Source organism: Shewanella sp. MSW, assembly GCF_007636515.1.
Classification (GTDB): Bacteria; Pseudomonadota; Gammaproteobacteria; order Enterobacterales; family Shewanellaceae; genus Shewanella; species Shewanella indica.
The window spans coordinates 1-57,020 of the sequence record NZ_LVDR01000017.1 but is presented as its reverse complement, the minus strand read 5'-3'; the positions used below and the strand labels follow the sequence as shown (position 1 = coordinate 57,020).

Genomic DNA, 57,020 nt, shown 5'->3' with positions numbered 1-57,020 from the left:
CAGCTCTGGGGCGTAATGCTCTTGATAATCTGTCTGCTGACCCAGTGTCAGGCCAGATAAGGCTTCAGCGTTCCGGTAAGGGTCGTGATTCTGTGTCATCAAGCGGGTTTCCGTGTCAAAATAGGTTACCATTATACCTGAATTTGGAAGTGCGATAAGTGTCTTGTGCCCAGGCGTTGGAGCAATTTCTCAGCCGTTATCATCAAAGTTACCAGTCGAGTCTGGGGGAAGGCCCCAGATATTATGCCAGGGGAGAAGCCTCGCCCTGCTTGCTGCAGGAGGATGGCGAAGATCCACTACTGTGGCAGACTATTCGCCGTGAACAGCCAGGCAGTTTTGCCAATGTCAGTCATGCGCTGGAGTTGCCGCTGCATGCCGATATCGACGAGTTTTATGGGCAGTTTTTTGCCGCGCATCTGTTGTTTGAAGCCGATTTCGGCGAAGGGGAACTATTGCAGCCCTGGAGTCAGGATGATTTTGAGTTTCTGCAGCAGAATCTGATTGGGCATTTGATGATGAAACGCAAGCTCAAACAGCCACCGACCTGGTTTATCGGTCTATTGGGGCAAGGTGATGAGATGATCTGCGTGGATAATGAAACCGGTGCTGTCTGGCGTGAGGTCCCGGGTGAGCTTCCCTCAAAGAAGCTGGCAGACAGCCTGGAAGAGTTTCTTGTTATGCTGCGCCCCAGAGTGGCGCCGGCGGTCGAGCCAGTGGAGCCGGCCATGGCGGATGTCGACCATCCCGGTCTCTGGGCGCGAATGAAGCTTATGTGGCAACACCTGTTTTCCCGACGCTGACAGTCGGGGTTGCCACAGTCACTATTGATTGATGAACACTGCTATTGATGATCCTAGGCTATTGATTGTCCCAGTTTATTGATGATCCCAGGAGAGGTTGGAGACTATCCGGCAGTTGTCACAGCGGAAATGAAACAGCTCCAGCAACGGGCTGGGTTGGCGCCAATCCGGGTTGCCGCAGCGGGGGCAGGGACGAGTTAATTCGGCTTGCTTACTCTCTCCCCCGACCCGGTAAAGGTAGTAATAGGTAGGAATTTTGGTCAAATATTCGATACGGCCACGCAAATCCCAGCCGCGGCGAAACAGATCGCTGTCCGGGCAGGAAAGCTCCTCAAGGGCGGCAAATTCGGCCTTGGTTGCTGCGGCCATCTGCAGTTCATCACAGGCTTGCCACTCGGTTTGCCAACGGATCACCCGCTTGTGATCGCCGTTGAAGGTCGCGGGAATACGGTAGAGGGGAATGGGTAGCAAGTTATCGCCGCTGCGCAGTGGCGAGCACATATGCACATAGCTGGTATAAAGCAGCTGCCAACTTGGGGGCTCCAGGGTGCTGACCTCGGAATTGATATCCTGACCTATGAGCTTTTCCTTGGGGGCCAGCAATTTGGCCTCGGTTAACAGTTGCAACGCCTGTTTGGCCCAGGGACTGTTATGCCTGTTGGCCAGACTGGTTTCTTCCGGCAGCAGCAGCCTGACTCTGAACTCCCCGTCTCTAAAGGCCACCGCAAATTCCCGCCCCAATACCTGACCATTGGCTCGCCAGGCTTCAAGCAGGGTGTTGATGGCTTTTTCTGCGGCACTGATCGTGGTGTTGGCAAAGCATTCAAACCTGAGTTCGCAGACAAACATTATTGCTGCTCCTCAAGCTTGGCGAGCCTTTGTTGCAAGTCCGCGAATTCTTGTTTCAGTTGTTGTTGTTCCTGGCGTAGCCAGCTGATTTCCTGCTGAAGAACTTCTACTGTGGGCACTGCTTGCTGTGGTGCAGTTTCATCCTGTTGAGGTTGGCTTTGAGACAGTTTTTCCCGTTCACTCTCAGGCAGGGACTTGAAGCGCAGCAGTCCTTCAACCAGCACGGGCATTGGTAACTTATTGCCGAGTCTTGCCTTAATCAATGCCAGAGAGGGAGTATGGCCGCTTTGGGCTACTGCCGCAGCTGCGGCCATGACCTGTTCCAGTGGAGTGGACATCTTGGTAAAAAACCTCACATTTTCGCCAATAGCTACATAGTGCAGCTGGCGTTTGTTTTTATCTTTTTGATATTTATTGAATTATTTATTGGCCCACATGTTGCATTGCGTTTGCTGCATTTGCTTAACAAAAGTCAACATTTGATAAATATAACAAGGAGTGACAATGAATAAGTTATTACTGCCACTAGTGGGGATTGCAAGCTTAGGGCTTAGTGCTTGTGTGGTCAATGTCGGCGATCACGAAGCCAACTGGGATGAAAAGGAATCCTGGCAATTACAACAACAGCAAAATCAGCAACAACTGGCCAAGTTGAACCTGGGGATGGATCAGCAACAGGTGCAGCAGCTCATGGGGCAGGCCGACTTTAATGAAGCCTTTCTCTCCAATGATCAGCAAGTACAGGTGCTCTTTTATCGTACCCGCCACAGACACAGTGATGGTAAGACCACCAAGGATGAGTGCACCCCCTTGGTGTTTCGCGATCAACAGCTGATAGGCTGGGGCGATAAGGCTTACGCGCAGCTGTAATTCAAACTCATTTCAATCAACGCCTGAGCTGGGCGTCCAAATGATCTATGGTATCTGACCATTGGGCGTCCTCGGCCAGAGCCTCTGTTAAAAAAGTGCGTTGTGCATCATTCCAGAATGGTGCATCCACCAGTTTGACTCCCTCGGGGATAGAATGTGCGTCGATAAAGCCTTCTATCGCCTTGCTGCCGCTGGGGAGTCCCAATTGCTCAAACAAATGGGCCAAGTCTGTGTGGGTGGTATCCATATTCTGACCTCCTGAAATCCCGGCATATTGCCAAGGTGATGAGTGATGGGCGAACAAGCCTTCATAAAAAAAGTAAGTATTATCGCTTCCTTAGCTTATATCAATTGAACAGCAGATCCATTTCTTTAAATTGCTTGTGCACCAGGAGCGCCTAAAGGCTTGGATGCAAGGTTGTAGGTCAAGAGCTTAGTTAATCCCATCTATAATTTGAATAGATACGCTGCCGGCAGAAACAGTGGTGATAGTTGGTAAGCAAGATGTTGTACTCTGATCCAATATTGTTAAATTGGAAAGTGCCCTTTTGGCTGACAAGGACAACAACAAATGGAAGCTCAGACTCCTGATTCCCTGCGTGCCGTTTACCTGACGGCAGAAGATTTACGCTTGGCCGCATCAATTCTTTATAACGCCTATCACGATGATGCGTTTTTTCTGCAGACCTTGCCGGCTGCCAATGCCGCCGAATATGAACAAAAGCTCAGGGCCGCAATTCGTGAAGAGCTCAATGAACTTTGGCAACAGGAGCAACCCCTTATTGGTTTGTTCGACGCTGAGCGCTTGATTGGGGTTGCCTGCGTGGTTACCTCATCACTTCCCCAAGGCGAAGGGCGCTATTGGCATTGGCGTTTGAAAATGCTGCTGGGGACGGGCTGGCAGGCGACGCAGAAGTTGATGCAGAAGGAAAATTCAATTCTGGAGCACCTGCCGGCGACAGAGTACGGCGTTATTCAATTTATCGCAGTAGCGTTAACCGAGCAACACAAGGGGTATGGCAAGTTGCTCGTCCAGGCGGTATTGGGTTGGTGTGATGAGCAGCCGGAGCTGGAAGGAGTTGGGGTCTTTGTGACCGAGGATGGTCATTCTCATCTGTTTCGAGAGCAAGGCTTTGTACCTGTGGTTGAGCTCAATATAGGGTTGTTAACAGGAGAATTGCTCTTTTACCACAGTCACACTGATGATGACGTCTACCAATAACAGGAGTTAAGCATGGAGCAAAAGTACAAGAGTTTTGCTGAGTTTTATCCTTTCTACCTGTCGCAGCATTCCGATCCCGTATGCCGAGGTTTGCATTATTTAGGTTCGACCCTGGTATTACTTATTCTGTTATTCAGCTTGCTTAGTGGACAATTTGTATGGCTTTTGGCTCTGCCTGTGGTGGGTTATGGCTTTGCCTGGATTGGTCACTTTGGTTTTGAACACAATAAGCCGGCGACCTTTCAATACCCAGTCTATAGCTTGATGGCTGACTGGGTCATGTTGGCCCAGTTTGTCAGTGGCAAACGTCGTTTCTGAGTGTTTTTGGTTATTTACCAGTACTAATGTGAGACATGTCTCACAAAGCTGTGCGATAAACATAAGCCTTATTGACTGTTCTTACTGGTGAATAATTAAATATTGTTAATAAACAAGAGATTAGACTTGTATTAGTGACTGCTGAATATTTGTTGTTCCCAGCCTGTTCTAAAATCGACCATCTCAAAGAGGGGTCTTTGGGTACACTTAAGTTGTGGTCAGGGCAGGATGCTTTGACAGAGCTTCCAAGGAAGAGGGAGCAGCAAGGAAAGCAACGCCAAGGAGTTTAAGTTGGCAGCCAAGGAAGGGCAAGTGTCAGGATGATACGTTTTGGAAAGGCCTATTCAAGGATGAGCTGCAAGGAAGCCTGATAAATGGATTTTAATCATGGATGACAATCAAGACAGGACGTCTTGAAACCATTGCAGGGAAGTTAAAGCCAAGGAAACGGCTCGCAGGGAAAGCAGACACCAGGATGGATCCACAGGAGATTTTTTCCGGTAATAAGGAAATTGCCGCGCCAGGAAAGGCCATTTGAGACAGGAAGGTCTGCGAAGGAAAGTGTTCAGGATGAAGTAGAGGACAGGCTCAGGGATGCCAGCCTTTGGGTTAAGGGAAAACCCAACTCATGGACGACACCGCTCGTGGATGGGCAAACATGGAAGATGAGTGCCAGGAGGCCACAAGGAGGCTCAAGGGAATTGAGCAGACACCAGGATGGTTGTAAGCAGGGATGAAAAGATGGCTTGGAAGCTGTCATCACTGAGACAAGGTGTCCACAGGAAGAAATTCATACGCATGGAAGGTGCAGGGAGCACAACTCAGCGGGATGGCTGACAGCAGTAAATAGGGCGCGTCTTAGGACGCGCCTTTTCTTTGTGCGTCAGGCTGTAGTGACCAACTCGTTTCAGTTCAGTTCAGTTCAGTTCAGTTCAGTTGGTGTTGGTAGGATGCCATTGTAAGCCCTCTTTAAGCCCGGTCATGGACGCCATTGGCTGTACGGCGAGGGAGCGCATCTTGAGGTGGGAAAGGAGTAATATGGAAAATAGCTCACGGATCTGACGAACTGGAATCGAATAGATGTACCTGCAATGGCTGAAGTAAGTGGATTAAAGTTCAGCATTGAATCGTCACCAATAATCCAGACACTTACCTGCTGTTCTTTCCGCTGAGTGACATGCCATTTACACTGTCTTTTGTACTGTTTGAAACCTGGATAGAGCGATGACTTCTCTGCTTTGTGAGAATAGCATTTGTTTATCTGGCCTCTCTTTGGCGAGAAGGTACAACAAACACAGGATAAAGAAACCTCCAAGCAAGGTGGATTTTTACTTTTTGTCATTCTCATGGCTTGATGATTTGGCGATTTTGTTGGTTACCACAAGGAGCCAAGCTTGGCATTTAAACCTAGACAGAACACAAACTGAAACCGTTTGCTGTTTCCTTTGCAATAAAGATGAAAATTTTTCCGATTTCGCCCTTGATCTCCCGCTTCAGTCTCGGCATAGTGTAATGCCGTAATGGTGTACCGCTACAGTGATGCGTTCAGGTATGCCGCACAAAATAATTTCAGGTGATCAGAATGCAGTCCAGTAACATAGAGAATGTGCACATCAGTGCCGAACAAGTCCTCATCACTCCCGAAGAACTCAAGCAGCAGTTGCCACTTTCTGATCACGGCTATCGCTATATTCTCAGCGCTCGCAAGACGGTTTCTGACATAGTTCACAAGCGTGACAACCGGGTGTTGGTCGTTACCGGCCCTTGCTCTATTCACGATATTGAGTCGGCCAAGGAATATGCCCTGAAACTGAAAAAGCTCCATGACGAGCTCAAGGATCAGTTTTTTATCCTGATGCGGGTCTATTTTGAAAAGCCCCGAACGACTGTGGGCTGGAAAGGGATGATCAATGATCCCGATATGGATGAGTCCTTCAATATTGAAAAAGGGTTGCGGATGGCGCGGGAGTTGATGCTGTTTCTGGCCGAACTCGAGTTGCCGGTTGCCACTGAAGCGCTGGATCCCATCAGTCCGCAATATATTTCCGAGCTGGTGACCTGGTCAGCCATAGGCGCCAGAACCACAGAGTCACAAACCCACAGGGAGATGGCCTCCGGGCTTTCCATGCCGGTAGGATTTAAAAACGGTACGGATGGCAATCTGGGGGTGGCCATTAACGCCCTCAAGTCGGCGGCCAGCAGTCACAGATTCATGGGGATCAATCAACAAGGGCAGGTGGCTTTGCTGCAAACCGCCGGTAACCCGGATGGGCATGTGATCCTGCGGGGTGGTGCTGGCCCCAACTATGATGCCGATTCGGTGGCTGAGTGTGAACGGCAGCTGCATGGTGCCGGGCTCAATGCCAGACTGATTATCGACTGTAGTCATGGCAACTCCAACAAAGATCATCGGCGGCAACTGCCTGTGTGCCGGGATGTATTTGACCAGATAGCGGCGGGCAATCGCTCCATCATAGGTTTGATGTTGGAAAGCCATCTGTTTGCCGGTAGTCAGGCCTGTGACAAGCCGCTTGCCGAGCTTGATTATGGGGTTTCGGTCACAGATGCCTGCATAGATTGGCAGGATACGGAGCAACTGCTCAGGCAAGGGGCAGCGCAACTGAGTTCTATTTTACCCACTCGCTTTGATATGCTCAGGGTGGCAAATGGCTGACGGAAGATTTGAGATGAGTGAGAAAACCACGGCAGAGCTGGAAAAGTTACGCGGACTGATTGACGGCGTCGACCAAGAGTTACTCAAGTTGCTGCGTCAGCGGCTGGATCTGGTGGCCCAGGTCGGCGCGGTCAAACACAATGCCGGCCTGCCCATCTATGCACCGCAGCGGGAGGCCGCCATGTTGGCCAAGCGCCGCGTAGAAGCCGAAAGTCTGGGGGTATCGCCGCAGTTGATAGAGGATGTGCTCAGGCGTCTGATGCGGGAATCCTATCTCAACGAAAAGGATGTGGGTTTCAAGCAGGTGAACCCGGATATCAACAAGGTGGTGATCATTGGCGGCCGTGGCCAGTTGGGTACCCTGTTTGCCCAGATGCTGACACTCTCCGGCTATCCAGTGCATCTGCTCGATAAAGATGATTGGGATAATGCCGATGCTATCCTCGACGGTGCCGGTCTGGTATTGGTCACTGTGCCGATTGCCATTACCTGTGAGCTTATTCGCTCCCGTTTGCGGCACTTGCCCAAGGATTGCATCCTTGCGGATCTGACCTCGATAAAGTCGGAGCCGCTGCAAGCCATGCTCGAGGCCCACAGCGGGCCTGTGGTGGGGCTTCATCCCATGTTTGGCCCGGATGTGGGCAGCCTTGCCAAGCAGGTTGTCGTGGTATGCCATGGTCGGCAGAGTGAGGCCTATGCCTGGCTGCTGGAGCAGATAGCTATTTGGGGAGCGCGGTTGGTGGAAGCGGATGCCGGCAAACATGATAAAGCGATGCAACTGGTGCAGGCGATGCGTCACTTCTCCAGCTTTGTCTATGGCCTCAACTTGTGCCGGGAGCAGGCCGATCTCGATAGCCTGCTGCAGTTCAGCTCGCCGATTTACCGGCTGGAGCTGGCCATGGTCGGTCGCTTGTTTGCCCAAAGCCCAGATCTTTATGCCGATATCATCTTCGCCCAGCAGGAGAGCCTGGGTGCTATCTCCGACTATCTGGACAACTATGCCGGCGCTTTGGCCATGCTCAAGGCCGGTGACAGAGACGGCTTTGTGCGCCAGTTCCGTGAGGTGGCCGAATGGTTCGGTGACTTTGCACCACAGTTTCGCAGCGAGAGCCGCAGTATGCTGCAGTCGGTCAATGATATGAAGAGTCACTGATCTCAAGGCGGTCAACTCCGCTGGCAGTGCAACGCGATTTATCCAAGGGAGCCTTTTAGGCTCCTTTTTCATTTGTATCAGCAAGATAGAAGTCAAAAAGCCATTTATTCAGCAATTGCTTAAGGTGATCTCCTTCAAGCTTTATGACTCACGTTCTTTCGTCTGAGCGATGAAAGAGTACACTGATTTAAAACATGCAAAAATAAAGCATGATTAAAGGAGATATGCCGTGTTTTGTATTCAGTGTGAGCAAACCATTCGAACCCCGGCCGGTAATGGCTGCAGCTATGCCCAGGGGATGTGCGGTAAATTGGCCGCGACCTCGGATCTGCAAGATCTGTTGATTTACATGTTGCAGGGGCTGTCTGCCTATGCTGTCAAACTCCGGGAGTTTGAGGTTATCGATCCGCAAGTCGATACCTTTGTGCCCAAGGCGTTTTTCGCCACTCTGACCAATGTCAACTTCGACGACGAGCGGATTAGCGAATATGCAAAGGAGGCCGCTCGCTTGCGAGACCAGCTAAAGCAGCGCTATCTGGAGCTTTGCGAACAAAGGGGCGTGACACCCGAGCCTATGTCCGCCGCGGCGACTCTGCTGCTGGGGGCATCCAAGGCCGAGCTGTTACAGCAGGCCAAAGTCGCTGCGCCCAACCGCGGTGATGACCTCAATGAAGATATTCTCGGTTTGCGACTTCTGTGCCTCTACGGCCTGAAAGGGGCGGCGGCCTATATGGAACACGCCCGGGTTCTGGATCAAACCAGCAGCGAAGTGGCCGGTCGTTTCCACGAGATCATGGCCTTTTTGGCGACCGACAGCACAGATGCTGACAAACTGTTTGCCACCGCAATGGAGATAGGTCAGCTCAACTATTCTGTGATGGCTATGCTCGATGCCGGTGAAACCGCGGCCTTTGGTCATCCAGAGCCGACTCAGGTCAACACCAAGCCGGTGAAGGGCAAGGCTATCCTGGTATCGGGCCACGATATGAAGGATCTCGAGCTCATCCTGCAACAGACTGAAGGCAAGGGCATCAATGTCTATACCCATGGTGAGATGTTGCCGGCGCTGGCTTATCCCGAACTGAAGAAATACCCGCATCTGGTGGGGAACTACGGCAGCGCCTGGCAAAATCAACAGAAGGAATTTGCCAACTTCCCCGGCGCCGTGGTGATGACTTCCAACTGCATTATCGATCCCAATGTCGGTCAGTATGCCGACCGCATCTTTACCCGTAGTATCGTTGGTTGGCCGGGCGTGACTCACCTGACCGGCGACGATTTCAGTGCTGTTATCGACAAGGCACTGGCGCTTGAAGGCTTTGCCTATGATGAGATCCCCCATATGATCACCATAGGTTTCGCCCGCAACGCTTTGATGAACGCGGCGCCTGCCGTGGTTGAAAACGTCAAGAACGGCAATATCCGTCACTTCTTCCTGATTGGCGGCTGTGATGGTGACAAGGCTGAGCGCAGTTACTTCACCGACCTTGCCAAGGCGGCCCCCAAAGACAGCCTGATCCTGACCCTGGGCTGTGGCAAGTACAAGTTCAACAAGCTCGAATTCGGTGATATCAACGGTATCCCCAGATTGCTGGATATCGGCCAGTGTAACGACGCCTACTCGGCGATCCAGCTGGCGTTGGCACTGTCCGAGGTATTTGAGTGTGATATCAACGAACTGCCGCTGAGTTTGGTGCTGTCCTGGTTTGAGCAGAAAGCGATAGTGGTCCTGTTGACCTTGCTGTCACTGGGAGTGAAGAACATACGTACCGGCCCAACCCCACCGGCCTTCCTGACCGCCAATTTGCTGAAGGTACTGGAAGATAAGTTCGGCCTGCGCAATGTTGGCACGGTTGAGGAAGACCTGGAGGCGATTCTCGGCGCCGCTTGATGCGTATCTCTTGAGGCCGGGATGCCTGCGGCATGCCGGCCATTTCTTTCTCTGTAGAGGGAGTTTCGATGACACTCAATCCATTACAAGTTTCGCCGGCAATCAGTCAATATCAGGCTGGTCAATGGGTTCCCGGAGAGCTGCGGCTCATTTGTGTCGCCCGCTGGCAGGAAACCCCGGATGTGGTGAGTTTTCGTTTTAAAGCGGCCCAGCCGCTGTCTTTTCATTTCAAGCCCGGGCAGTTTGTGGCATTGCAATTGGAGATTGCCGGTGAGGAGTATCGCCGCTGTTATACCATCTCCTCTTCGCCATCTCGGCCAAACTCATTGGTGTTGACCATCAAGAGGGTCGAAGGCGGCAAAATTTCCAACTACCTTATTGATAATCTTAAGCCGGGTCACAGCCTGATGGCTTCAGGGCCCTACGGTCAGTTTAACCTTATCGATATACCGGCCGAGCGCTATCTATTTTTAAGCGCTGGTTGTGGCATTACGCCGATGTTTTCCATGAGTCGTTTTCTGACTGACAGCTATCTTGACAGCGATATCGCCTTTATTCACAGCGCCAGAAGCGAGCAGGACCTCATCTTCCGAGGCAGTTTGCGGGCCATGGCCAGCCGTCACGATAACTTTAAACTGGGCTATCTGCTGGAGCAGGGAAGTGAGACTGCCTCAGTCTCCGGGGACCTTGCCGAGTGTCCTATGTTACCGGGACGCCTGAGCTTGGCGGCACTGGAGCAACTGGTGCCGGATTATCGCCAGCGCACTGTGTATGTCTGTGGCCCTGAGGCTTATATGACGGCCACAGAGCAGATGCTGGCGCAAACGGATTTCGATATGACGCGTTTTCACAAGGAAAGCTTTGCTGAAAATACCTCGGCGCCCGCGGGTGACGGTTCGGCCAATTACCGTTTGAGTGTTGCCGGCCTTGAGCTCAGCATCAATGGCGAGCAGACCCTGCTTGAAGCGCTGGAGTCTGAAGGCTTGCCCATTATTGCCGCCTGTCGCAGCGGTGTTTGTGGCTCCTGTAAGTGCCGGGTTGTCTCCGGTGAGGTGGAAAGCAGCAGCCAGCAGACACTCAGCCAGGATGAGATTGACTCAGGTATGGTGCTGGCGTGCTCCAGCCGGGTGAAGAGTGATATTCAACTGGAAACCGGCCCCTTCTAATTCTGTTTCCGGCATTGCAGAAGTGGCGATCTCACAGTATGGTTAAAGCAGGGCAAGAGCTTTGGGCCCTGCATTCCAGATGTTGGCCGGAGACAGACTATGACCAGCTTACCCTCAGAAGCATTTGCCAGTGAAGATCGCAGTATGGGCCATTTTTTATATGCGCTTATGTGTGCCTTTCCATTGTTTTTCCTGCCTGTGATCCTGAGCCTGTTGATTAACTTAAGCCAAAGGCAGGTTGCACCTCTGTCGCTGCTGGGCTCTCACTTGCGCTGGCAAAGGCGCAGTATTATGGGGTTGGTGCTGCTGCTGGCTTTGGGCTACTGGGTCAACCCGCTGTGGCTCAGCCTTAGCTTGTGCGCCCTGGGAGTTATCTGGTTCAGCTACCGGATCTTCAAGGGCTGGCTCAGCCTTACAGATGGACAAGCCATGTAGCTCTTGTCTGCTACCAGGGAAGCGGTCAGCCTGATCGCAAGGAAATATGACGGACTATCAACTCTTCTGTGTGCTGGCGGCGCTGGCACTGATTATCTCGCTGTTATCCAGCCGTTTTCACTCACTGCAGGAAACCATTGCCATCACAGGCCTGGCCATGCTCCTTAGCCTGATTATCCTGGTGGTGGGCAAGTGGTTTGATCTGGATATCCATATCAAAACCATTTCGGTATTGCAGCGGCTCGACTTTCAGGCGCTGCTGCTGAACGGTATGTTGGGTTTTCTGCTCTTCGCCGGTGCACTGCAGATAAGGCTCAAGGTGCTGGCCAGCCAGAAATGGGAAATTCTCTGTCTGGCTCTGTTTGGTACTGTGATTTCCACTCTGACAGTAGCGGCGCTTTGCTTCTATTTGATGCCGCTGCTGGGATTGACACTGCCCTGGAGTTACTGCCTGTTGTTTGGGGCCTTGATATCACCAACCGATCCGATAGCGGTTTTGGCCATCTTGAAAAAACTCGGCGCGCCTGAGGATATTGCCATTCAGGTTGAGGGTGAGTCGCTGTTCAATGATGGCATTGGCCTGGTGCTGTTTGTTGCTGTCTCGCAGCTGGCTTTTTCCGCCGAGGCCCTGAGCCTGGCCGATGTCGGCGCGCTGTTTTTCCATGAGGCCGTTGGCGGCATCGCCTATGGCCTGGCGCTGGCCTTTGCGCTACATCAACTGATGAAACTCACGGATGAAGAAACCCAGAGACTCTTGATTACCTTGGTGGTGCCTACCGCAGGTTATGTGATGGCAGAAAAACTTTCGGTGTCCGGCCCTCTGGCCATGGTGGCCGCTGGAATCGTGCTGGGTAATTTCACAGTGCCCAAATGCTTTGGGGTCACGGGGAGAATATTGTTGCAAAGGTTCTGGGGCCTGCTTGAGCACTTCTTCAATTCGCTCTTGTTCCTGCTATTGGGACTCCTGCTGCTGTTGACCCATCTGGATATGCAACTCTGGTGGTTTGTGCTGCTGAGTATCCCTGTGGTGTTGTTGGCAAGATGTGTCAGCGTGTACTTACCTTATCTGGGGTTCAGGCGTATGCGGCAATACAGCCAAGGCGCGGAGGGGATCCTTATCTGGGGCGGGCTCAAGGGTGGCCTGGCGCTGGCTATGGCCATGAGTATTCCGGCGGGGATAGTGCTGACCCCCGAGCTGGAGCTCAGGGATCTCTTGCTGGTAATGACTTATGCCGTGGTGGTCTTTTCTATCATGGTGCAGGGCTCAACGGTTTCCCGTTTGATCCGCCGCAGCCGAAGCGACTCAGGTTGTCTGATACAGCTTGGTGATTAAGCCTGCATGTTGCTGTGGATGACGGACATCGGCTGCGATGATTAAACCATCTACGCCCAACGCCTTGATAGCCAAGGCCTGAGCAGTCAGTGTTTGCTCACTGCTGCTTGGGTTGAGGCACAGGCTTGGATTTACCAATAGCGGCAGGTGACTCAGGGTTTTTAGTTCCACCAGGGCGGCGAGATCCAACATAAGTTGTTCTGGTTGATTCAATCCACTGACCCCCGCATCACAGAGGATTAACTGCTGATTCCCGCCGGCGAGCAGGGTATCGGCGCTGGCCAGCCAATCCTGTTGACTGGCCATGGGATTACGCTCCAATATCACCGGCAGGTTCTGTCCGCCAAGCGCATTGAGCAGCTCTGTGTTGTACATCTGTTTGCCGCTGAGCAATAGCATGTCGGCCGCAGTCTGGGCCAGAGCCAGATCTTCTGCATGCTCCAGGGCAATAATGCTCTGCAGCCCGGCTTGGTTTAACAGGCTTTGCAACTTGGGCAGTTGCTGCTTGGCATCGGGCTGACGCGTCAGCGCACTGAGAACCACCCCTTGAAATCCGGCTTCCCTGATGGCCTTGGCGCTTGGGGCAAAGCTGTCTGCATCTATGGGGAGGTTCAGTTGCGCCAAGGCGGCGAACTGGCCTTGTCCCAGTTTGAGCTGACCACAACTAATTTCTGTGCTTGCCGGTTTATAGTGGCGGGAATGTCTCTGGGGTGACGGTTTGGCGCTGTCCTGCCTGGAACTCTCAGGTTCAATCAACAGTTGGCTGTGACTCAGCTGAGTTGGCTCGACCGTCTCACAAGGGTAACAGCCAAGTACCTTGATAAAGCGGGTGAGTCGCTCAAGCTCGGCAAGTGCTTGCTGCATAGCTATGGATGCCAGATTGGCATCGACATCCAGATAAAACATCTCTTCCCAAGGCGTGCCCGGGATAGGGCGTGACTCCAGCTTACTCATATTGAGGTTGTGATCTTTGAGGATCAGCAAAGCTTCCACCAAGGCGCCTGGCTTTTGACCGGTTGCCATAATCAGTGTGGTTTTGGCCGGCAGTTGCTCCGGCACTTCTATCGCCTTGCGGGCCACTACGATAAAACGGCTCTGGTTGATTTTTTGATTGGCCAGTTCCTGCTCCAGAGGTTCCAATTGGTAGAGGGCGCCGCCTTCACTGGAGCCGATAGCGGCCACAGTGCTATCGCCCTGGAGAACCTTTTCCATCGCTTCGGCGCTGCTGGCACAATATTCCAGACGAAAGTCGGGATGGCGGCTCAGGTAGCGACTGCATTGGCTGATGGGTTGGGGGTGAGCGTAGACGGTTTTGATATCGGCAAGTTTGCTTCCCGCTTTGGCCAGCAGACAGTGGCCCACTTCTATAGTGGTTTCACCCACAATAGCCAGGCTGGTGTGCTGCAACACATCATACACTTCGTTGATGGAGCCGGATGAGGTGTTTTCTATCGGCAGAAACCCATAGTCGGCATGGCCGGACTCGACAGCCTGCACTATATCATCGAAGTTCTGACAACCCAGATCCTGCATCTCTACCTGACGGCGTTGACAGTAGCGACTGGCGGCCAGATAGGAATATGAACCTCTGGCGCCCAAATAGGCGATGCAGTATTGCTGTTTTTGGGTTTCGGGATTGGCTCTGCCCTGGAGGTAGGCCTGCTGGTTCAGCACTGAATCTTCAATTATGGCCTGGTACAGACTGATGACATAATGGGCATCCAACCCCTGTTCCCGCCCTTGGCGAACCAACCTTGCCAAGAGTTCTTTTTCTCTCTGGGTATCACGGATAGGGCGAATGTCCACCTCTTTGCTGCGGGCGACTTCCAGGCTGAGTTGTCGACGTTTGGCCAACAGCGCCAACAGATCCCTGTCCAGGGTAGTGATGTCATCCCTTATTCGCTCCAGCGGCGGTACTTTATTCATTCAGACCTCTAAACCAGTAATACTCAGTGCATGATACAGACAAAAAAGCCTCCCTGGTGGGAGGCTTGGCAATTTTCATTTTCGTTTTTACACGTCAGGGCCGCCTCCGGGAATAAGGTGTAAAAAAGAAAATAAAAAACGAGCGATTAAGGTATGGCATGACGATTAAGCTAAAACTATCCCCTTGGGCTGTCAATCAAAAAATCCTAGGCTTCAATAATGAAAAGCGCACCCGGAGGTGCGCTGGTTAGTGGGAGATTGAAATATCAAGCTGCGTAGTCCTCCTTGTAATCGTATTCGAACTCAGGTTCGGTGGCTTCGGGTTCAAAGGCACCACGCTGAGCTGCGGGTTTGTGGGTCAGGCGATTGAGCTGTTTTTCCAGCTTTTGTCCCATTGCATTTATGGCTGCGTAGAGATTTTCATGTTTCGCCTGGGCAAAAAGTTGTCCGTTGGCCAGTTTAATTGATGCTTCTATTTTAAAGAGTGGCCCTTCTTTGAGGATGATGACATGGGGATTAATCAGCTGAGTATCGTAACGGTCCAGTTTGGTAAGGCGACTCTCAACGCGTTCACGGATGGCAGCTGTGACTTCAAATTGCTTGCTGGTGATCTTTAGCATATTGTCAAACCCTCTGTTGCTTCCTTGGCTTCAGATTAACAATCCCCAGACTTAAAAATGTGATCCAGATCAATATTTGTGGCGAGTCAGAGAGCGTTTGTCACTTATTTGATCACTTAGACAAGTTTGGATTATTTTGCCCTGAAAAGTCTTGAACCCTGGTTGATAAAGGGCCATATTTGATGAGATCACTGAGTATCAGTCCTTTCCGATTGCCTCCTCCCGTCGCTTTAAATATCATCATGTGTATTATCTACAACTCTTTACCCTTATGCCGTTCGGGCCAAAACGGGTGATAACAGGAAGTACTTTATGAATAACAACGAAGTTAAAGTGAAGGTCTGGGATATACCTGTGCGGGTGTTTCATTGGGGCATGTTGCTGCTCTTGGGCGGGCTGTGGTGGAGTGCCGATCAGGGCGAGATGAGCTATCACCAGTTGTTCGCCTATAGTCTGATGATCTTGTTGGTGGTACGGCTTATTTGGGGCTTTATCGGCAGTGACACCGCCCGCTTCAGTCATTTTGTTCGCCATCCCCGTCAGGCATTGGATTATCTTGCCAAAATGCGGGCCAAGCAGGCTCCTCATTCTCTGGGGCATAATCCTCTAGGGGGTTATATGGTAATACTCTTGCTGACCATCATCAGTCTGCAACTGGTGTCGGGGTTATTTGCCACAGATGAGATATTTACCGAAGGACCCTTGGTTTCTTTTGTTAGCGGTGAAACTGCCAGTTGGTTTACCTGGCTACACAAGAAAAATTTTGATCTTTTATTGATCCTTGCCGGGATTCATGTGGCCGCCGTCTTGCTGCACCGCTTCAAAGGTGAAAAGCTGGTGGGGGCAATGTTCAGTGGCTATAAGCGCTTACCGGCTGCGGAAGCGCAGCAACCCAGGTTTGCCTCTTTGATACTGGCATTGGTGCTTTTATTGGTAGTCGCCGTGCCTGTGGTGCACTTTTTGATGATGCCCGTGATAGGTATGTTGTAAGCTTCCAAACAATAAAAAGCCTGCTTGATGCAGGCTTTTTTAATGTAATCAACGAAAGAGATTAGTCTTTCTTGTATACGTCGTGGCAGCCTTTGCAGCTCTTGCCAACGGCACCGAAGGCTTTTTTCAGCTCATTCTTGTCGCCGCCTTTGGCTGCAATAGCCAGGGCGTCGGCATTGGTTTGCAGTTCTTTGAACTTGGCTTCAAAGTCAGCCTTGTCGGCCCAAATCTTGGCCAGGGCTTCAGTATCACCTTTGTCTGAACCATCGATAAAGCCTTCCAGTGGCAGTTTCGCCAGGGCTGCCACATTGGCTGCACGCATAGCTGCAACATCGGCGTTAAAGTCTTTCTTGCCTTTGAGCATGGCACCGATATCACCGAAGTTATAGGCCATCAGGCTGAAACCAGACTGACGGTACTGGATGGCATCATCGCTGCTTTCAAAGTTGTGGGCCTGAACAGCTGTAGCGCTAAGCGCCGCGGTGGCGGCTAACATCAGTAAGTATTTTTTCATTATCATTCTCACAAGTTTGTGCGTTAATGTGACATTGCTTGGCTATTGTACACATTTTGTTTGACCTAGGGAGTAGACTTTTTCAGTTTACATGTAAAGTTTTGTCAGTAACTGGCTGCTAAAACACGACTTTTTTTCGCAAGAAAACAACGCTATACTGTGTTCACGTACCATTACGTGAACACGAAAGAGTTGCTATGCGCCCTGATTGGATATCAGTACTGGAGAAAGTACTGACTCACAATAATCCCGAAGATCTTAATTGCCTGTTTGAATTACTGCTGACCGATGATGAAAGACATGCCATCGCCGGCCGTTTGAAGGTGTTTCAGGTATTGCTTGAAGGTGAGATGAGTCAGCGGCAGATTGCGGCCGAGTTCGAGGTGAGCATAGCAACCATAACCCGTTGCTCCAATTATTTGAAGCATATGCCCGAAGCGCTTAGAGAAAAAATCCGCGCCTTGATCCTTTGAGTCACATCAGGGGTTGTCGCGGCAATTTGTGGCGGCGGTATAGATGGCGCTGATTCAAAATATAGCCGCCCCAGGCACAGATGAGCAGTCCTAATAGTTGATATACTTCCTGGTCGGCAAACCTTAACAGCAACATGCCCGACAACAGCCAGAGGAAAGGCAATCCTGCATACAGGGGGGCGGGCCAAACTCCTCCCCGTCGCAGGCGTTTGGGATCGCTGCGTCTGTGACTCGAACGCAGGTTGTAAATCCGGGCCGCAACCAATATGAGCAAAACTGATCCCAGGATCCCAAGTAAGGATTCGAGTAAATAGAGCGTCAGACTACCGGTTAAAAAATACAGATAGGGCAGGCTCTCATAGACCAATCTGGATAAGATCACGGGGCATTTCTTCGCATCCGGGAGTATCTATTAATTTTAGTCTAAAGCAGGGCACCAGGCCTTGTTTTTCCAAGTGCCATAAACAAAGAGTCCGGCATTGGCCGGACTCTCGATTGCAATCAGTAATATGTTTAGGCGTCAGTATGACTGGCTATCAACCTCGGCAGCCGCAACCACCGTTACCGTCACAACCTTCTTTCTTGGCGTCTTCTTCGGCATCTGAATTACAGCAGCCGCCGTGTTCGTGATCGTGACCGCCACAGCAACCGCCGTGATCGTGGCCGTGACCACCACAACCGCCATGGGCGTGGATATGGCCGTGAGAAATCTCTTCGGCTGTCGCTTCACGCACGTCCATCACTTCGACATTAAAGGTCAGTGATTGGCCTGCCAGAGGGTGGTTGCCATCAACGATAACACTGTTGTCCAGTACTTCGGTCACTTGTACCGGGCGCTGGCCCATTTCAGTTTCGGCGATGAAGCGCATACCAGGTACTATGTCCTGGATATCGCCAAAGGCTTCCAGAGGAACTTCCTGACGCAGACCATCATGGTATGGGCCATAGGCTTCCTCGGCATCTATGGTCACTTCCAGCGTATCGCCTTTGCTCTTGCCTTCCAGTGCTTTTTCAAGTCCCGGGATCAGGTTTTCCATACCGTGGAGGTAGACCATAGGATCTGCCTCAAAAGAACTTTCTATCAACTGACCCTTGGCGTCAGTCAGGCGGTAGTGAATGGTAACCGCGCTGTGTTGGGTGATTTGCATATCGCCTCCCGTTCAGAATGTGGCCGCATGATAACGTGCTTTTTCCGCGCTGGCGATATCCGAGCGTTGCTTATGCCAACTGTTGCACAGAGTTTTGCCACCAAGATGACATTTTGGGGCAGCTTGGCATTAGAAAAGCCATTATTGTTCAGGCGTCTTTTCTAAAATTTCTATTTGAGGATACTGACTTGAATCTTGGTGTGCTTGACTGCGCTTGCTTGGCTGATACTCAACTTTTAATCCAATACACTTTACGTCAAGGTTAAAGGTAATAAGGGAGTTTTGTTGATACTTATCCAGTTAAAAACAGACTTTGGTGAGACTTATTTAATGAGATTGGCATTTTATTAAAACTTTCATGAAAACGCCCCTTGACAAGCGCCACATAAAAAAGCAATCCTGTTTGCATTGCTGCCATTCCTGGGAGATTGACTCCTGAATGAACCGGCCTGAATAAAAGAGAACGAACGAGTATAGAAACCTAATGTATCAGCTAAGCTCAGTTGTAATTACCACCATTACAACCACCACCATTACCAGTGTGGGGGCGGGCTGACTATACCCTGAAGAATTGCAAACAAGAAGCCCGCTCCCATCCAGGAGCGGGCTTTTTTGTTTCCTGGGCGGGCGCGGTAATTAAAGGAGAGATAGATGAAAGTGATGAAGTTCGGCGGTACCTCGCTGGCAAACTGGCAAAGGTTTGAAATGGCAGCAGAAATTGTTCTGACCAGTGCCAGAGAAGAGCAAGTGGCCACAGTACTGTCGGCGCCGGCAACCGTAACCAACAATCTGTTGGCCATGGTCAATATGGTGTTGGCCAAGGGGGATGTTGACGAGGCCCTTGCCAAGGTGGCTGAGGTATTTGAAGCCTTGTATGCCGATGCATCTGTATCTCTCGCAGAGGAAGCCAGACAGCAGCTGAAGAAGGTATTGGCACAGCAACTGGCGAGTTGGCGCGCAAAATTGGCAGGAGTTCAGCTTCTCGGGGAGTGTCCTGACAGTGTGCGGGCCGAGATCCTGGTAGCCGGGGAGCGACTCTCGGCCGCCTTGATGGTTGAAGTGCTCAAAAATAAGGGAGTCAGCGCCGGTTTACTCGATCCGAGGGAATTATTCCTAGGTGTCGGTACACCCCTGGAGTCTGTGGTGGATATCGCCGTCAGTAAGCCCAGATTTGCGTTGCTCAAACTCGATGAGCAGAGAGTGTGGGTTATGCCCGGGTTTACCGCCGCCGGTGCCGATGGCAAGGTGGTGACTCTGGGACGCAATGGTTCGGATTATTCGGCCGCAGTTCTGGCAGCCTGTCTGGATGCCGACAGCTGCGAAATCTGGACAGATGTCGATGGGGTATACAATACCGACCCCCGGGTGGTTGCCGATGCCAAGCTGCTCTCTCAGCTCAGTTATCAGGAGGCAATGGAACTTTCCTATTTTGGCGCCAAGGTGCTGCACCCCAAGACCATTTCACCCATAGCCCAGTTCCAAATTCCTTGCTACATCAAAAACAGTTTCAACCCCCAGGCGCCGGGTACTCTGGTATCCAATCAGCCGGATCAGACCGGGCTGCAGGTCAAGGCGATCTCTAATCTGGACAACCAAACCATGTTCAACGTTTCAGGCCCGGGAATGAAAGGCATGGTGGGTATGGCGTCGCGTATTCTGGAGTCTATCGCCAGAGCCAAGGTTTCGGTATCACTAATCACTCAAAGCTCCAGTGAGTACAGCATTAGTTTCTGTGTGGCCACTTTGGATGCCCCCAGAGTCAAGTGGGCGCTGGAGCAGGAATTTGAACTAGAGCTCAAGAGTGAACTGTTGGAGCCGCTGGAGATGCGGGATCAACTGGCGATAGTATCCCTGATAGGTGACGGTATGCGTACCCACAAGGGCGTGGCCGCGCGCTTCTTTCAGGCTCTGGCTCAGGCCAGTGTCAATATCATTGCCATTGCCCAGGGCTCGTCCGAGCGCTCTATTTCTGCCGTGGTCGAGCAGCGCAAGACGCGTCATGCGGTGGCGGCCTGTCACCAGGGCTTTTTCGATGTGCAGCAGTATCTCGATGTCTTCCTGGTTGGTGCCGGTAACATAGGTGCTGGCTTGTTGGAGCAGATAAAACAGCAGGAAGCCATGCTCAAAGGGCAACATATCAGCATTCGGGTTTGTGCCATCGCCAACTCAGGCAAGATGTTGCTCGACGCCGCCGGTATCTCTCTGGCCGATTGGCAGTCAAGGCTCAACGACTCGTCCGTCGCTTTTGATCTGACACAGATGTTGGCCTGGGCCAAGGAGCAGCAGTTACTCAATCCCGTATTGCTGGATTGTACCTCTTCGGATGTCATTGCCGGCCGTTATCTGGATGTGATGAATGCCGGTTTACACGTGGTGACACCCAACAAGAAGGCCAATACCCGTGAGCTGGCTTTTTACCGCGCGCTGCGGCAAACCGCGCTGGCCCAGCGGCGTCAGTTCCTTTATGAAACCAATGTCGGCGCCGGTTTGCCGGTTATCGATAACCTGAAAAAGCTGCTGTTTGCCGGTGATAAGCTGCTGCGTTTCCAGGGGATACTTTCGGGTTCGCTGTCGTTTATCTTCGGTATGCTGGATGAGGGGATGAGTCTGTCACAGGCCACGGCCATTGCCCGGGAAAAATGCTTCACTGAGCCGGACCCCAGAGACGACCTCAATGGTATGGATGTGGCGCGCAAGGTGTTGATTTTGGCCCGGGAAGTGGGCTTGCCGCTGGAGCTGGATGATATTCAGGTGGAGTCTGTCTTGCCGGATGACTTCGATGCATCAGGCGATGTAGCCCAGTTTATGGCGGCTTTGCCACAGCTGGATGCCGCCGTTGCCGAACGAGTGGCTGCTGCCCATGCCAAGGGTAAACGCCTGCGTTATGTCGGCCAGATAGATGAATCAGGTTGCAGGGTGCGTATCGCCGAAGTGGCGGCTGATGATCCCCTGTTCAGCGTCAAAGGTGGTGAGAATGCGCTGGCTTTCTACAGCCGCTACTACCAGCCGATCCCCTTTGTGCTCAGAGGCTATGGCGCCGGTACTGAAGTGACGGCCGCCGGGGTGTTTGCCGACTTACTCAGAACCCTCAACTGGACTCGGGAGGTCAGCGCATGAGTCAGTTTATTCCCGCCAATGCCCCCGTGACTGTCTATGCGCCTGCCTCTATGGGAAATGTCGGTGTCGGCTTTGATTTGCTGGGCGCCGCACTGGCCCCCATTGATGGCAGTTTACTGGGGGATACAGTCACAGTGGGCCCTGCGCCATGCGGCGTTTCTCTGACTCAACTTGGCCCTTGGGCTCATAAGCTGCCGCAGGAGCCGCAGCAGAATATTGTCTATCGCTGCGCCGAGTTTTTCCTAGGTGAGGCCGGGATCAATCAAGGCGTTTCCTTGACCCTGTCCAAGAACCTGCCGGTAGGCAGCGGCCTTGGTTCCAGTGCCAGTTCAGTGGTGGCAGCGCTCTATGGTCTCAATGAATATTTCAGCCGTCCCTATGATGAGCAGGCCTTGCTGGCGTTGATGGGGCGTTTTGAAGGGGAGATCAGTGGCTCGGTGCACTATGACAACGTGGCGCCTTGCTATTTGGGTGGATTGCAACTGATGCTGGATTTGCCCGGGCGTATCTGTGAACCCTTGCCGGCCTTTGATTCTTGGTACTGGCTGGTGGCCTATCCCGGGATTTCATTGTCGACGGCGGCCATGCGCGCCTTGATGCCGAACCAATACGATAAGGGAACCTGCATAGAATTTGGTCGCAATCTCAGCGCCTTTGTTCATGCCTGTTACCGCCAGGATGAGGCACTGGCGCTGACTGTGTTGAAAGATGTGTTGGCTGAACCCTATCGAGCCGAGGCTATCCCCGGGTATCTGGCGGCGCGGCGCGGATTGTCTGAGCTGGGTATGTTGGCCACCGGGATTTCCGGCAGCGGCCCAACTCTGTTTTCCATCAGCGCTGATCTGGCCCGCGCCGAGCAGGCCAAACGCTACCTGGAACAACACTATTTAACCGAAGCGAGCGGCTTTGCCCACATCTGCCGCCTGGATATGCAAGGCACCCGGGTATTGTCCTGAAACGCATTTTCATCCAAAAAAGAATTTAAGGCATCAATATGGAACTCTATAACCTCAAGCACCCGGCACAGCGGGTAAGTTTTACTGAAGCGCTCAAGCTGGGTCTTGGCATGGACCGAGGGCTCTTTTTCCCAACCCGGATCCCGAAACTGGCAGATGTCGATGCCCTGTTGGCCCTGCCTTTTGTCGAGCGCAGCAAGCAGATACTCGGTGCCTGGCTCGCCGATGAATTGGGGCAGGACTGTGTCGACAAGCTGGTGGAGAAGGCGTTTAATTTCCCTCTGCCGCTGGTGCAGGTAGACGAACAGCGCAGTTGTCTGGAGCTGTTTCATGGGCCAACCTTGGCTTTCAAGGACTTCGGTGCCCGCTTTATGGCTCAGTGTCTCAATCAGCTTGGCGGCTCAGAGCCTCTGACTATCTTGACCGCTACCTCAGGGGATACAGGTGCGGCGGTGGCCGATGCCTTCTTTGGCCTGGATAAGGTGCGGGTGATGGTGCTCTATCCCAAAGGCAAGATAAGTGAGTTGCAAGAGAAGATGTTTGCCACTCTGGGCGGCAATATTCACACAGTTGCGGTCGAAGCTGACTTCGATGCCTGTCAGCATTTGGTCAAGCAGGCCTTTGAAGACAGTGATATTCGTGACGGTTTACACCTGAACTCGGCCAACTCCATCAACATCAGCCGCTTGCTGGCGCAGATCTGTTATTACTTTGAAGCGGTTGCCCAATATAGAAAGCAGCATCAATCGGCGCCGGTTGTCAGTGTTCCCAGTGGTAACTTCGGTAACCTGACCGCGGGTCTGCTGGCCAAAGCCATGGGATTGCCCATCAAGCGCTTTGTGGCGGCCACCAACAGCAATGATACTGTACCGCGCTATTTGAGTTTTGGTGATTGGGCACCGCGGCAGACCGTTGCGACCATGTCCAACGCCATGGATGTGTCCGAGCCGAGTAACTGGCCCAGAGTGGAAGCGATTTTTGCAGAGATGAAATGGCCACTGTCTGACTTGTCCGGCCTGGCGCTGTCCGAGGGGCAAACCCGTCAGGCCATGTTAGCGCTTGAGCAGACAGGTTATCTGGCCGAGCCCCATGCGGCGGTGGCTGCCGAGGCACTGCGCTTGTCATTGAAGGAGGAAGAGCAGGGGATCTTTCTGGCAACCGCGCATCCGGCCAAATTCAAGGATGTGGTCGACCGCGAGCTGAACACCAGTCTGCCACTGCCTCAGGCATTGCAAAGAGTGGCCGATAAGGCGTTGCTGTCGGCTGTTCTGCCGGCCGATTTTGATAGCCTTAAACAGCACATGTTTGCGGTTCTGGATGAGGAATTATAGTCTGGTTTTGGAAGCCAAGCAGGCCTCCAAAATTAACAGCTAGATGAAACATCTACAGCTGTAGGTTAATAAACACAGATCCAACTGATAAACAATACGTTGGATCTGTGTTTGGCTTGGCAGTGCCTACCAAGTGTATTATCAATCCGGATGTGGATCTGAGCCGGTTTGGTAGTCGAAGGTTGGCATGGCCCAGTGATACTTTATAGCCAGCATCCGCAAACTGAACCCTAGAGTGAGGCACAGGCTGAGATTTAGCCATTCTGTCAGTTGCCATTGCGATAAAAATACATAGAGCCCAGCCGTGATAATGGAGATCACAGCGTACAACTCTTTGCGGAATATAAGCGGCATCTGATTACAGAGAATATCGCGAATAATACCGCCAAAAACCCCGGTAATCACTCCCATCACCACAGCGACAACTGGGCTGAAGCCCAGCAGCAGGGTCTTTTGAGCTCCGACAATGGAAAACACTGCCAGGCCAAGAGCATCGATTGCCAGAAACAGCTTTGACAGGTAACGCATCACAGGGGCGATTATCACCGTCAGCAGTGAAGCAAAGCCGATAGCCACCAGATAATGCCAGTTTTCTACCCAGATTAACGGGTAGTTACCCAACAAGATGTCTCTGAGCGTGCCGCCGCCTATGGCGGTAGCACAACCTATAATTACCACGCCAAAGAGATCCATCTGTTTTTTACCCGCCGCCAAGGCACCGGTCATAGCTTCGGCCAGTACACCAATCAGCCAAAGTATGGCGATAAACTGAGCTTCTTGCATAATATTCGCATCAAAATAACAGAGGATCAGAATTCTGCCGGAAAACACCGCAGTTTAATAGTGATTTTATTTAAATATTTGGATTAGTTTTATTTATGTTTTATTTGAGTTGTTTGGATTCTTGTTTTGTAGTTTTATGATTTTAAATGGTTTTGTATTTTTTGTGCATGAGGATTGCTGATTGATTTTTATGTTTGTCTTGCTGTCGGTTTGTTTGGGTTTATTGTTGCTCCCAATTAGGTGAAAACTCCAGTTATTCCGCTTTGCGCTCCTGGTGCTGTACAGTCAAGCCGAGCAGCGCTAGAGTGTTTTGGCCTCATGTATCTTAATGTGGGGCAACTGGATGTGATATGGGGGATAGATGATAGATTTCAGAAGCGATACCGTGACTCAACCTACTGCTGCGATGCGTCAGGCCATGGCGGCCGCGCAGGTGGGCGATGATGTTTACGGCGATGATCCTACGGTAAATCGCCTCGAAGCTATGGCCGCCGAGATGTTCGGCTTTGACAGTGCCTTGTTTACCAGCTCGGGCACTCAGGCCAACCTGTTGGCACTCATGTCCCACTGCGAGCGGGGCGATGAATATCTGTGTGGTCAACAAGCCCACAATTACAAGTTTGAAGGCGGTGGTGCGGCCGTGTTAGGCAGTATTCAGCCTCAACCACTGAATAATCAGGCCGATGGCAGCATAGCGCTTGAAGATATTCGCGCTGCCATCAAACCCGATGATTTTCACTTTGCCCGCACCCGTCTATTAAGCCTGGAAAACACCATAGGCGGAAAGATATTGCCGCAGGAGTACCTGGCCAAGGCGCAGCAGCTGGCCTTCAATCACGGTTTGAAAATCCATCTCGATGGCGCCAGGGTGGCCAATGCGGCTGTGGCGCAGGGGTTGGAGATAGCCGATATAACCCAGTATTTCGACTCGGTATCCATCTGTCTATCCAAGGGGTTGGCGGCACCGGTTGGCTCTTTATTACTCGGGGATGAGCGGCTTATTCACAAGGCGCGTCGCTGGCGCAAGATGCTGGGTGGCGGAATGCGCCAGGCCGGGATCCTGGCTGCTGCCGCTGAGTTGGCCTTGACTGAGCAGGTGGTGCGCTTGGCGGAAGATCACGCCAATGCCAAGGCTTTGGCCGAAGGTTTGAGTCAGTTGGATGAGCTGGCACTGGATATGAGCCAGGTACAAACTAATATGGTGTTTGCCACTTTGGCCGATGAAGTGGATATTGAAGCTCTGGTCAAAGGCTTGTTGCAGGAAGGAGTGCGTATCAGCGGCGCTCGGCAACTACGCTTGGTGACGCACAAAGATATCAGCGCCGCCGATATCGACAAGACTCTGCAGGCCTTCAAGCGGGTGCTCAGTCAGGTTTGAGCATGGTCCATTACGGTGCAGCAGGAGTTATCCTGGTGCACCGTAATGGCATTTATGAGCATAAGTGTGTTGTAACTTATTGAATTATATTGATTGAATGTTTGGCGTCCAATTTGCTTTAGTTCAAGTGAGAATTCCAATCACAGGTGAATGCGAGGACGCAAACATGAAATACTACAGTCGGCGTTTGGTTAAACACGAACATCTCAACCCGGCGGGAGCCTTGTTCGGTGGACAGTTGATGAGCTGGATTGATGAGGAAGCCGCCATCTTCGCCGCATGCCAGATGAAGAGTGTCAGCCATGTGACCAAGCTTATCTCGGAAATCAACTTTATGACCCCGGCCAAGCTTGGGGATGTGATTGAGTTTGGCCTCGAGCTTATCAGCCTGGGACATACTTCCATCACTATTCGCTGCGAAGTGCGCAATAAATTGAATCTGGCGCCTATTGTCAGTATTGACAAGATGGTCTTCGTTAATGTGAATGAAGCCGGTTTGCCCGTGCCTCACGGTATGAGGGCCAATGCCGCCTGATAACTCTGATGTTTGAATGTGCTTGCCAACCGGGCAGAGCTTTGCCCTGTTGGCTGGCGAGAAAGGGCTTGAACTTCTTGGACGTGATGGCTCAGTCTTTTAATTCTTCCTTGACCGATTTGGCGGCATCACGGGAGGCGTGGCCGATTTCACGGGTCACATCCCGGGTGGTGTGGCCTATCTCCTTGGTCACGTCTCTGGTGGTGTGGCCTATGGTACGGCCGGTTTCCTTGAGCTCGGCACAGGCGCCAAGACTGAGTAATGCAGCAATAAGCAGTAATGTTTTCATCATTTTATCCTTATAGCTTGCCGGTCAGTTGAGCGTATTTTACCAGCAATTCGTCTTGGGTTTCCTGATGTTCGGGATCCTTGTCGATACAGTCTATAGGGCAAACAGAAACACAGGTTGGGTTGTCGTAGTGGCCAACACATTCGGTGCAGCGCGCCGGATCTATCTCATAGATCTCTTCCCCCATAGTAATGGCTTGGTTGGGGCACTCGGGCTCACACATGTCGCAGTTAATGCAGCTGTCATCAATGATTAAGGCCATTGCCTTGTATTACCTCGGAATTACTTATCCTGCCGAGCAGGTTTTCGGTCAACGCTTGGCGCACAAAACAGTAGCAGGTGCAGCCCAAACTAAGTCATAGCACAGATTTTATCACAGGGGGAGCACCTCTGTCGGCAGCACTATTATTGATAACCAATACGCATGACTACAACGGGATTGTTATAGAGCACTATGACTTGCGTAAAACGAAAGACTGCCTGAAGGCAGCCTTTCGTGTAAGGTTGGGAATATACTCAGGAAGACAGGACTCACTTGGTTGCGGCGTGGGGATTGCGGGTGTCCATCCCCTCCGGCAAGTTACGCAGCAAGATGGCTGAGTCCAGTTCCAAATCGGCCGGTACCGGCATGTAGACGGTATGGCCCGAACCTAAACCTGCCTCAATGGCTTCACCCTTACGGTTTTGCAAGCTTTCCAATATCAGGTTGATGTTGCCCTGCGGCGTCATCATCTCCAGGCTGTCACCCAGCAAAAACTTGTTCTTCACTTCGATTTCGGCCAGGCCTTCGGCGTTACGCTTACCGGTAAACTCACCGACAAACTGCTGGTTGTCACTGATAGAGTGGCCGTATTCATAGTTCTGGTACTCATCGTGAACGTGACGCCGCAGGAAGCCCTCGGTGTAGCCTCTGTGGGCCAAGCCTTCCAAGCGATTCATTAAGCTGCGGTCGAAGTCTTTTCCGGCTGCGGCATCGTCTATGGCCTGACGGTAAAGCTGCGCCGTGCGGGCCACGTAGTAGAAGGACTTGGTGCGGCCTTCAATCTTCAATGAATCCACGCCGATACGGCTCAGGCGCTCCACATGCTGAATGGCGCGCAGATCTTTGGAGTTCATTATGTAGGTGCCGTGCTCGTCTTCGAAGGCCGGCATATATTCGCCGGGACGGTTGGCTTCCTGCAGCAGGAAAATCTGATCGCTGCTAGGGCCCTGGCCCAAAGTCGGCTGCTCTATCTGCACCGGGTTGACTGCGACTATGTCGCCGGTTTCATTTTCCTTGGCCTCGTGGGCATCATACTTCCAGCGGCAAGCATTGGTGCAGGTGCCTTGGTTGGGATCGCGCTTATTGATATAGCCGGACAACAGGCAACGGCCGGAATAGGCCATACACAGTGCGCCGTGAACAAACACTTCCAGCTCTATGTCCGGGCAACGCTGACGGATCTCTTCAATTTCATCCAGTGATAGCTCGCGGGAGAGGATCACGCGCTTGATCCCCTGAGACTGCCAGAATTTAACCGAGGCCCAGTTGATGGCGTTGGCCTGTACTGAAAGGTGTACAACCTGTTCGGGAAAGGCTTCACGAACCATCATGATGAGACCGGGATCTGACATGATGAGGGCATCCGGCTGCATAGCAACCACTGGCTCCATATCCTTGATATAGGTCTTGAGCTTGGCATTGTGGGGAGCGATATTGCTGACCACATAGAGTTTTTTACCCAGAGCATGGGCTTCCTGAATGCCTGTAGCCAGATTTTCCATCTTAAAGTCGTTGTTACGTACCCTTAAGCTGTATCTGGGTTGGCCCGCATATACGGCGTCTGCACCATAGGCAAAGGCATAACGCATATTTTTCAGGGTCCCGGCGGGAGACAGAAGCTCTGGTTTAAACATAATTTACTCTCAATTAACGGCAGTCCGGCGGTTGCGCGACTTGGCAGCAGGGGCGGCATTTTACTTAATAAAAGTGGGGCTATGCAAACATCGCAAGATAAGTGTTTTAGTAAAGGATGTTGATTATAGCATTTCGGAGCAGCAGTTCATCTCGCCGGGGAATATCTGCTAAGGGTATTTTATTCTATAAATCAATATTCCCCCCACAGCGTCGTCGGCCTGGTGATACTCTCCGCCACTGTTTGGCACAAATCCTAGAGATAACTTATTACCTAAATAAATTAGTATTAATCTGTGACCTACTGTCGATTTCAGGTGTTGGCTTTAAACGAATTGATATCATTTGACGCTTTTTTACGCTCGCGGCCACCTGGGTTACTGATATACTGAGTCACAGTATTTGAACAGTTTTTTTACATTGGAGAGTGCATGTCTACCGAACATCAACTCTTGGTTGGTTTGTTGCGGAAACTCAAGAACGATACCCTGGTGCTGCCAACCTTGCCGGAAGTAGCCATGCGGGTGCAGGAAGTCGTCAGTCGTCCCGATTCAAGCTTGAGGGAAGTTGCCGATATCATAGGTCAGGATGCCGCCATATCGGCGCGTATGATCAAGGTAGCCAACAGTGCTTTCTACAGCCGGGGGATCCCGGCGGAAAACATCAACAGCGCGGTGACCCGTATAGGTTTGGCGCAGATAAAATCTATCGCTACCTCTATCGCCATGGAGCAGTTGTTTATCTCCACCAACGAGATGGTGTGGGAGGTCATGGACGAAGTGTGGCGCACTTCAATAGATGTTACTGCTGCGGCCGGAGCCATGTTACTTATCTATAACAAGACCCATCCGGGTAGCGGCCTGAATTATGATACTTTGACCCTGGCCGGGTTGGTGCACAATATCGGTGCCTTGCCGGTACTGACCGAGGCCGAGGCTCACCCAGAGCTTTTTGGCAGTATAGATCAGCTAAGAGCTTTGGTGCGCAAGATGCAAGGGCCGATAGGGAGAGCGGTACTCAAGAGCTGGGACTTTGCCCCGGATGTGATGGAAGTGGTCGAACGTTGGGCTGATCTGCCCTATCTGCCGGATCATGTGACTTACCTGGATTTTATTCGCTCGGCGGCTTTTTATACCGGTGAGTTACGAGCCGGCGCCGAGCTTGAACAGCGTTTGGAAGTCTTTGTCGACAGAGGCTTACCCGTCAGTGCCGAACTACTTGGCTGTGATGAGTTTTTGGACAAATATCACTCAATCAAGCAAAGCTATGAGTAAAAGTTAAAATAATTCATTTCGATCATTAACGGGAGAATACCGCTTTGATGATAGGCCCATGGTTGCTTTCTATCGCGTTAATTACTGTGTTTATTCTCCTTTTGTGGCGCCGCCAGCGTCAAAAAGAGCGGCGTTTTATCAAACAGCTCGGCAAACAACTCGACAATCAGATAAAAGCCCGCGCGCCACTCGATCTCCCTTGGGTGCCGGTCGCTTTTTATGATTTGGTTAATAGCCTGGAAAAGTTGCTGCAGGCGCTTCCGCCACCTGTGGGGAAAGATAAACTCACAGGCCTTGCCAATCGGGTAGGGCTCAAGCGCAGCGTGACCGCTTTGATGCCGCTGCAGCAGGGGACTATGGTGCTGCTGGACATCTACCGTTTCCGTTACGTCAACGACCTGTTTGGCTTTGCCTTTGGCGATCAACTGCTCAAGCAGATGGCAGATCGCCTGCTGGGGTTGCAACATGCGCCCAGGTTATTGGCGCGAATGAATGAAGATGAGTTTTTGCTGTACTTTGAGCAACAACAGACAGAGGAGGATCTTCATCGGTTGCGGGGACGGTTACAGGTTCCTTTTGATATTAAAGGTACGCCTTTGAGCCTCCGCATCCAGATGGGCTATCTGGATTTGCATGCGCATCATACCGATCTCAGCTTGATGTTGCGCCGCCTGGATCTGGCGCTGAAAAAAGCCCGTAATAGCCGTGATCTGCTGGCCGGTTATCAGACGGGTGAAGACAGCATTCAAATGCGCGAGCTGGAGATCATCAATAGTCTACCCAAAGCGTTGAAAACCGGTCAGTTGTATCTTGTTTATCAGGCCAAAGAAGAAGTGAGCAGCGGCCTTTGCCGCCAGGTCGAAGCGCTTATTCGCTGGGAACATCCTAAATTCGGCGCCATTTCTCCAGCCGAGTTTATTCCGTTGGCCGAGTATTCCGGCATGATAGGCCTGGTGAGTCATTGGGCGCTTGAGCAAGTGATGTTACAGCAGCGTAAGTGGCGCAGTGGCGGCTTTAAAGTACGAATTGCACTTAACCTATCGGCGCAGGATCTCAACAATGGCTGTATGTTGCAGGAGATTGAACGCCAATTGCAAGAATACCAGTTGCCGGGTGATGTGCTGGCGCTTGAGATCACCGAGAGCAGCTTGATGGCCGACCTTGAGCAGGCGATTAAAATTTTACAACGTTTGCGGCAACTGGATATTCGTCTGGCGATAGATGATTTTGGTACCGGGCACTCGTCATTGGCCTATTTGAAGAATCTGCCGGTAGATGAAGTTAAGATCGATAAGGCGTTCAATGAAGAGCTGCTCAGTAACAGTAATGCCAAGCATATAATGCGCGCCAGTATCCAGATGGCCAAGTCATTGGGTTTTGAGGTTACAGTTGAGGGGGTTGAGTCGATGGCGCTGAAACAGGTGCTAATTTCTATGGGGGCCGACCAACTACAGGGAGATATTATCGCCAAACCCAAAACGGCGCCGGAATTGGAATACTGGTACGCTAAACACAGCATTCATGCCAAGACCGCAGGCTGAGTTCAAAGGAATTAAATCTGTTGTAGTTGAGCGCCCAATTGTTCAAGCAGCGTTGCCGACATGGGGCAAAGTTGGCGCTGACTATTCATGCATACCATTTCCACTCTGCCGTTGACTGCAGCTCTGACAGCGTTTTCACGCCAGATCTCTTGCTCCCACACGGTGCGATATTTGCTTTCGAAGGCAAAACGGGTGCGGATATCCAGGATATCGGCAAACTCGACTCCCTCCTGACAAATAAGCTCGGAGCGATAAACGGCAAAGCCCACTCCCTCAGATTGCCACAGGCGTTTTAATTCGTTGGCACCTATGACTTGCTCGCGGGCGCGTTCGAAATATTTCAGAAAATTGGGGTGATACACCACGCCGGAAAAGTCCGTATCTTCGTAGTAGATCTGCAATTGAAAATGAAACCAAGGGCTGAAGCTGAGTTGCATGCGGATACCTGTGGTAGATTCGTGCCCGGCAGTTTAACACTGTGATAGGCAAAGATGAGCACTCAGAAGCGACCATTGTTGATTATTTGCTGATATTGACCGCTTTGTTTCATCTGTCGCAACCCTTTATCCAATGCCTTGGCCAACGCAGGTGAATCGGCGTCCTGCAGTGAGAATGCCAGGAATATTCGGCTCTGATGGTTGGGAAATGCCGGCAGGATCTCCTCTTTCACCCCCATACGTTTGATAACGCCTTCGGCTACCTTGTCGAACATAATGGCGGCATCGATACGATTGAGCAGCAAGAGATTGAGCAGTTGCTCCTGACTGGCAACCTGTACCAGTTGCAACTGTTTGCTCAGCTCGGAAAACTCATCGCCATATTCATAACCCTTGATAACCCCAACGACACTCCCCCTCGGAAGTTGCCATTTGTTTTTGGCACTCAGTGGCCGGTTTTTGTTGTAGTAGAAGGAGGCGTTGGCAATAAACAATGGCTCTTCACCGAACAAAAAAGCCGCCTCAGTACTGCGCTCACGAGTCACATTGAACACTCCTTGAACCTGTCCCTTTCGGGCCATCATCAAGGCTCTGGAGTAGGGCACCACCAAGCTTTCCACTTGGATATGTTCAATAGAAAAAGCCGCGGCTATCAGTTGGTGAGATAAGCCTTGCCCGGTTCTGTCGGCGAAAGGGGGCCAACTGTCTTCGGCGGCGAGTAAGACTTTATTCTGAGGGGTTGCCCTGGTTGACTCGGTAGGTAATATGCAAAGAAAACAAATTAATACAGTTATTATTCCAGATCTCATTCTCGTCCTTGGGTTGAGCGGCCCGGTTATAAAGACTAAAAATAGTACCTGAGTCTTAGTCTTTTCGATAGTCTCAGCGAGACAAGTTTTTGAGTTGTGAGCTTGGCGACATTTACGTTATACGGGTTTGCATTACAATAATCATTAGATTAATCTCATTAAAAATTTTCTAATGGATGAGGTAGTACCATGCCAGAAAAGATCATTGAACTCGAAACCAAAATGGGCAAAGGCTGGAAAGTGACGGCGCAGGTGCGTGAGCATACCTTGGTCATTGACCAAGCTTCCGCCGGTAACGAAGGAGCCAATCCGCTGGAGACCTTCCTGTTTTCTCTGGGCGGCTGTATTTCTGCTATTGCCAGAATGGTAGCCAGAGAGCAGAAAATCGATCTCCGGGGAATGAATATCAAGGTGCGTGGCGAGATGAATTCCGACGGGTTGCTTGGGAAACCCAGTGAGGATCCTGTTGGGTTTCGCCGTATTACCCTGGATGCCGATATCGATGCCGACTTGACGGCAGAACAAAAGCAGCAGTTTCTCGATACTGTCTGCCATCGTTGTCCCGTGCATGACAACCTGTTGAGCGCTTCCAGAGTAGAGCATCAAAGCGTCTGAGGCCTGAAGCTTCAATTGCTCTTGGCTTGAGCACAGCCAATCCTGACCAAGCCCGGGCTAAATAAAATAAAGCGCTGAACCAGGCCTGCTGCGTGAATACTGACAGGCTGACAGATAACCACTGACTCAGACGGCAAAATGCCGTTGCGCCTCCTACACTTGCAAGGGAAGATGCAAGTTCAGGGAGAACAGAGCAAAGGAGGCGAAAATGAGTTATATCGATGTGATGGTCGCTCCGGTTCCAACGGCCAAGAAGCAGCAGTATCTTGAGCATGCACGCAAGGCGGCGGGGCTGTTTAAGTCTCAGGGCGCTTTGGAGCTGGTAGAATGCTGGGGGGATGATGTCCCGGAAGGTAAGCTTACTTCCATGCCTATGGCGGTAAAGCGCCAGGATGACGAGACTGTGGTGGTTTCCTGGATCGTTTGGCCGGACAAGGCTACGCGCGATAGAGGCATGCAGTTCATCATGACAGATCCTTCCGTTCCCGAGACTCTCGGTGATATGCCGTTCGATGGCAAGAGAATGATCTGGGGCGGCTTTGAGATGCTGCTCAAGGAGTAGTTTTTCTTTGACGCCTCAATAAAACAAGGGATGCCGTTTGGCATCCCTTGTTTTATTGAGGCTCCTTATTGACCCAGACAGAATCAATCTGAACCTGAGCCTATGTTTATCTGCGCCTGCTGCCGGGCGATAGCGGCATTGAGCCTGTCTTTGACATGGCCGGGCGACTTGGTGTTATAGGACAAGAGTCGATACATGGCCGGGATCACCAACAGGGTGACAAAGGTCGCAAACGCCATACCGAAGAACACCACAGTACCCACTGCAATACGGCTCTCAGAGCCGGCACCGGTGGAGAAGATAAGGGGAATCGCGCCGACAATCGCGGTGAAGGAGGTCATCAGGATCGGCCGCAAACGCCGCGCCGAGGCATCGATAACCGCCTGTTCGAAGGCCAGTCCCTTGTCTCGCAGTTGGTTGGCAAATTCGACTATCAGAATACCGTTCTTGGTTACCATGCCTATCAACATGATCATCCCTATCTGGCTATAGAGGTTGAGTCCTTGTTGTGTCAGCCACAGACCAAGGAAGCCGCCGAATACCCCCATAGGGACGGTCAACATCACCACCAGTGGGTTGATAAAGCTTTCGAACTGAGCCGCCAGTACCAGATAAACCACCAAGAGGGCCAAACCGAATACCAGCAGCATGCTGCTCTGGTTTTCCTTGAAGTCTTTCGACTCACCTGTGTAGCTGATACTGATATCACCGGGCAGGGATTCAATCGCCTTGGCGTCGAGGAAATCCAGTGCTTCCCCCAGAGTGGCGCCATCCATGAGGTTAGCCTTGATGGTGATGGATTTTTGTTTATTGGTATGGCTCAGTCGCTGCGGCGAGGCGACTTCTTCGATATGCGCCAGGCTGTCGAGGGTAACCAGCTCGCCCTTGCTGGTACGCATATAGATCTGACTGAGGTCGCTCATGTTGCTGAACTGTTTTTCATCTCCGCGCACGTAGACATCATACTCTTCACCTCTGTCCACATAGGTGGTTTGTTTGCGGCCGCCGAGCATCACTTCCAGGGTTTCCGAAACATCGGCAACACTGACACCAAGCTCTGCCGCCCTTTGTCTGTCAACCGTGACCAGAAGCTCAGGGGTGGTTTCGGCATAATCCAGATCGGCGCCGCGCATCAGGCCACTGCTGTTGGCCTCCTGTTGCAGCAGCTGTGCCCATTTGAACAGCTCTTTATAGTCGGATCCGCCGATAACAAACTGCACCGGCTCACTGGAGCGGCCACGGAAGCCGGGTAACATGGGCCGCACCATCACATCGGGAATATCTTTCAATACCTGGGCTATCATCACCAGCGCCTGATCGGCGTTGATATCCCTGTCTTTCCAATCCTCGAGCTGCATGATCACAAAACCTGTCTGATCACCGGCGCGGCCACCAAAGGCCGGCGCCTGCACACTGAAGGACTTGAGCACGCCCTGGCCCAGCAGCGGCATCAGCCTATCCTGTACTATGTCCATGTTGGCTGTCATGCGGTTATAGCTGGTGCCTTCGGCGCCTTTGATAAAGGCGAAGATCACCCCGCGGTCTTCCTGTGGCGCCAGCTGTGCAGGGATATGGTTTACCAGCAAGGCACTGCCGCCGATACAGGCGAGGATCACCAAGGGCGCCGCAACCTTGTGACGTATGGCAATGGCCACCATGGCGCGATACTTAAGCTCGAGCGCGGCAAAGAAGCGATTCAAGGCGCGGTTGAAGGCGTTGGGTTTGACATTGGCCTTGAGCAACTGGCTGCTAAGCACAGGTGTCAGTGTCAGCGCGACCAGGGATGAGAACAGTACAGACACCGCCAGCAGCACGGAAAACTCGGTGAACAGCAAGCCGACCATGCCTTCCATAAAGGAGATGGGCAAAAATACCATCACCAATACCGCCGTGGTGGCAATAACGGCAAAGCCCACTTCGCGGGTGCCCTTGTAGGCGGCCAGCAGCGGCTCTTCCCCGCGCTCTATGTGGTGAAAGATATTCTCTACCACCACAATGGCGTCATCCACCACCAGGCCAATGGCCAGGATCAGTGCCATCAGGGTCAGCAGGTTGATGGAAAAGCCCAAGAAGTAGGCGGCCATAAAGGCCGAGATCAGCGAGACCGGCACAGTCACAGCAGGAATAAGCGTTGCCCGCAGCTGGCCGATGAAAATATACAGCACCAGCAGTACCAGCGCCGCCGTGATATAGAGGGTGTAATACACCTCGTCTATGGCCTGATCGATAAACACGGTCGAGTCGTAGTCCACATACAGCTCGGTACCGGCCGGCAGAAACTTTTGCAGTGCGTCCACCTGCTTGTAGACATCTTTGGCGACATCCAGCGGGTTGGCATCCGATTGCGGTACTATCCCCAGGCTGAGGTTGACTATGCCGTTGCTCTTGAAGGTGGAGTTCTCATTCTCGGCGCCGACAAACACTTCGGCCACATCCTTGAGATAAACCGGCGAGCCGTTTGCGCTGCTGACCTGCAGATAGTCGAACTGTTCAGGACTCAGATAGAGGCGGGCGGTGCGCACCGTCATCACTGTGGTGTCGTTACGCAGCTCGCCGCCGGGGGATTCCATATTCTCCGCCTTCAGGGCTGCAAGGATATCCTGCACAGTGACATTGCGACCGGCCATCTGCTCAGGCTTGAGGCGCACATACATCACCTTGTAGAGGCCACCTGAGATATCCACCGAGCTGACCCCCGTGATCAGGTTGAACTTGTCTTCCAGCACCCGGCGGGAATAGTCGGTGAGCTGGGTACGATCCATCTCGCTGGAGCTCAAGTTGACATAGATGGAGGGCTCGCCCGAGCCGTTGTCTTTGGAGACTATCGGATCGTTGGCCTCTTCCGGCAGCCTGCGCTGCGCCCGGGCCACCGCATCACGGACATCGCTCACCCCTTCGGTGAGGTTCCAGCCCAATTTGAAGGTTACAGTGATCCGCGACATGCCGTTGCGGCTCACCGAGGTGATTTCATCGATACCGCTGATGCCTGTCAGCTCATCCTCAAGGTTTTTGGTGACCTGACTCTCCATGATAGAGGCGCTGGCCCCTTCATAGGTGGTCATCACAGTGACGACCGGGCTCTCCACATCCGGCATTTCCCGCACCGACAGCTTGCTGAAAGACACCAGACCAAAGACACACAAAAGCAGGCTCAGCACTATGGCACTGATCGGCCGTTTGACCGAGACATCGGATAACAACATCAGTGAAGCTCCCCGGTCTGCTGTACTGCTTCGGCGGTCAAGGGTTTGACGCTGGCGCCATCACGAATATTCACCAGCCCCTGCACCACAATGCGATCTCCCAGGCTGACGCCATCTGTGATCAGCACCAGATGTTCGACCCGGGCGCCCAGATGCACTTCGGTGCGGTGGGCTATGTTGTTTTCATCTATGCGATAGACATAGCGCTTGGTGCCGGAATACTCCAACGCCTGCACCGGCACTACCGCCTGGTGCAGTGGTGGGAAGGTCAGGGTGGCCGACAGCATCATGCCCGGTCTCAAGCGTTTGTTTGGGTTGTTGAATTCTACCCGCACCCTGACATTGAGGGTATCCGGGTTGACTCTGGGATCTATGGCAACCACCTTGCCCTGAAATAGTTGGCCGTTCCAGGCACTGCTGCTGCCTTGAACCTGCATGCCGACACTCAGTTGCGACAGATAAGACTCGGGTACCTGCAGATCGAGCCGCAACAAGCTCAGATCATCGAGACTCAAGAGTTCGGTTCCCTGGCTCACCAGCTTGCCCTTACTGAAATCCACCAGGCCCACTGTACCGGAAAAGGGAGCCCGCAGATGATGGTAGGAAAGTTCGGCCCTGGCCGAGGCCAGTCTGGCTTCGGCGATGCTGACGCTGGCGCGTTGGGCATCAATTTCTGTCTGGGTAATGGCGTTGCGGCCGATCAGTTTTTCATATTCGCCCAACTTACGCCGCTCATCGGCCAGATAAGATTCGGCTTCCATCACCGCCGCTTTGGCCTTGGATTCTTCCAAAACCAGCAAGAGATCACCCGCCTTCACCTCTTGATTGGAGCGCACCGCGATAGCGTCTATCTTGCCGGCGACTTGAGGCGCTATGGTGACCGAGCGTTCAGCTTCCAGCTTGCCGATCAGAGTCAGGGATTGCGCCAGGGATTGCTCTGTGACTGTGGCGGTAATTACGGGAACGGCGGCTTTGCCCATCCCCATGCCTGAGCCGGGCTTTTTGACGGTATTTTCTGCCGTTGGAGTTAATAGGAGATAGGTGGCCACACAAAGGCCAAGGACCAGGAGTCCGATATAAGGTTTTTTCATTGTGTCCCATCTGATGCCGTTAGAGATCCGCTAGGATCTGATTGCCGCCTATTTTACGGGAGCCTCGAGCATAAAACTGGTAAATCAGTGTAAAAAAGCGCAAATTCCGGTGCGAAAATGTGACTGAAAAACTTATCTTGGAAATGTTTGTCATCAGTCGAACAAAGCAAGGTGCGAACAAGTCCCATGTGTGCTCTGCGTCGACTTACAGGCATGGATGTAAGGCGTGGTTCGCAGCAAATGGTCTAGTCCTTCGCAAGAAGCATTCCCTAAGTAAGTACATAAAGTGACCTTAATAGATGAGTCAGATATTTGGCTAAGGTCAATATTGTTTGTTTTTTATGAGGTTTGGTCGACACATTTTGATGATAATGTGAATAAATCTATTTATTTGTTGTTTGCTTGTTTTTTGCCGTGGTAAATAGAAGGCTAAAGAGATAAAAGCCTTATTTTACAGTCTAGTGTGTTGTTTGTCTCTCATCGAAAAGTGGAATAAACACAGGGTGAAATACAAGCTGGTTACCATGAACAAGCAAATATTTATCAGTCCTTATTGGCGTTTTGACGGCAAACAATTCTTAACCTTACTGCTTTCCTGTATTGGCAGTTTTATATTGGTCAGCCCGTTATTGGCCGATGACACAGAGCTCTATGTTTACGAGTCTTCATCGCGTACAGGTGCTCGACCGCAAATGCTGATTATTTTCGATAACTCCGTCAGTATGGGTAATTATGTATACGATGTGGATGAGAGTTATTTCCCCGGCGCAGGTGGTGGCGCCCTTGAGCCCAAGAAAGAGTTTATTTATTTCACCAAAGGAGCACCGGATTCCGATAATATGCCGGTTCCGGGTAAGCAGGATAAAACCTGGCGTTTTCTGCGCAGCAATAACGGCTGTCAAACCTCCTGGGAGTATCTGAATAAATATGGAATTTATACCGGGTTTGTTCGTGAGTACAGTTTCTCCGGGCAAAATGGCACCTGGAAAGAGTTGCCGGAAAATAATGGCGCCAATATCACTCTGGTAGATTGTTTGGAGGATATTCAGGATGAGCGTTATGGCAATGCGGCTGGGATACCCGATGGTTTGCCGCTGGATAGCGTCGGTAACCGCAATCAGGTGATCAGCTACACCCAGGTCAGCAATCGTTCGACCGAAGCGCAGAAGAAGGCGGCCAAGGACGCTGCAGGGCGTACAGGTTTTGGCACTGGCCGCGTGGTAACCCTCTATACAGAAGATTATTTGCGCTGGCATCACAGTGATAAGAAAAAGGTCACCAAGACACGTTTGCAACTGGCTCAGGAAGCGATTCAGAACGTGATTGTGACAACTCCCGGGGTAGATTTGGGTCTGGCCATTTTCAACTTAAACCATGATAGGGAAGGCATGCGCGATGGTGGGCGGATTATCTCCGGGATTAAACCGCAGAGTGCCGACAGTAAGATAGCGCTTATTAAAAGCGTCAATGATATTACCTTCGCCCAGAATACACCCTTGTGTGAAACTCTCTATGAAGCCTATCGATACTTTAGTGGCCAAGGGGTGTATTTCGGTGATAATGATAGTGATTACACTTATTACCGGCGTGATGAATGGGGAAGGCTCAGAGTCGTAGGTTATTATGATTCCGCCAATACCCCGCAGCAGGATATGAGCATTATCAAGAACGGCATTTATGAGTCGCCGTTCAAAAAGTGTCAGAACCAAGCCTATATAGTCTATATCACAGACGGTGAGCCGACGTTGGACAAGGCCGCCGACGGCTTGGTGCAGAGTATGACCGGGGGCAAGGATGCTTATGTGAGCAGTAATCGTCGCCGAAGTTATCTCAGTGCCCTGAGCAGTTGGATGGCCCGTAATGACGTTAACCCCAATATGGCCGGCAAACAGACGGTCAATACTTTTACCATAGGTTTCAGTGAGGGGGCGGCCAGGGCGGAAGCCTTATTGAGAAAGACTGCTGAAAAAGGCGGCGGCCGTTACTTCGATGCCCAGAATGCCAGCAAGCTGCAGTCGGCAATTCAGTTGGTGGTCAATCAAATTCTGGAAAAGAATGCCAGTTTCACCTCGCCCTCAGTGGCCAGCAATAACTTCAACAAGGTACAGACCTTTGACTCTGTGTATTACTCCATGTTCCTGCCCAACAAGGGCCCCCGTTGGCGTGGCAATCTCAAGAAATTCAGGGTGACAGGCACAGGGGATGTGGTAGACAAAAACGGCAATCCGGCCATTGCCGACAATGGCAATATCAATACTTCGGCCTGCTCTTTCTGGAGTTCTCAGGCCGTTTGCAACGCCGGTGGTGATGGCGACGATGTTACCAAAGGTGGGGTGGCCGAGGCCCTCTATAACCAACAGCAGCGCACTTTCTACGGCAATTTTGCTGCCAAAGGTGGTTTGTCGCCCCTGACCAAGGTCGCGGCCAGCAGTTACGCCGGCGGCGAGGCCAAGCTGGCGCAGCATATGGGAGTAGATAAAAGCCAACTGCAGGATCTGTTCGACTGGGTTATCGGCAAGGATATTGACGATGACAACCAGAATAACAGCCACAGCGATAAGCGCCGTGACCTTCTTGGCGACCCCTTGCATTCCAAACCTTTGGCGATAGATTTCGGTTCGTCCGCAAAGAACCCGGATATCCGTATTCTGCTGGGCAGTAACCACGGCATGCTGCATATGTTTCAGGACAAAGGGGACTCGGTCAATGAGAGCTGGGCCTTTATGCCCTGGGAGTTTTTACCCAATCTGGCAACGCTCAGGGCCAACGTACCTTCCGGCGTGCATTCGGTTTATGGTTTTGATGGCTCACCCGCAGCTTATATCAAGCGCAGCGGCAACAAGATGGAGAAGGCCTGGGTATTTATGGGGCTGCGGCGTGGCGGCCGTGGTTACTACGCCATGGATGTGACCAATCCGGATAAGCCTAGTCTGATGTGGCATATCAGCGCAGACTCGGCCGGCATGAGTGAGTTGGGGCAAAGCTGGGCCAAGCCTGTGGTGACCACCATTCCAGGTCAGGGTGACAAGCCGGTACTCATCTTTGGAGCAGGGTACTCTCCGGCCAAGGATACTCTTGAGGTCGGTGGCGCCGATAGCCAGGGCCGCGGGGTGTTCATTCTGGATGCCGAAACCGGCAAGTTACTGCACAGATTTGGCCCCGGCGGTGATACGCCAATGCCGGGGCTGAGGGACAGCATTCCCAATTCGGTCGCGATTCTTGACAGCAATGGTGATGGCGTTACTGACCGTATCTATGCCACAGATACCGGGGCCAATGTTTGGCGGCTGGATATGGCCGGTGCCGACAGCAAACAATGGAGTGCCTTCAAGTTTGCTTCTCTTGGCGGCAGCACAGAAAATACCGACAGGCGCTTCTTTGCCGCCCCTGTGGTGGCGCAAACCATGTTTGGCAATCTGAGCGAGAACCGTGTCACGGTCAATGGCCAGTCAAAGATGGTGATTTCGGCGCAGCAAGTCCCTTACGATGCCGTGGTGGTCGGCTCCGGACTCAGGCCATCTCCATCGAACACCAGTCGCTCGGACATGTTCTTTGTTCTGCAGGACAGAAATCCCCTCAGTCAGAGTTTCAAGGGCAAGGCAGTGCCTCAGGCACTGACGTTGGCGGATCTTTACGATGTGACTGCCAAGGCGCCGGCTTCAGAGAAAGAACATATTGCTTTTGGCCGCAAGCGCGGTTGGTATTACGACTTTACCCGCAATGGTGAAAAAAGCCTTGCCGATGCCAGTATCATTAAAGGGCGGGTTTTCTTTACCTCCTATGTGCCCGGCTCGCAGACCTCCAGCAACCAGTGTTTGGTTGCAGGGCAGGGCTACCTCTATGGCTTTGATCTGCACAAGGGCACCCGCAGTTACACAAAAACCTATCTGGAGATGGGAGAGAGTGTCCCGGATACACCGCAGTTGGTTGTGCCGCCCAATATCAGCAGTGATGGTACTGTGGCCGATAGCTATATGTATTTGATAGGCATTGGCAATGCCGGCGAAAAGATGGAGAAGGTGATGCCGGATCCCGGCTGCCCACCCGGCGATCACAAGTGTGTCGGCGGCGGCCCGTCTACCAACAAGATTTATTACTATCAGGCCAATTGAGGAGCGGATGATGAACAAGCTGATATTGCCTTTGGCCATACTCTTGAGCCTGCCTCTGGCTGCCGCACAGCCCAAGGGGCAACGTCAGGACTATAAGTGCCTGGTGGAAACAACAAGAGCGGCGCAGGAGATTATTCGGGTCTCTTGGGATCCGGCCAAGGCCGAGCTCTACCAGCGGCAGATGCCGGGAATGAAGCTGGAGCGGATAGGTAACCGCGGCAAACGCCATTATGTGCGTGAAGTGTTTGAGTGTGTGCCAAGAGAGCAGGCGTTTCGCTCGGACAGTGGCAGGCAGTTGGACGATTCTGAAGCCGGCCTGGGTTAAAGGAAATAAAAAACGGAGGCGTTTGCCTCCGTTTTTGTACGGTTTTTCTATTACTTGGTCATCCGCTTGTACTTGAGTCTGTGCGGCTCAATCACATCGGCACCGAATTGGTTTTTCAGCCAGGCCGAGTATTCTGTGTAGTTACCTTCGTAGAAGTTAACCTGCCCCTCGTCACGGTAGTCGAGGATGTGAGTACAGATACGGTCGAGGAACCAACGGTCGTGCGAGATCACCATGGCGCAGCCGGGGAATTCCAACAGCGCTTCTTCCAGTGCCCGCAGAGTTTCCACGTCCAGATCGTTGGTCGGTTCGTCGAGCAGCAACACGTTGCCGCCGGCTTGCAGCAGCTTGGCCAGATGCACCCGGTTACGTTCACCGCCGGAAAGTGAGCCGATGATCTTCTGCTGATCGCCACCACGGAAGTTGAAGCGACCGACATAGGCGCGGCTCGGGATCTCCAGATTGTTGATCCGCATTATGTCCTGACCGCCGGAAATCTCTTCCCAAACCGTGTTCTTGTCGTTCATCGAGTCACGGAACTGTTCCACAGAGGCGATTTGTACCGTATCACCTATCTCGATTTCACCGCTGTCCGGCTGCTCGGCGCCGCTGAGCATTCTGAACAGGGTCGACTTACCGGCACCGTTGGCACCGATAATACCGACGATGGCGCCCTTGGGAACGCTGAAGCTTAAGTTGTCTATCAGAATCCGGTCACCATAGCTCTTGGTGAGATTACGCACCTCAATCACCTTGTCACCCAGACGAGGACCGGGCGGAATAAACAGCTCATTGGTCTCGTTGCGGCGCTGATAATCTGAGCTGTTCAACTCTTCGAAGCGGGCCATACGGGCCTTGCCCTTGGACTGACGTCCCTTGGCCCCCTGACGCACCCACTCCAATTCCTTGGCAATCGTCTTCTGGCGGGCGCTTTCGCTGGCGGCTTCCTGCTTCAGACGGGCATCTTTCTGCTCCAGCCAGGAGGAGTAGTTGCCCTGCCATGGGATACCTTCACCCCGGTCCAGTTCCAGGATCCAGCCGGCGGCATTGTCGAGGAAGTAACGGTCGTGGGTAATGGCGACTACAGTGCCTGAGTATTCCTGCAGGAAATGCTCCAGCCAGGCAACGGATTCGGCATCCAGGTGGTTGGTCGGTTCGTCCAGCAGCAGCATCTCCGGCTTTTCCAGCAGCAGACGACAGATGGCCACCCGGCGCCGTTCACCCCCGGAGAGCACCTCTACCTTGGCGTCCCATTCCGGCAGACGCAGGGCGTTGGCGGCGCGCTCGAGAATATTGTCCAGATTATGGGCATCCTGGGCTTGAATGATGGCTTCCAGCTCGCCTTGCTCCTTGGCCAGGGCGTCGAAGTCGGCATCCGGCTCAGCATAGGCCGCATAGACTTCATCCAGACGCTTGAGGGCGTTTTTGGCTTCGCTGACGGCTTCTTCTATGGTTTCCCGTACTGTCTTGTTGGGATCAAGCTGGGGCTCCTGGGGCAGGTAACCTATCTTGAGTCCCGGCATGGGACGGGCTTCACCTTCAATTTCTGTGTCCAGACCTGCCATGATTTTCAACAGGGTGGATTTACCCGAGCCGTTGAGACCCAGGACACCAATTTTGGCGCCGGGGAAGAAACTCAATGAAATATCTTTGAGGATCTGCTTTTTGGGCGGCACTATTTTGCCGACCCTCAGCATGCTGTATACAAACTGAGCCATATTGTTTCTCTGTTGTCCTGAACTGAGTTTTCCTAAACTGGCGGCAGTTTACCAATTTGCCAGGGCTCCTGCCAGATGCGGCCGGATAGCGGCACCATTGTTCAGCAAATGAAACATAGTCATCTGCTGACACAAGGATTTTCATCATCCTGCGACTGGGATATTTGTCACACTCAGAGTAGAATACCGCGCAACCCTACCAATAAGATTTGCCAGCTGGAGTGACAGATGCTGAAGAAAAGTATGAACATTGCCGACTATGATCCTGAGCTGTTCAAGGCGATTGAGGATGAAACCCGTCGTCAGGAAGAGCACATTGAGCTGATCGCCTCCGAAAACTACACCAGCCCCAGAGTCATGGAAGCCCAGGGCTCACAACTGACCAACAAGTATGCCGAAGGTTATCCAGGCAAGCGTTATTACGGTGGTTGTGAGTATGTCGATGTGGTGGAGACTCTGGCAATTGAGCGTGCCAAGCAGCTGTTTGGCGCTACTTACGCCAACGTTCAGCCACACTCAGGTTCACAGGCCAATAGCGCGGTTTATATGGCGTTGCTGCAACCCGGCGATACCGTACTGGGGATGAACCTGGCTCACGGTGGTCACTTGACCCACGGCTCTCCGGTTAACTTTTCCGGCAAGCTGTACAACATCATCCCTTACGGTATCGATGAGTCCGGCAAGATTGACTACAGCGAACTCGAAACGCTGGCGCTGGAACACAAGCCCAAGATGATCATCGGCGGCTTCTCGGCCTACTCAGGCATAGTTGACTGGGCCAAGCTGCGCGAAATCGCCGACAAAATTGGCGCTTACCTGTTTGTCGATATGGCCCACGTGGCCGGTCTTATCGCTGCCGGTGTTTATCCTAACCCTGTGCCGCACGCCCACGTGGTGACTTCGACCACTCACAAGACGCTGGCCGGTCCCCGCGGTGGTGTGATTCTGTCGGCTGCCGACGATGAAGATCTGTACAAGAAGCTGAATTCCGCAGTATTCCCGGGCGGTCAGGGTGGTCCTCTGATGCACGTTATCGCCGGTAAAGCCGTGGCCTTCAAAGAAGCACTGGAGCCGGAATTCAAGACCTATCAGCAGCAGGTGGTCAACAACGCCAAGGCCATGGTTGAGGTGTTCCTCGAGCGCGGTTACAAGATAGTTTCCGGCGGTACCAGCAACCATCTGATGCTGGTGGACCTGATTGGCCGTGAGCTGACCGGTAAAGAAGCCGACGCCGCTCTGGGCCGCGCCAACATCACAGTTAACAAGAACTCAGTGCCTAACGACCCCCGCTCACCATTTGTGACCTCCGGGGTGCGTATCGGTACACCGGCCATCACTCGCCGCGGTTTCAAGGAAGCCGAAGCCCGTGAACTGACCGGCTGGATCTGTGATGTGCTCGACAATGCTCACGATGACGCCGTTATCGAGCGCGTGAAGAGCCAGGTGCTGGAACTGTGCGCTCGCTTCCCTGTTTACGGTTAACCTTTTCAAGGGAATAGGATAAACTTCGATGGCCGCTGAATTCAGCGGCCATTTTTGTTCCTGCCATTTAGCAGCAGCCGCTGCCGGCAACTGAGCACCAGGAGGCATAATGCATTGTCCATTTTGCAGTGCGACGGATACCAAGGTGATAGATTCCAGGCTGGTGGCAGACGGTCATCAGGTGCGCCGTCGCCGGGAATGTACTCTGTGTCATGAACGCTTTACCACCTTTGAAGGTGCCGAGCTCGTCATGCCCAGAGTGATCAAGCGCGATGGCAGCAGGCAACCGTTCGATGAGGATAAGCTGCGCGGCGGTATGCTGCGCGCCGCCGAGAAACGTCCGGTTTCCATGGATAAGATTGAAGAGGCGATCAGCAAGATCAAGTCCACCCTCAGAGCCACGGGCGAGCGGGAAGTGACCTCGGAAATGATCGGCAACCTGATGATGGATCATCTTATTGAGCTGGATAAGGTGGCCTATATTCGTTTTGCCTCTGTGTATCGTGCCTTTGAAGATGTGTCAGAGTTTGGTGAAGCGATTGCCAAGCTGGAGAAAAAATAGGCTGTCAGTCACAGCCAACTGTTAAGTAACGGAAACCCCCATGTGGTCCAATACTGATATCGCCATGATGAGCCGCGCCATAATGCTGGCTCGCCGTGGCCGTTATACAACCCGCCCCAACCCCAATGTCGGCTGCGTCATCATAGATGCCGATGGCAAGATTGTCGGCGAAGGCTGGCATCAGCGTGCCGGTGAGCCCCATGCCGAAGTACATGCCTTGAAAATGGCCGCTGACAAGGCCCGCGGCGCTACTGCCTATGTCACCCTCGAACCCTGCAGTCACTATGGTCGCACCCCGCCCTGTGCCGAAGCCTTAATTAAACATGGCCTCAAGCGGGTGGTGGTGGCTATGACAGATCCCAACCCTCAGGTGGCCGGCCGAGGTATCGGCATGCTGCAGGAGGCCGGGGTTCAGGTGCAGAGCGGTCTCTTGGCTGAGCAGGCCAGAGCGTTGAATCCGGGCTTTTTATCGCGGATGGAGCGAAATCGTCCCTGGGTCACCCTCAAGCTGGCGGCGAGTCTCGATGGCAAGACGGCGTTGGCCAACGGCGAGTCCAAGTGGATAACCGGCCCCGAGGCGCGCCGCGACGTGCAAAGGCTCAGGGCCCGCAGCTGCGCTTTGCTCACCGGCATTGAAACCGTATTGGCCGATGACCCTTCCTTGAATGTCCGGCACTCTGAGCTTGGCAGCCTGGGTGAAACCCTGAGTGAGCAGGAGCTTATTCAACCGCTGCGAGTGATACTCGACAGTAACTGCCGTATGCCGCTCGATGCCAGGTTATTGAAAATTGTCAGCCCGGTACTCTTGGTCAGCTGCCGCCCCTATGAGGATGAGTTCCTGGCCGCTTTGCCGCCTTATGTCACCACATTGGTGCTGGCCGGTGAAGACAACAGAGTCGATATCACAGCGCTGCTGCAACACCTGAGCCAGAGCTGTAATGCGGTGTTGGTCGAGGCCGGGGCAACGCTTTGCGGCGCCTTTATTAGTGCCGGTTTGGCCGATGAGCTGCTGCTCTACCAAGCCCCGAAACTGCTTGGCGCCGCTGGCCGAAACCTGCTGGCCTTGCCCAACTATCAGCAGATAGCCGATACCCCGGCGATACGGGTAACAGATCAACGTAAGCTGGGCAATGATACCCGGCTTACTCTCAAGATAGGTGATTGAATGTTTACCGGAATAATTGAAGCTGTCGGTACAATACGGGCCCTAGAGCGCCGTGGTGATGATATTCGTCTGACGGTGGCCAGCGGCAAGCTGGACCTTGGCGATGTCCAATTGGGTGACAGCATTGCCACCAACGGTGTGTGTCTGACCGTGGTTGAACGCCTGGCGGATGGTTATGTGGCCGATATTTCGGCTGAAACCGTTAGCCTCACCGGCTTTGACCGCTACAGTGTCGGCGCCAAAGTTAACCTGGAAAAGGCGGTCACGCCAAGCACCCGCTTGGGCGGGCACTTGGTCAGTGGCCATGTGGATGGTATGGCGCGGGTCATCAGCGTGACCCCAAGGGGCAAGGCGCTGGAGTTTTGGCTCGAGGCGCCTGCTGAGCTGGCCCGTTACATTGCCCATAAAGGCTCCATTACCATAGATGGTGTCAGCCTCACGGTCAACGAAGTCGATGGCTGTAATTTCCGCCTCACCATAGTGCCCCATACCGCCAGCGAAACCACTTTGCTTGATCTGCGTCCCGGAGTTCAGGTGAATCTGGAGGTGGATCAGATAGCCCGCTATCTTGAACGTTTAATGCAGCATAAAGAGGAAGGGCAGCCGAGCGAAGGCGTGACTCTGGCTATGCTCGCCAAGGCCGGTTTCATGCGCTAGATGTGCGCAAGCACACTGGTTATCGCGCGCTAACAGGTTAGAATTCATTGATTACACAGAACAAGAGATAAAGGTCTTACAATGGCGCTACACAGTATCGAAGAGATCATCGAGGATATTCGTCAGGGCAAAATGGTTATCCTGATGGACGATGAGGACAGGGAAAACGAGGGCGACCTCATCATGGCGGCGGAGAAAGTCACCCCGGAAGCGATCAACTTCATGGCTCGCTTCGGCCGTGGTCTTATCTGCCAAACCATGACCAAGGCTCGCTGCCAGCAGCTGAATCTGCCGCTGATGGTCAGCAATAACAACGCCCAGTTTTCGACCAACTTCACCGTCTCCATCGAGGCCGCTGAAGGGGTGACCACAGGTATTAGCGCCCATGACCGCGCCGTGACAGTGCAGGCGGCTGTGGCTAAAAATGCCAAGCCGTCCGACATAGTTCAGCCCGGGCATATTTTCCCTTTGATGGCGCAGGATGGCGGGGTGCTGGTGCGCGCCGGTCATACCGAAGCCGGTTGCGATCTGGCGCGTTTGGCTGGTTTGGAACCTTCGGCAGTGATCGTGGAGATCCTCAATGAGGATGGCACCATGGCACGCCGTCCGGATCTGGAAGTGTTCGCCAAGGAGCACGGCGTTAAGATGGGCACCATTGCCGATCTGATCAACTACCGTAATAACACTGAAACCACAGTGGTGCGTGAGGCCAAGTGCAAGCTGCCTACCCGTTTCGGCGAGTTTGAACTGCACACCTTCCGCGACACCATAGACAATCAACTGCACTTTGCCATGGTCAAGGGCGAGATTGTTGACAATATTCTGGTGCGGGTACACCTGCAAAACACCATTAATGACCTGCTGTTCTCTGAGCGCGATGAAGTGCGCAGCTGGCCGCTTGAGCAAGCCATGGCGCGGATTGCCGCCGATGGTGGCGTGCTGTTGCTGCTGGGTAACCAGGAGCCTAACGAGAGCATTATCGCCAAGGTCAAGGCTTTCGAAGCCGAAGACAAGGGCGAAGTGCCGGTGACCGCCAAATGGCAGGGAACCTCCCAAAGGGTTGGCGTAGGCTCACAGATTCTGGCGACGCTTGGTGTCAACAAAATGCGCCTGCTCAGCTCGCCCAAGCGTTATCACTCTTTGGGGGGCTTTGGTCTGGAAGTCACTGAGTATATTCCCGGCGAATGAGCCGACAGAATTAATTAACCATTTCCGAATAATTGCATAGGGCAGAGGGGTAAATTGCGTGCTATCATAGCGCCACTTTTTGCCCCCGGCCGGGTGCTTTAGCTAAGTTAGGTAAGATAATGAACATAGTTCAAGGTAATATCGAAGCAAAAAACGCCAAAGTCGCGATCGTTGTATCCCGTTTCAACAGCTTTGTGGTTGAAAGTCTGCTGGAGGGTGCCGTAGACACTCTTAAGCGTTTCGGTCAGATAAGTGAAGACAACATCACTGTGGTACGCGTACCTGGTGCTTTCGAGCTGCCTTTGGCCGCCCGTCGTGTTGCCGCCAGTGGCAAGTTCGACGGTATCATCGCCCTGGGGGCAGTGATCCGTGGTGGTACACCACACTTTGATTTCGTTGCAGGTGAATGCAACAAGGGTCTGGCTCAAGTGGGTCTGGAATTCGATATCCCGGTCTCTTTCGGGGTACTGACCACAGACACTATCGAACAGGCCATTGAGCGTTCCGGCACCAAGGCTGGCAACAAAGGCGGCGAAGCTGCCCTGGGTCTGCTGGAAATGGTGAACGTGCTGCAACAACTTGAGCAACAGCTGTAATACAGGAAAAAGCATGAAGCCTTCAGAGCGCCGCAGAGCCCGCCGTTTAGCGGTTCAAGCCATCTATTCATGGCAACTGAGCGGGAACAATATTGCCGATGTGGAGCACGAGTTTCTGACCGAGCAAAACATAGACGGCGTGGATGTCGCCTACTTCCGTGAACTGTTCACCGGAGCGGCAACCAAAAAGGCTCAACTGGACGAGTTAATTGCCCCCCATCTGGATCAGCGTCCCATGGAGGAGGTCGATCCTGTGGAGAAGGCCATTTTGCGTTTGGCGGCTTACGAGCTGACTTTCCGCAAGGATACGCCTTACAAAGTGGTAATCAACGAGGCTATCGAGTTGGCCAAGGCGTTCGGCGCCGAGGACAGCCACAAGTTTGTCAATGGCATATTGGACAAGCTGGTAGCTCGTCGCTGAACCAGAAAGAAATTAGACAAACGGTATCGTAAGATACCGTTTTTTCATTGGAAAACCGGGAGGCTGCGAACCAGTGGCCAAGTCAACAGTGAAAGAATTTCAACTTATCGAGCGCTATTTCCATGGTCGTGGCCAAGCGCGCAAAGATGTCCGCCTCGGCATAGGTGACGATTGTGCCCTGGTGCACCCCGCCGAACACAAATCCATTGCCATCTCCTGCGATACCTTGGTGGAAAATGTCCATTTCTTGCCGGACATGCCGGCCCAGGCATTGGGCTACAAGGCGTTGGCGGTCAACCTATCCGATCTTGCTGCCATGGGGGCCGAGCCCGCATGGATGACCCTGGCACTGACCATGCCCAGTGTCGATGAAACCTGGCTGGAGCAATTCAGTACCGGTTTATTTGAAGCGGCTGATTACTATGGTATTTCTCTGGTCGGAGGCGATACCACCCGCGGCCCGAGAGCCATCAATATCACGGTTCATGGCCAAGTGCCGGAAGGCAAGGCGCTCACCCGTAGCGGTGCCCGCGCCGGTGATTGGATTTATGTCACAGGTTCCCTGGGTGATTCTGCCCTGGGGCTGGATATTATCCGCGGTGAATTGAAGGCGAGGGCAGAGCACAAGGAATATCTGGTTAACCGCCATTATCATCCCTCCCCCAGAGTCCTGGCTGGTCAATCCCTGAGGGGCTTGGCATCGAGCGCCATAGATCTCTCAGATGGCTTGCTGTCGGATATCAAGCATATCCTCAAGGCATCGGCCGTCGGTGCGGTTATTGAAGTGGATAAGCTGCCGCTGTCCCAGGCGATGAAAGATACTGTCACAGCGGATGCGGCACTCGACTATGCCCTCTGTGGCGGCGAAGACTATGAGCTGCTGTTCACTGTGCCGGAGGCGCAGCGCGGCGCGCTGGAAACCGCCTTGGGCCATGCCGGAGTCAAGTTCTATCAAGTCGGCCAGATACTTGCCGGTAATCAACTCAGGCTACAATATCACGGCGAGGTATTCGAGCCGCAACAGACAGGATTTGAGCATTTTTAGATGAAGTGGTTTGCTCATGACGAGGCGCTCGCAAGGGTCAGCCTCAAGAACCCGGTGCATTTTCTGGCACTCGGTTTTGGCTCCGGCCTCGCGGCCAAGGCGCCGGGGACCTTTGGAACCTTGGCAGCCCTGCCTGTATATCTGTTGCTGTCCCAGTTCAGTTTGGGGGTGTATATTGCCGTGACACTGCTGGCCTGTATTGGTGGCATCTATCTGTGCGGCAAGACTTCCAAAGATATGGGGGTGCACGATCACGGCGCCATAGTTTGGGATGAAGTAGCAGGGTTACTGATCACCATGATTGCAGCGCCCGCCGGTGTACTCTGGTTGCTGCTGGGCTTTGTGTTGTTCCGCATTTTCGATATCTTCAAGCCCTGGCCCATTCGGGTGCTGGATGCCAAGGTACATGGCGGTCTTGGCATTATGGCCGATGATATTCTGGCCGGTATCTTCTCAATGCTATCACTGCAGGCGATTGTTTGGGCGGTAGGCTGAAACAGCCTTGAGCTGAAACGTATAAGCCTTGAGCTGAAATATATAAGCCTTGAGCTGAAATATATAAGCCTTGTGGCGGGTTTCAATCTCTTGATTCCTGCCGTTGACTCAGCATAGTCCGCTAACCCTCATTGAATACCAGGCGCCGTTGATTCGGCGCCTTTTTCATTGGTCTCTCCTTCTGCTCATATCTACCGGCTCGGTTTAAGGCCGTCACATGAGTGCTTTATGCCTAATCCCCAAAGCCGACTATCCTTAAGGTATGGGGAAACCCACCCGGGGGCGTTATGAAAGGCTGGCCGGCCAATACTTTGTTCCGGCGCTGCGGCTGTGTAGGACTCTTGGCTCTGTTGTGGATCTTGCCTGGCTTAGGTGCAGACCACGTCCGGCCAAAGCCTTACTCCCCGGCCGCAGCGCCGACCATTACCCTGCTCAGTGTCAAAGGAGCCATAGGGCCCGGTGTCGGCGACTATCTGATCCGGGGGATAGAGAGTGCAGCTGCAACCCCAGGCAGTCAGTTGGTGTTGATCACTCTGGATACCCCGGGAGGCCTGGTATCCAGCCTACGGGATATCAATCAAGCGATTCTCGGTTCCAGGGTGCCGGTTGCCTGCCTGGTCTATCCATCCGGTGCCCGCGCAGCCAGCGCCGGGACTTACATCTTATATGCCTGTCATATCGCCGCCATGGCGAGTGCCACCAGTCTTGGGGCGGCCGCTCCTGTGCAACTGAGTCCCATGGGAAATGAACCACCGGAGCCCAAGCCGTCCGATAATGAAGCCGAAAAACCTGTGGGTGACAGCAACAGTCAAAAACTTGAGCGCAAGCAGCTCAATGATGCCATTGCTTATATTCGGGCACTGGCGGAGCTGCGTCAGCGTAATGTCGAGTGGGCCGAGAAGGCGGTACGTGATGCGGCAACCCTGACGGCCTCGGAAGCGCTGGAGGCCAATGTTATCGACTATATCGCCGATACGCCGCAGCAACTCCTGGCCATACTTGATGGCAAGTCGGTAGCCATGCAAGGTGGTGCTCGGATACTCAAAACCGAAAACGCCATAGTGCTGGATCGCAGCCCGGATTGGCGTGCCCGTTTCATCAATCTGCTCACCAACCCCAATATCGCTTACATACTGATGTTATTGGGGATCTACGGTTTGCTGCTGGAGTTTTACAGTCCTGGCGCCATGTTGCCCGGCGTAGTAGGGGGGATCTGTCTGCTGTTGGCCTTGTATGCCTTCCAGCTGCTCCCTATCAGCTATGCCGGTGGCGGTTTATTGCTCTTGGGAATTATTTTGCTGCTCGCCGAGGCCATGCTACCAAGCTTTGGAATTTTAGGATTCGGTGGCCTGGTCGCCTTCGTGCTGGGGTCGGTATTTTTGGTGGACAGTGAAGTTGAGGCTTTTCGCATAGCCTGGCCCGTGATAGCCCTGGTCAGCGTCGTGAGCCTGCTGTTTTTCCTGCTGCTGATAAGCTTTGTGTTCAAGACTCGCAAATTGTCCGGGGTGGCCGGCGCCGAGGGGATGGTAGGGGAATATGCCAGGGTGATAGACGGCTTTCCCGGGCGCGGCCGAGTGCACTTTATGGGAGAAGACTGGCAAGGGAGCAGTGAGCAGGCCTTAAGCCCTGGGCAGCGGGTGCGGATTTTGGGGCTTAATGGGTTAGTACTTAAGCTGGCTGAGGTGAAAAGCGCTGATATCGAGCCGACTGAAAATCAACGCAGAGGAGACTGACATGGGTGAAGCTATCAGTGGTAGTTTAAACATTTCTTTTGGGGTGTTGTTGGTGCTGTTTGCGGCCTTGCTTATCAGCATGTTTCGCATCCTCAGGGAGTATGAACGCGGGGTGATTTTCTTTCTCGGGCGTTTTTACCGGGTCAAGGGGCCTGGGCTTATCATACTGATCCCTGTGGTGCAGCAGATGGTGCGGGTGGATCTTCGAACCATAGTGATGGATGTGCCCTCTCAGGATGTGATCAGCCGTGATAATGTCTCGGTGCGGGTCAATGCCGTACTCTATTTTCGGGTAGTCGACCCGCAAAAGGCGATTATTAATGTGGAGAACTTCCTCGCCGCCACCAGTCAACTGGCCCAGACCACCCTGAGATCCGTGCTCGGTCAGCATGAGTTGGACGAGATGTTGGCCAACAGGGAGATGCTCAATGCCGACATTCAAAGGATCCTCGACTCCCACACAGATGCCTGGGGCATCAAGGTGGCCAATGTGGAAATCAAGCACGTGGATCTCAATGAAAGTATGATCCGCGCTATTGCCCGTCAGGCCGAGGCCGAGCGCGAGCGGCGGGCCAAGGTGATCCATGCTCTGGGGGAGATGGAAGCCTCGGAAAAACTGGTGGAAGCGGCGCAGACGCTGGGCAAAGAACCCAATGCCATTATGCTGCGCTATCTGCATACCCTGACCGAAGTGGCGGCAGAAAACAACTCGACTATCCTGTTTCCGCTGCCGCTTGAGTTACTGAGCAAATTAAATGGTGCATTTAGCAATTTAAATGAAAAATCCAAAAATTAGCCTGAAACTGTTTGAAATGTCGCCCATTTACAAGGGGGTTAATATATTGTTATTTTGAGCGTTTGGGGATAGCTCAATAATAGGCCTCCGGCCTAAGTTATTTTAGTCGCGACTTGATCTGACACATTATCTTGAACACCCTCAAAGGTGAGAGTTACCCGTTTTGATAAAGGTGTCAAAGCTTCAATCAAAACAAAAGAGGTAACTCTCATGCTGCATACTAACAATCCCATCATTAAACACAAAGCAGATCACACATGGGACTTGCTTGTATCTTCCTTAGGCTCTAATTTCACAATACCATAACGGCTATAATTGCTGCACCTAGTATATATAGGCCACTAGTTAATGAAATTGATTTAATCACGCTAAACTCTTTCATCTCTATCTTCTTGATATTATCCATTTTTACAGACTTCCCTTCTCCGGATAACGTCGAATCAGTTGTGTTCTCGACTTTAAACTCAATTATTTCATCTGAGGTAGTGGTTATTTTGATATCCTTTCCTATATAGTTTGATGTGGGGGTGGAATCAAGTTTAACTTCGTTCAATGATGTACAGCCAGATAACATCAAACTGATTAAGAAGATCATGGTTAAATTTTTCATAGTAACCTCAACTTTATGGTTCATAACATCCATGGCTTGCGCCACCTGGTCTTGCGCATGGGTTTATCCAACTTCCTGTATCATAAACGGCTTGGTTTTCGTAAGATATTTTATAGTTTCCTGATATATCAAAATCAACTTTGTTCATGTAGTACTCTCTGTAATTCCAACCAGTGTAATATCTATGGTTTTTTCAGATATTGCTATTGATATATACTTTTCAGGATGTATTCCTTTAAGTGTGTTTTTTATTTCAAAACCTAAGTCCATACCATTAATAATCTAAGTGTTATCAGGTATAACGCTTTCAATGCCAGCTACATAATATTTATGGTTGTGAATACTGCTTAAAATTGAGTTCAATTCTTGTTGGAAAAAGTTAGGCTTAAAAACCTTTAGCAAGGACTTTGTTACCTTTGCTGCTAACTTGTTGAATATTTCATTTCCGTCAATATCTACAAGGACTCTAAGGTTTCCATTATCTCTAATATTATAGACTTGACCATTAATAGGGTTGTAATCTGCAGAAAGATTTAACTCAGATGTTTTGATTTTTGTGTATAATGTCAGGCCAGATATGTCAATTTTTATCTCAGTCGATATTGTAAATCCTTTCACAGTTGCTGTTATTATTCCATCTGGCTGTGTCATTATTTTGGTTTCTAATGGCCCATTTAAAGTTACATGTTTCAACTCTCTATACCTGAATGTTGGTCAGGGCGGGATCCCACTTTAAATTGAACTTTTACGGTTGGTCATGATCTGATCTGCCTTGCCCTTAATCCACAGATGACCATGACCCTTTTGAAACAACTAGAACAGATTACCGATCCCCGTAAGGACATCAATCTAAAGCATAATTTAGTGGATGTGGTGTTCCTGACACTCAGTGCTATCCTCAGCGGTGCGACTGGGTGGAAGTCCATTCAGGAATTCGGAGAAGAACAGCTAGATTGGCTCCGTCTGTACCGAAAATTTGAAAATGGCATCCCTAAAAGGCATTGTATCAGTAATATAATCAGAGCATTGGACAGCGAACTGCTCCTTCAAGCCATATTGGGCTGGATCAATGAGCAACGGCAAACGGAAGGGAAAACCGTTATCGCGCTGGATGGAAAAACCCTGCGCGGGGCGTGGAGTGAGGATGCTAAGAATGCACTCCATGTTGTCAGCGCATTTGATGTCGGCAACGGCATTACACTTTACCAAGACAGTTCACATTCTAAAGGGAAAGAAGCTGAAGTCGCCCGCAACATGATTGATGCTATGGCACTGGATAATGCCGTTCTGACGCTGGATGCACTGCATTGTCAGGTGTCTACCATGAACAAAATTAAACAGGGGAACGGTGATTTCATTATTCAGCTCAAGTCGAACCAGCCGGGATTATTTGAAGCAGTCAAAACCAGCTTCAGTAAAGCGTATGAGCAGCCAGAACTGGCTATATTTGAGCAGTTCAACATGGGTCATGGCCGCAGGGAGCGCCGAACAGTCATGCAGATAGAAGCAGAATTATCAGCGGAACTTAAGAAAAAGTGGCCGCACATCACCTCATTTATCGAAGTTGCCAGTGAACGGACAGTCGATGGAATAACATCATGTTCTTCACGCTGGTATGTCAGTTCCTTACCGCTCAATGCCGAAGAGGCCGCGAGGACTATTCGAGAGCATTGGGGGGTAGAAAATCAGCTCCATTGGGTGCTGGATGTGGTCTTCCGCGAAGATGCGCTGAAGGTAACGGATCCTGATGGCGCAAAGCATCTCGCCCTATTTAACCGAGCGGCTCTGAGTGCGATAAGGCAGCACCAAGGCAAAAAAGACAGTCTGGCAGGTAAGCGCCGCCGTGCTGGTTGGAGTCCTACATTTCGCTCAGAGTTGTTATTTGGTTAAGATATAAGCAAAGTGGAATCCCGCCCTG

The 57,020-nt window shown here is 52.2% G+C and carries 56 protein-coding genes and 2 other annotated features (1 of these 58 running past the window's edge); of the genes, 35 read left to right on the top strand and 21 right to left on the bottom strand.

The window, feature by feature from the left end:
- A protein-coding gene (gene queF, locus AYI96_RS16505) for an NADPH-dependent 7-cyano-7-deazaguanine reductase QueF (protein ID WP_186300084.1) crosses the window boundary here: on the bottom strand, positions 1–99 show its start. The gene continues 759 nt to the left of window position 1, outside the view; only the first 99 of its 858 coding nucleotides appear in the window; its start codon is at positions 97–99; its stop codon lies beyond the left edge, outside the window.
- Between the two features lie 59 nt (positions 100–158).
- Here queF and syd point away from each other — a divergent pair, with 59 nt between their 5' ends.
- Positions 159–800 carry a SecY-interacting protein gene (gene syd / locus AYI96_RS16500; protein ID WP_039034216.1) on the top strand — a complete coding sequence of 214 codons (642 nt, stop codon included), beginning with the start codon at positions 159–161 and terminating at the stop codon, positions 798–800.
- A gap of 75 nt (positions 801–875) precedes the next feature.
- On the opposite strand, the gene AYI96_RS16495 is transcribed toward syd, so the two are convergent.
- Together AYI96_RS16495 and AYI96_RS16490 are read right to left on the bottom strand one after the other, a co-directional pair.
- Positions 876–1,649: a Zn-ribbon-containing protein gene (locus tag AYI96_RS16495; RefSeq protein ID WP_144362013.1), complete on the bottom strand. Its 774-nt coding sequence runs from the start codon at positions 1,647–1,649 to the stop codon at positions 876–878.
- Positions 1,649–1,987 carry a hypothetical protein gene (locus AYI96_RS16490; protein WP_144362012.1) on the bottom strand — a complete coding sequence of 113 codons (339 nt, stop codon included), beginning with the start codon at positions 1,985–1,987 and terminating at the stop codon, positions 1,649–1,651. Before AYI96_RS16490 ends, AYI96_RS16495 begins: the two co-directional genes overlap by 1 nt.
- A gap of 166 nt (positions 1,988–2,153) precedes the next feature.
- Here AYI96_RS16490 and AYI96_RS16485 point away from each other — a divergent pair, with 166 nt between their 5' ends.
- A complete protein-coding gene (locus AYI96_RS16485) occupies positions 2,154–2,519 on the top strand; it encodes a DUF3192 domain-containing protein (protein ID WP_144362011.1) in 366 nt (121 codons plus the stop codon).
- Between the two features lie 16 nt (positions 2,520–2,535).
- Here the strand turns inward: AYI96_RS16485 and AYI96_RS16480 are convergent, their stop codons facing one another.
- Positions 2,536–2,766 carry a DUF2789 domain-containing protein gene (locus tag AYI96_RS16480; RefSeq protein ID WP_039034220.1) on the bottom strand — a complete coding sequence of 77 codons (231 nt, stop codon included), beginning with the start codon at positions 2,764–2,766 and terminating at the stop codon, positions 2,536–2,538.
- A gap of 324 nt (positions 2,767–3,090) precedes the next feature.
- Between AYI96_RS16480 and AYI96_RS16475 the strand changes: the two genes are divergently transcribed.
- The 8 genes from AYI96_RS16475 to AYI96_RS16440 all read left to right on the top strand — a co-directional run bounded on the left by AYI96_RS16475 (position 3,091) and on the right by AYI96_RS16440 (position 12,711).
- Complete coding sequence (locus tag AYI96_RS16475) at positions 3,091–3,741, top strand: GNAT family N-acetyltransferase (RefSeq protein ID WP_144362010.1); 651 nt, start codon at positions 3,091–3,093, stop codon at positions 3,739–3,741.
- Between the two features lie 12 nt (positions 3,742–3,753).
- Positions 3,754–4,059: a DUF962 domain-containing protein gene (locus tag AYI96_RS16470; protein ID WP_025887243.1), complete on the top strand. Its 306-nt coding sequence runs from the start codon at positions 3,754–3,756 to the stop codon at positions 4,057–4,059.
- A gap of 1,582 nt (positions 4,060–5,641) precedes the next feature.
- Positions 5,642–6,733, top strand: a complete 1,092-nt coding sequence (locus AYI96_RS16465; protein ID WP_025887857.1) for a 3-deoxy-7-phosphoheptulonate synthase — start codon at positions 5,642–5,644, stop codon at positions 6,731–6,733.
- Between the two features lie 13 nt (positions 6,734–6,746).
- The gene (tyrA, locus tag AYI96_RS16460) at positions 6,747–7,886 is read left to right on the top strand and encodes a bifunctional chorismate mutase/prephenate dehydrogenase (protein ID WP_039034223.1); all 1,140 of its coding nucleotides are present in this window, start codon (positions 6,747–6,749) and stop codon (positions 7,884–7,886) included.
- Between the two features lie 229 nt (positions 7,887–8,115).
- Positions 8,116–9,777, top strand: coding sequence for a hydroxylamine reductase (gene hcp, locus AYI96_RS16455; RefSeq protein WP_039034224.1), 1,662 nt, complete (start codon positions 8,116–8,118; stop codon positions 9,775–9,777).
- 68 nt (positions 9,778–9,845) lie between these two features.
- Positions 9,846–10,943, top strand: a complete 1,098-nt coding sequence (locus tag AYI96_RS16450; RefSeq protein ID WP_260853016.1) for a hybrid-cluster NAD(P)-dependent oxidoreductase — start codon at positions 9,846–9,848, stop codon at positions 10,941–10,943.
- A gap of 99 nt (positions 10,944–11,042) precedes the next feature.
- Complete coding sequence (locus AYI96_RS16445; protein WP_144362008.1) at positions 11,043–11,378, top strand: hypothetical protein; 336 nt, start codon at positions 11,043–11,045, stop codon at positions 11,376–11,378.
- A 46-nt stretch (positions 11,379–11,424) separates the two neighbouring features.
- Positions 11,425–12,711: a cation:proton antiporter gene (locus AYI96_RS16440; RefSeq protein ID WP_144362007.1), complete on the top strand. Its 1,287-nt coding sequence runs from the start codon at positions 11,425–11,427 to the stop codon at positions 12,709–12,711.
- On the opposite strand, the gene AYI96_RS16435 is transcribed toward AYI96_RS16440, so the two are convergent.
- Together AYI96_RS16435 and hpf are read right to left on the bottom strand one after the other, a co-directional pair.
- Positions 12,682–14,637 (bottom strand): chorismate mutase, encoded by a 1,956-nt coding sequence (locus tag AYI96_RS16435; RefSeq protein ID WP_144362006.1) that lies wholly within the window; start codon positions 14,635–14,637, stop codon positions 12,682–12,684. The two genes, AYI96_RS16440 and AYI96_RS16435, sit on opposite strands and share 30 nt — an antisense overlap.
- A gap of 38 nt (positions 14,638–14,675) precedes the next feature.
- Positions 14,676–14,793, bottom strand: a sequence feature (Phe leader region).
- Positions 14,794–14,903: 110 nt separating this feature from the next.
- Positions 14,904–15,257, bottom strand: a complete 354-nt coding sequence (hpf, locus tag AYI96_RS16430; protein ID WP_039034229.1) for a ribosome hibernation-promoting factor, HPF/YfiA family — start codon at positions 15,255–15,257, stop codon at positions 14,904–14,906.
- 312 nt (positions 15,258–15,569) lie between these two features.
- Here hpf and AYI96_RS16425 point away from each other — a divergent pair, with 312 nt between their 5' ends.
- A complete protein-coding gene (locus AYI96_RS16425) occupies positions 15,570–16,247 on the top strand; it encodes a cytochrome b/b6 domain-containing protein (protein ID WP_039034230.1) in 678 nt (225 codons plus the stop codon).
- A 61-nt stretch (positions 16,248–16,308) separates the two neighbouring features.
- On the opposite strand, the gene AYI96_RS16420 is transcribed toward AYI96_RS16425, so the two are convergent.
- On the bottom strand, positions 16,309–16,761 hold the full coding sequence (locus tag AYI96_RS16420) for a c-type cytochrome (protein ID WP_039034231.1): 453 nt from the start codon (positions 16,759–16,761) through the stop codon (positions 16,309–16,311).
- Between the two features lie 197 nt (positions 16,762–16,958).
- Here AYI96_RS16420 and trpR point away from each other — a divergent pair, with 197 nt between their 5' ends.
- Entirely contained in the window at positions 16,959–17,234 is a 276-nt protein-coding gene (gene trpR / locus AYI96_RS16415; RefSeq protein ID WP_039034232.1) for a trp operon repressor, read from the top strand.
- A 1-nt stretch (position 17,235) separates the two neighbouring features.
- On the opposite strand, the gene AYI96_RS16410 is transcribed toward trpR, so the two are convergent.
- The 3 genes from AYI96_RS16410 to AYI96_RS20605 form a co-directional block, all read right to left on the bottom strand.
- Entirely contained in the window at positions 17,236–17,616 is a 381-nt protein-coding gene (locus tag AYI96_RS16410) for a hypothetical protein (RefSeq protein ID WP_052248087.1), read from the bottom strand.
- 154 nt (positions 17,617–17,770) lie between these two features.
- The gene (gene slyD, locus AYI96_RS16405) at positions 17,771–18,382 is read right to left on the bottom strand and encodes a peptidylprolyl isomerase (protein WP_144362005.1); all 612 of its coding nucleotides are present in this window, start codon (positions 18,380–18,382) and stop codon (positions 17,771–17,773) included.
- 292 nt (positions 18,383–18,674) lie between these two features.
- A complete protein-coding gene (locus AYI96_RS20605) occupies positions 18,675–18,800 on the bottom strand; it encodes a hypothetical protein (protein WP_256213954.1) in 126 nt (41 codons plus the stop codon).
- A 78-nt stretch (positions 18,801–18,878) separates the two neighbouring features.
- Positions 18,879–18,999 (top strand) — a sequence feature (Thr leader region).
- Positions 19,000–19,033: 34 nt separating this feature from the next.
- Here AYI96_RS20605 and thrA point away from each other — a divergent pair.
- Genes thrA through thrC form a run of 3 tightly spaced genes read left to right on the top strand, consistent with a single transcriptional unit; the run spans position 19,034 to position 23,786 of the window.
- The gene (thrA, locus tag AYI96_RS16400; RefSeq protein ID WP_039034234.1) at positions 19,034–21,499 is read left to right on the top strand and encodes a bifunctional aspartate kinase/homoserine dehydrogenase I; all 2,466 of its coding nucleotides are present in this window, start codon (positions 19,034–19,036) and stop codon (positions 21,497–21,499) included.
- A complete protein-coding gene (thrB, locus tag AYI96_RS16395) occupies positions 21,496–22,455 on the top strand; it encodes a homoserine kinase (protein ID WP_144362004.1) in 960 nt (319 codons plus the stop codon). Before thrA ends, thrB begins: the two co-directional genes overlap by 4 nt.
- 38 nt (positions 22,456–22,493) lie before the next feature.
- Positions 22,494–23,786 carry a threonine synthase gene (gene thrC / locus AYI96_RS16390; protein WP_071476820.1) on the top strand — a complete coding sequence of 431 codons (1,293 nt, stop codon included), beginning with the start codon at positions 22,494–22,496 and terminating at the stop codon, positions 23,784–23,786.
- 141 nt (positions 23,787–23,927) lie between these two features.
- Here thrC and AYI96_RS16385 read toward each other — a convergent pair whose 3' ends face one another.
- A complete protein-coding gene (locus AYI96_RS16385; protein WP_039034237.1) occupies positions 23,928–24,569 on the bottom strand; it encodes a trimeric intracellular cation channel family protein in 642 nt (213 codons plus the stop codon).
- Positions 24,570–24,930: 361 nt separating this feature from the next.
- On the opposite strand from AYI96_RS16385, the gene ltaE reads away from it, so the two are divergent.
- Positions 24,931–25,947, top strand: coding sequence for a low-specificity L-threonine aldolase (gene ltaE, locus AYI96_RS16380; RefSeq protein ID WP_144362003.1), 1,017 nt, complete (start codon positions 24,931–24,933; stop codon positions 25,945–25,947).
- 166 nt (positions 25,948–26,113) lie between these two features.
- Complete coding sequence (locus tag AYI96_RS16375) at positions 26,114–26,482, top strand: acyl-CoA thioesterase (RefSeq protein ID WP_025009448.1); 369 nt, start codon at positions 26,114–26,116, stop codon at positions 26,480–26,482.
- A 91-nt stretch (positions 26,483–26,573) separates the two neighbouring features.
- On the opposite strand, the gene AYI96_RS16370 is transcribed toward AYI96_RS16375, so the two are convergent.
- From AYI96_RS16370 to yegQ, 3 genes are all read right to left on the bottom strand, one after another.
- Positions 26,574–26,771, bottom strand: coding sequence for a hypothetical protein (locus AYI96_RS16370; protein ID WP_373297519.1), 198 nt, complete (start codon positions 26,769–26,771; stop codon positions 26,574–26,576).
- A 10-nt stretch (positions 26,772–26,781) separates the two neighbouring features.
- On the bottom strand, positions 26,782–27,033 hold the full coding sequence (locus AYI96_RS16365) for a YfhL family 4Fe-4S dicluster ferredoxin (protein WP_028779037.1): 252 nt from the start codon (positions 27,031–27,033) through the stop codon (positions 26,782–26,784).
- A gap of 269 nt (positions 27,034–27,302) precedes the next feature.
- Complete coding sequence (yegQ, locus tag AYI96_RS16360) at positions 27,303–28,667, bottom strand: tRNA 5-hydroxyuridine modification protein YegQ (RefSeq protein ID WP_039034240.1); 1,365 nt, start codon at positions 28,665–28,667, stop codon at positions 27,303–27,305.
- A gap of 429 nt (positions 28,668–29,096) precedes the next feature.
- Between yegQ and AYI96_RS16355 the strand changes: the two genes are divergently transcribed.
- Positions 29,097–29,939, top strand: a complete 843-nt coding sequence (locus AYI96_RS16355; protein WP_039034241.1) for an HDOD domain-containing protein — start codon at positions 29,097–29,099, stop codon at positions 29,937–29,939.
- A 47-nt stretch (positions 29,940–29,986) separates the two neighbouring features.
- Positions 29,987–31,480, top strand: coding sequence for a putative bifunctional diguanylate cyclase/phosphodiesterase (locus AYI96_RS16350; RefSeq protein WP_039034242.1), 1,494 nt, complete (start codon positions 29,987–29,989; stop codon positions 31,478–31,480).
- A gap of 11 nt (positions 31,481–31,491) precedes the next feature.
- On the opposite strand, the gene AYI96_RS16345 is transcribed toward AYI96_RS16350, so the two are convergent.
- Together AYI96_RS16345 and AYI96_RS16340 are read right to left on the bottom strand one after the other, a co-directional pair.
- Entirely contained in the window at positions 31,492–31,917 is a 426-nt protein-coding gene (locus AYI96_RS16345) for a thioesterase family protein (RefSeq protein WP_144362002.1), read from the bottom strand.
- Positions 31,918–31,979: 62 nt separating this feature from the next.
- Positions 31,980–32,726 (bottom strand): substrate-binding periplasmic protein, encoded by a 747-nt coding sequence (locus tag AYI96_RS16340; RefSeq protein WP_052248088.1) that lies wholly within the window; start codon positions 32,724–32,726, stop codon positions 31,980–31,982.
- Positions 32,727–32,915: 189 nt separating this feature from the next.
- Between AYI96_RS16340 and AYI96_RS16335 the strand changes: the two genes are divergently transcribed.
- Both AYI96_RS16335 and AYI96_RS16330 read left to right on the top strand, forming a co-directional pair.
- The gene (locus tag AYI96_RS16335) at positions 32,916–33,341 is read left to right on the top strand and encodes an OsmC family protein (protein ID WP_039034245.1); all 426 of its coding nucleotides are present in this window, start codon (positions 32,916–32,918) and stop codon (positions 33,339–33,341) included.
- A gap of 208 nt (positions 33,342–33,549) precedes the next feature.
- Positions 33,550–33,903, top strand: coding sequence for a DUF1428 domain-containing protein (locus AYI96_RS16330; protein WP_144362001.1), 354 nt, complete (start codon positions 33,550–33,552; stop codon positions 33,901–33,903).
- An 83-nt stretch (positions 33,904–33,986) separates the two neighbouring features.
- Here AYI96_RS16330 and AYI96_RS16325 read toward each other — a convergent pair whose 3' ends face one another.
- A complete protein-coding gene (locus AYI96_RS16325) occupies positions 33,987–37,106 on the bottom strand; it encodes a multidrug efflux RND transporter permease subunit (protein WP_144362000.1) in 3,120 nt (1,039 codons plus the stop codon).
- The gene (locus AYI96_RS16320) at positions 37,106–38,197 is read right to left on the bottom strand and encodes an efflux RND transporter periplasmic adaptor subunit (RefSeq protein ID WP_144361999.1); all 1,092 of its coding nucleotides are present in this window, start codon (positions 38,195–38,197) and stop codon (positions 37,106–37,108) included. Before AYI96_RS16320 ends, AYI96_RS16325 begins: the two co-directional genes overlap by 1 nt.
- Positions 38,198–38,721: 524 nt before the next feature.
- Here AYI96_RS16320 and AYI96_RS16315 point away from each other — a divergent pair.
- Complete coding sequence (locus AYI96_RS16315) at positions 38,722–42,309, top strand: PilC/PilY family type IV pilus protein (protein ID WP_144361998.1); 3,588 nt, start codon at positions 38,722–38,724, stop codon at positions 42,307–42,309.
- Between the two features lie 10 nt (positions 42,310–42,319).
- A complete protein-coding gene (locus AYI96_RS16310; protein WP_039034255.1) occupies positions 42,320–42,634 on the top strand; it encodes a TapY2 family type IVa secretion system protein in 315 nt (104 codons plus the stop codon).
- A 50-nt stretch (positions 42,635–42,684) separates the two neighbouring features.
- Here AYI96_RS16310 and ettA read toward each other — a convergent pair whose 3' ends face one another.
- Entirely contained in the window at positions 42,685–44,352 is a 1,668-nt protein-coding gene (gene ettA / locus AYI96_RS16305; protein WP_025887609.1) for an energy-dependent translational throttle protein EttA, read from the bottom strand.
- A 228-nt stretch (positions 44,353–44,580) separates the two neighbouring features.
- Between ettA and glyA the strand changes: the two genes are divergently transcribed.
- The 11 genes from glyA (at position 44,581) to AYI96_RS16250 (ending at position 54,492) form a co-directional block, all read left to right on the top strand.
- A complete protein-coding gene (glyA, locus tag AYI96_RS16300; protein ID WP_039034256.1) occupies positions 44,581–45,834 on the top strand; it encodes a serine hydroxymethyltransferase in 1,254 nt (417 codons plus the stop codon).
- 109 nt (positions 45,835–45,943) lie between these two features.
- Complete coding sequence (gene nrdR, locus AYI96_RS16295; RefSeq protein ID WP_025009434.1) at positions 45,944–46,396, top strand: transcriptional regulator NrdR; 453 nt, start codon at positions 45,944–45,946, stop codon at positions 46,394–46,396.
- Between the two features lie 40 nt (positions 46,397–46,436).
- A complete protein-coding gene (gene ribD, locus AYI96_RS16290) occupies positions 46,437–47,561 on the top strand; it encodes a bifunctional diaminohydroxyphosphoribosylaminopyrimidine deaminase/5-amino-6-(5-phosphoribosylamino)uracil reductase RibD (protein WP_039034257.1) in 1,125 nt (374 codons plus the stop codon).
- The gene (locus AYI96_RS16285) at positions 47,562–48,218 is read left to right on the top strand and encodes a riboflavin synthase (protein ID WP_039034258.1); all 657 of its coding nucleotides are present in this window, start codon (positions 47,562–47,564) and stop codon (positions 48,216–48,218) included.
- A gap of 81 nt (positions 48,219–48,299) precedes the next feature.
- Positions 48,300–49,406, top strand: a complete 1,107-nt coding sequence (ribBA, locus tag AYI96_RS16280; RefSeq protein WP_028779054.1) for a bifunctional 3,4-dihydroxy-2-butanone-4-phosphate synthase/GTP cyclohydrolase II — start codon at positions 48,300–48,302, stop codon at positions 49,404–49,406.
- 119 nt (positions 49,407–49,525) lie between these two features.
- Positions 49,526–50,002: a 6,7-dimethyl-8-ribityllumazine synthase gene (ribE, locus tag AYI96_RS16275; protein WP_144191080.1), complete on the top strand. Its 477-nt coding sequence runs from the start codon at positions 49,526–49,528 to the stop codon at positions 50,000–50,002.
- A 13-nt stretch (positions 50,003–50,015) separates the two neighbouring features.
- Complete coding sequence (nusB, locus tag AYI96_RS16270) at positions 50,016–50,423, top strand: transcription antitermination factor NusB (protein WP_025009430.1); 408 nt, start codon at positions 50,016–50,018, stop codon at positions 50,421–50,423.
- 88 nt (positions 50,424–50,511) lie between these two features.
- Positions 50,512–51,468 carry a thiamine-phosphate kinase gene (thiL, locus tag AYI96_RS16265; RefSeq protein ID WP_144134508.1) on the top strand — a complete coding sequence of 319 codons (957 nt, stop codon included), beginning with the start codon at positions 50,512–50,514 and terminating at the stop codon, positions 51,466–51,468.
- Positions 51,469–51,963 carry a phosphatidylglycerophosphatase A gene (locus AYI96_RS16260; protein ID WP_025887610.1) on the top strand — a complete coding sequence of 165 codons (495 nt, stop codon included), beginning with the start codon at positions 51,469–51,471 and terminating at the stop codon, positions 51,961–51,963.
- Positions 51,964–52,250: 287 nt separating this feature from the next.
- The gene (locus tag AYI96_RS16255; RefSeq protein ID WP_222116212.1) at positions 52,251–53,696 is read left to right on the top strand and encodes an NfeD family protein; all 1,446 of its coding nucleotides are present in this window, start codon (positions 52,251–52,253) and stop codon (positions 53,694–53,696) included.
- Between the two features lies 1 nt (position 53,697).
- Positions 53,698–54,492 (top strand): slipin family protein, encoded by a 795-nt coding sequence (locus tag AYI96_RS16250; protein ID WP_039034261.1) that lies wholly within the window; start codon positions 53,698–53,700, stop codon positions 54,490–54,492.
- Positions 54,493–54,784: 292 nt separating this feature from the next.
- On the opposite strand, the gene AYI96_RS16245 is transcribed toward AYI96_RS16250, so the two are convergent.
- On the bottom strand, positions 54,785–55,135 hold the full coding sequence (locus tag AYI96_RS16245; protein ID WP_248952458.1) for a hypothetical protein: 351 nt from the start codon (positions 55,133–55,135) through the stop codon (positions 54,785–54,787).
- 249 nt (positions 55,136–55,384) lie between these two features.
- Positions 55,385–55,795 (bottom strand): hypothetical protein, encoded by a 411-nt coding sequence (locus AYI96_RS16240; RefSeq protein ID WP_144361997.1) that lies wholly within the window; start codon positions 55,793–55,795, stop codon positions 55,385–55,387.
- Between the two features lie 102 nt (positions 55,796–55,897).
- Between AYI96_RS16240 and AYI96_RS16235 the strand changes: the two genes are divergently transcribed.
- On the top strand, positions 55,898–56,992 hold the full coding sequence (locus tag AYI96_RS16235) for an ISAs1 family transposase (RefSeq protein ID WP_144361248.1): 1,095 nt from the start codon (positions 55,898–55,900) through the stop codon (positions 56,990–56,992).
- The last annotated feature ends 28 nt before the right edge of the window (positions 56,993–57,020 follow it).

Coding starts and splice junctions, on each gene's coding strand:
- AYI96_RS16335 (WP_039034245.1), top strand. CDS start 32,916: ATGCCAGAAAAGATCATTGAACTCGAAACCAAAATGGGCAAAGGCTGG.
- AYI96_RS16450 (WP_260853016.1), top strand. CDS start 9,846: ATGACACTCAATCCATTACAAGTTTCGCCGGCAATCAGTCAATATCAG.
- AYI96_RS20605 (WP_256213954.1), bottom strand. CDS start 18,800: ATGGCAGCAATGCAAACAGGATTGCTTTTTTATGTGGCGCTTGTCAAG.
- AYI96_RS16480 (WP_039034220.1), bottom strand. CDS start 2,766: ATGGATACCACCCACACAGACTTGGCCCATTTGTTTGAGCAATTGGGA.
- thrB (WP_144362004.1), top strand. CDS start 21,496: ATGAGTCAGTTTATTCCCGCCAATGCCCCCGTGACTGTCTATGCGCCT.
- AYI96_RS16310 (WP_039034255.1), top strand. CDS start 42,320: ATGAACAAGCTGATATTGCCTTTGGCCATACTCTTGAGCCTGCCTCTG.
- glyA (WP_039034256.1), top strand. CDS start 44,581: ATGCTGAAGAAAAGTATGAACATTGCCGACTATGATCCTGAGCTGTTC.
- hpf (WP_039034229.1), bottom strand. CDS start 15,257: ATGCTAAAGATCACCAGCAAGCAATTTGAAGTCACAGCTGCCATCCGT.
- AYI96_RS16490 (WP_144362012.1), bottom strand. CDS start 1,987: ATGTCCACTCCACTGGAACAGGTCATGGCCGCAGCTGCGGCAGTAGCC.
- AYI96_RS16370 (WP_373297519.1), bottom strand. CDS start 26,771: ATGAAAACATTACTGCTTATTGCTGCATTACTCAGTCTTGGCGCCTGT.
- thrA (WP_039034234.1), top strand. CDS start 19,034: ATGAAAGTGATGAAGTTCGGCGGTACCTCGCTGGCAAACTGGCAAAGG.
- AYI96_RS16470 (WP_025887243.1), top strand. CDS start 3,754: ATGGAGCAAAAGTACAAGAGTTTTGCTGAGTTTTATCCTTTCTACCTG.
- AYI96_RS16325 (WP_144362000.1), bottom strand. CDS start 37,106: ATGTTGTTATCCGATGTCTCGGTCAAACGGCCGATCAGTGCCATAGTG.
- AYI96_RS16320 (WP_144361999.1), bottom strand. CDS start 38,197: ATGAAAAAACCTTATATCGGACTCCTGGTCCTTGGCCTTTGTGTGGCC.
- AYI96_RS16285 (WP_039034258.1), top strand. CDS start 47,562: ATGTTTACCGGAATAATTGAAGCTGTCGGTACAATACGGGCCCTAGAG.
- ltaE (WP_144362003.1), top strand. CDS start 24,931: ATGATAGATTTCAGAAGCGATACCGTGACTCAACCTACTGCTGCGATG.
- AYI96_RS16355 (WP_039034241.1), top strand. CDS start 29,097: ATGTCTACCGAACATCAACTCTTGGTTGGTTTGTTGCGGAAACTCAAG.
- yegQ (WP_039034240.1), bottom strand. CDS start 28,667: ATGTTTAAACCAGAGCTTCTGTCTCCCGCCGGGACCCTGAAAAATATG.
- nrdR (WP_025009434.1), top strand. CDS start 45,944: ATGCATTGTCCATTTTGCAGTGCGACGGATACCAAGGTGATAGATTCC.
- tyrA (WP_039034223.1), top strand. CDS start 6,747: ATGAGTGAGAAAACCACGGCAGAGCTGGAAAAGTTACGCGGACTGATT.
- AYI96_RS16375 (WP_025009448.1), top strand. CDS start 26,114: ATGAAATACTACAGTCGGCGTTTGGTTAAACACGAACATCTCAACCCG.
- AYI96_RS16485 (WP_144362011.1), top strand. CDS start 2,154: ATGAATAAGTTATTACTGCCACTAGTGGGGATTGCAAGCTTAGGGCTT.
- AYI96_RS16440 (WP_144362007.1), top strand. CDS start 11,425: ATGACGGACTATCAACTCTTCTGTGTGCTGGCGGCGCTGGCACTGATT.
- AYI96_RS16255 (WP_222116212.1), top strand. CDS start 52,251: ATGAAAGGCTGGCCGGCCAATACTTTGTTCCGGCGCTGCGGCTGTGTA.
- nusB (WP_025009430.1), top strand. CDS start 50,016: ATGAAGCCTTCAGAGCGCCGCAGAGCCCGCCGTTTAGCGGTTCAAGCC.
- slyD (WP_144362005.1), bottom strand. CDS start 18,382: ATGCAAATCACCCAACACAGCGCGGTTACCATTCACTACCGCCTGACT.
- AYI96_RS16250 (WP_039034261.1), top strand. CDS start 53,698: ATGGGTGAAGCTATCAGTGGTAGTTTAAACATTTCTTTTGGGGTGTTG.
- ettA (WP_025887609.1), bottom strand. CDS start 44,352: ATGGCTCAGTTTGTATACAGCATGCTGAGGGTCGGCAAAATAGTGCCG.
- AYI96_RS16445 (WP_144362008.1), top strand. CDS start 11,043: ATGACCAGCTTACCCTCAGAAGCATTTGCCAGTGAAGATCGCAGTATG.
- thrC (WP_071476820.1), top strand. CDS start 22,494: ATGGAACTCTATAACCTCAAGCACCCGGCACAGCGGGTAAGTTTTACT.
- AYI96_RS16385 (WP_039034237.1), bottom strand. CDS start 24,569: ATGCAAGAAGCTCAGTTTATCGCCATACTTTGGCTGATTGGTGTACTG.
- AYI96_RS16465 (WP_025887857.1), top strand. CDS start 5,642: ATGCAGTCCAGTAACATAGAGAATGTGCACATCAGTGCCGAACAAGTC.
- ribE (WP_144191080.1), top strand. CDS start 49,526: ATGAACATAGTTCAAGGTAATATCGAAGCAAAAAACGCCAAAGTCGCG.
- AYI96_RS16345 (WP_144362002.1), bottom strand. CDS start 31,917: ATGCAACTCAGCTTCAGCCCTTGGTTTCATTTTCAATTGCAGATCTAC.
- trpR (WP_039034232.1), top strand. CDS start 16,959: ATGCGCCCTGATTGGATATCAGTACTGGAGAAAGTACTGACTCACAAT.
- ribD (WP_039034257.1), top strand. CDS start 46,437: ATGTGGTCCAATACTGATATCGCCATGATGAGCCGCGCCATAATGCTG.
- AYI96_RS16425 (WP_039034230.1), top strand. CDS start 15,570: ATGAATAACAACGAAGTTAAAGTGAAGGTCTGGGATATACCTGTGCGG.
- AYI96_RS16495 (WP_144362013.1), bottom strand. CDS start 1,649: ATGTTTGTCTGCGAACTCAGGTTTGAATGCTTTGCCAACACCACGATC.
- AYI96_RS16315 (WP_144361998.1), top strand. CDS start 38,722: ATGAACAAGCAAATATTTATCAGTCCTTATTGGCGTTTTGACGGCAAA.
- AYI96_RS16350 (WP_039034242.1), top strand. CDS start 29,987: ATGATAGGCCCATGGTTGCTTTCTATCGCGTTAATTACTGTGTTTATT.
- AYI96_RS16365 (WP_028779037.1), bottom strand. CDS start 27,033: ATGGCCTTAATCATTGATGACAGCTGCATTAACTGCGACATGTGTGAG.
- AYI96_RS16340 (WP_052248088.1), bottom strand. CDS start 32,726: ATGAGATCTGGAATAATAACTGTATTAATTTGTTTTCTTTGCATATTA.
- AYI96_RS16260 (WP_025887610.1), top strand. CDS start 51,469: ATGAAGTGGTTTGCTCATGACGAGGCGCTCGCAAGGGTCAGCCTCAAG.
- AYI96_RS16245 (WP_248952458.1), bottom strand. CDS start 55,135: ATGGATGTTATGAACCATAAAGTTGAGGTTACTATGAAAAATTTAACC.
- AYI96_RS16235 (WP_144361248.1), top strand. CDS start 55,898: ATGACCCTTTTGAAACAACTAGAACAGATTACCGATCCCCGTAAGGAC.
- ribBA (WP_028779054.1), top strand. CDS start 48,300: ATGGCGCTACACAGTATCGAAGAGATCATCGAGGATATTCGTCAGGGC.
- AYI96_RS16330 (WP_144362001.1), top strand. CDS start 33,550: ATGAGTTATATCGATGTGATGGTCGCTCCGGTTCCAACGGCCAAGAAG.
- AYI96_RS16420 (WP_039034231.1), bottom strand. CDS start 16,761: ATGAAAAAATACTTACTGATGTTAGCCGCCACCGCGGCGCTTAGCGCT.
- AYI96_RS16475 (WP_144362010.1), top strand. CDS start 3,091: ATGGAAGCTCAGACTCCTGATTCCCTGCGTGCCGTTTACCTGACGGCA.
- AYI96_RS16435 (WP_144362006.1), bottom strand. CDS start 14,637: ATGAATAAAGTACCGCCGCTGGAGCGAATAAGGGATGACATCACTACC.